The following is a 57,671-nucleotide window of genomic DNA, read 5'->3' on the forward strand; positions in this document are numbered from 1 at the left end:
GAGAGGACAGATGCGTCCGAACGGAAAGCATTATCTGAGTTGGGTCCGTGGTCGGATTTTTGTTCCAGTGACTGTTGTCCGAATCCGCGAATGGTCCTGCCCGTAATCGCAGAGATTCAGGTTTAGTTTGCCGAAAGACTTCGCATGAGAAGAAAAGTTTCCTCACAACCAGGCACTCTTCGCATTCTCTCTTCGTTAGGCCTGGGGATGTTTCTTGCCGCCCTTGATCAAACAGTGATGTCCACGGCGGCGCTGACAATCTCAAGAGATTATGGCCATATTTCTTGGCAGGGGTGGCTCCTGACCTCATACCTTTTGGCTGCATTGATAACGACTCCGATCTACGGGCGACTTTCAGATCGATGGGGCAGGCGGCCTCTCTTTCTCATGGCACTCCTTCTCTTCGGTCTGGGATCGCTTTTGGCGGCGTGCGCTCCGGCGTTTTCGATTCTGGTGATTGGTCGCTCGATTCAAGGGTTAGGCGCAGGGGGCCTTTATTCATTGGCATTTGCGGTTATAGCTGACCTTCTGCCTCCGCGCGAGCGTGGTCGTTACATTCTGTTATTTGTTGCCATTTTCGGATCATCCAGCATCCTAGGTCCGCTTATCGGCGGAGTAATTGCAGCGCAGCAGACAATTTTGGGAATCTCTGGCTGGCGATGGATTTTTATCATAAACATCCCATTAGTCCTCATTGCACTGGTCAGAGCATTCTTAGATTTACACGTCAAACAGGAGTTGGCAGACCACCGTTTCGATTATTTGGGAGTAACGCTCCTGGGCACTTCCATTTTGACTCTACTTTTGGAAGTGCAAGCCGCAACGATTCATATTCTTGGTCTTGAACAGGTAGGACTTTTAGTTATTTTTGTAGTTACGACCGTTGCATTTGGAATTGTGGAACGAAGGCGGAAGGACGATGCGCTAATCCCCGTGCATTTCTTTGAGAATCACCTCTTCCGGGTGACGGTCATATCAAGCGCCGTATCTGGGGCGGCCATGCTTGTCGCTATCGCATTAGTTCCACTTGCAATCCAAATTGTTCATTTTAAAAGTGCAGCGATAGCAGGAGTAATTCTACTGGCTTCAGGATTTGGCAATCTTTTTGGTTCAAGTCTTGGGAGTCGCTCCCTGTCGAAATCAAGTGAGTATCGCTGGATGTTGACCGGTGGTTTGGGATTTATGTCGGCGGGATTTATTGGTCTGGCGCTTAGGGAGCAACTCATTAATTCAGCAGTCGCTCTAGTTCTGATAGGCGTTGGTTCTGGCTTAGTAACGCAATTTACTTCAGTGGTGGCTCCATCGGCTCTCGGAAATAAGTACCGTGGCGCTGGCTCATCTTTAAACACATTTTTTCGCCAGTTGGGAGGCCTACTCGGGGTAGGCCTAGCCATGACGATGATCTTCCACTTATGGAAAGTTCCCGAAAATATTCTCTCTGCTGACACGGTAAGCCAACTGTCAGCGATTGGTAAGTTGACGGAATATGAACGAGCGAGTTTTGCAAGTTCATTGAGACCTATTTACTTGGTAATGAGCCTTATTTTGTTGATGATGGTCTTTGTATCATTCTCACTTCCAAAGAGTGCGGTAGAGCATTCCTAGAGACAGTTCTTTCTACATCTACGAACTATTTCAACTGTCCAGTTGTGCATGAAAGTGAATGGACTAGCAAGATTCTTGGGGAGTTAATTACGCGACGACCCAGGTATCGCCGCTGGTGAGCAGTTTGTTGAGATCTCCTGCTCCTTGATCGGCGATAATTTCTGAAATCTGATTGTTGACCAGAGATGAATATCCAGGGCGAGCGACATCGCGGAAAACTCCCACAGGAACGTGGTTGTGGTCCATTGTTGTCAGGCGCGAGAGTGCGAAAGCATAGGCAGGATCGGGATTATGAGCGTCATGTACTACTAGATCGCTCTCCGAGACCGCGCCAAGTTCGACCACTTCCAGGGATGAGCCCTTGCGAATGACGCCATGAGTAGATGACTTTATTGGCTGACCATGAACCATTTGCAAGAGCGCCGCTTCCTTTGTCTCGTTGTCTTTCACGAGATCAAAGGCACCGTCGTTGAAGATAGGGCAATTTTGGTAGATCTCAATCAGAGCCGAACCTTTGTGGGCGGTCGCTGCTCGCAATGTTTCGGTCAGGTGCTTGCGGTCGCTGTCTACCGTGCGAGCTACGAATGACGCTTCCGCACCTAGAGCAAGTGAGATCGGATTAAACGGAGTATCCAGTGAGCCCAACGGAGTGGATTTAGTGATCTTTCCCTGTTCGCTCGTTGGGGAGTACTGCCCCTTTGTTAATCCGTAGATCTGGTTATTGAATAGCAAAATCTTGAGTTCTACGTTTCTACGGAGTGTGTGAATAAGGTGGTTGCCGCCGATAGAAAGCGAATCTCCATCACCTGTGATCACGAAGACTGTGAGGTCTGGACGTGAAATCGCGAGTCCTGACGCAATTGCGGGAGCGCGACCGTGAATTGAGTGCATGCCGAAGGTGTTTAGGTAATAAGGAAAACGAGAGGAGCAGCCAATACCTGAGATGAAAACTACATTTTCACGAGGGATTCCCAACTCAGGTAGGTAAGACTGCACGGTGGAGAGAATCGAGTAATCTCCACAACCTGGGCACCAGCGCACCTCTTGGTCAGAAGTGAAATCCTTCTTAGTCAATGCCACATCAGTCATGGAGCACCTCCATTGCAGCTTCGACGATCTCCATGGTTGTAAACGGAAGACCTCTCACCATGTTGTATCCAATGACGTCCTTGAGATATTGGGACCGGAGCAACATGGCTAACTGGCCCAGATTCATCTCAGGAACGATTACCTTTGAATACTTTTCAAGAATACTTCCCAGATTCTTGGGGAAGGGATTGATATAACGGATATGCGCTTGCGCAATCTTCTCTCCATTGTTTCGGAGCGTTTCGACGGCCGCAGATATTGGGCCAAAGGTCGATCCCCAGCCAAGCAGAAGCACTTCGGCATTACCTGTCGGATCATCAACGATGATGTCTGGAACAGTAATCCCCGCAACCTTTGCGGCGCGCGTGCGGACCATGAAATCGTGATTAGCGGGGTCGTAGGAGATCGCTCCTGTGACGTCAGCCTTCTCTACACCGCCGATGCGGTGCTCAATGCCTTTTGTGCCGGGAATTGCCCAGGGGCGCGCAAGAGTTTTTGGATCGCGTGAATACGGCTTGAAATCTTCTTCTGTGTGCGCGAATTCAACGTGCAAATCTGGAAGATTGGTGACTTCGGGGATCTTCCATGGCTCAGAGCCATTAGCAATGTACCCATCAGACATCAGGAAGACAGGGACTCGGTACGTTGTTGCGATTCGGACTGCTTCCATGGCCATGTCAAAACAATCACTCGGAGTGGCAGCTGCAATAACAGCAACTGGAGATTCACCGTTGCGACCGAACATTGCTTGAAGAAGATCGGCTTGCTCGGTCTTTGTCGGAAGTCCGGTTGACGGTCCGCCACGTTGAACATCGATGATGATAAGAGGAAGTTCGAGCATCACGCCCAGGCCAATCATTTCGCCTTTGAGCGCAACGCCAGGTCCAGATGTGGATGTAACTCCCAGGGCGCCCCCATATGAAGCACCCAGGGCGGATCCGATGGCAGCAATCTCATCTTCTGCTTGGAAGGTGATCACTCCAAATTTCTTCTGCTTGGAAAGTTCGTGCAAAATATCAGAAGCAGGCGTAATTGGGTAGGACCCCAAGAAGAGTTTGAGATCGCTCTGTTGAGAAGCGGCGACCAATCCATAGGCAAGTGCGACGTTTCCGCTGATATTTCTGTATTTGCCGGGAGGCATTTTTGCCGGAGCAATTTCGTACGAAACTGCAAAGTCCTCAGTTGTTTCGCCGTAATTCCACCCAGTCTTGTAGGCGACCAAATTTGCTTCGAGAATATCTGGCTTTTTTGCAAATTTTGCTTTTAAGAAATTCTCAGTTGCCTCAACGGGGCGATGGTACATCCATGCAAGAAGTCCAAGGGCGAACATGTTCTTGGAACGCTCGGCCTCTTTACGCGAAAGTGAAAGGTGGGAGAGCGCTGCGACGGTAAGAGAAGTCAGTGCTACTGCATGGACTTTGTAGCTTGCAAGTGAGTCATCCTCAAGCGGATTTGTCTGGTATCCAACTTTTGAGAGATTGCGAGTCGTGAATTCATCACTATCTACAATGATTGTTGCGCCCCTTTGCAAATCACGAATATTTGCCTTGAGTGCCGCAGGGTTCATCGCTACCAAAATATCTGGAGCATCTCCTGGTGTCTGTATAAGGTGGTCTGCAAAGTGAAGTTGGAATGACGAGACCCCAAGTAATGTGCCTTGAGGGGCACGAATCTCAGCTGGGTAATTTGGAAGCGTGGAGAGGTCATTTCCTAGGCTTGCAGTATCCATAGTGAATCGGTCACCGGTGAGTTGCATGCCATCGCCACTGTCTCCAGCGAAACGAATAACTACTTGGTCAAGGGAGACAATCGGTTTCGCCACGCGTCTATCTTGCCACTTTGCTTAGTAATTGCCAGTGGAAAGCGGAAAGTTTTAAGCGATCTTGGTCTCACTCCCAGGTAACCTGGATCACGGTTAGCGAGTCGAGACTGGAATTCCCCCGGGAGCCAGGCGAGTTTCAATAACTTTTCCATCAACTTTCTCGATGAGATAGGCCGCTGACACCACCAAGTATCGATCCATTTTCGTACGCCTCACGAAGTGCTATATCAACTTCATGTAATTTCCAAAGTGCAAGCAGATTGGAGAGATACCCACTGTTGTCGCCCGAGGCGGTGAGAATGAAACAGACTCGTGGCCTCTCCTTGCCAGTGAGAGTGCGCTCGATCAACGAATTCGCCAAGAAGTACTGGAGGCATTAGATGTCTCGGAAATTCACTTCATTTCCGAGGTAATGGTGGTACTTTGAGGGTAACTCGTTGGGAGAGATAGATGCACTATTGGGTCTGGCTCGCAGTGGCAGGTGGGTTTCTGGTCATCGAAATCCTGACTATGAGCCTTATTTTCCTCTCTTTTTCTTTAGCGGCCCTTATAGGTGCGATAGCGGCTGCGGTATGGAGCGATTCGCCCCTGCAGTGGGTTGGCTTCGCGATTGCCGCAGTGCTCTCTCTAGCAGTACTTCGCCCGTTTGTACGCAAGTATCTATTTAGGAAATCAAGCGGCAGCAAAACTGGGATGGATGTGCTCATCCACGCTGAAGCAAAGACCATTTCGTCCGTAACTCCAGAAGGTGGATCGATCCGCCTCCGTAACGAAACCTGGACGGCGCGTTCTTCGGCTGGGTCAATTCCAGCAGATTCACCTGTCACCGTAATCCGAATCGACGGAGCCGTAGCGGTCGTAACTCCAAAACTTTCTAGCCATAACGCTTAGGAGAGATGAAATGACGTTAAATCTTGCGCTTGTCGTACTACTTGCCATTGCAGTAGTCATCGTAATAAGTGCGATAAAGATTATTCCGCAGGCGAGTGCAGGAATTATTGAAAGGCTTGGAAAATACCATCGAACTCTAGAACCAGGACTTAATTTGATTTTTCCAGGAATTGATCGCCTTCGCCCGCTTGTTGATTTACGTGAAAAGGTCGTCTCTTTCCCGCCTCAACCGGTGATTACCGAAGATAACTTGGTTGTAAGCATTGACACCGTAATATATTTTCAAGTTACAAATGCAAAGTCCGCAATGTATGAGATAGAAAACTACATTCAGGGTATTGAGCAGTTGGTAGTTACGACTCTCCGTAACTCAGTTGGAAGCCTTGACTTGGAAGAGGCGCTTACTTCTCGAGATCACATCAACGCGATTCTGCGTGGAGTCCTCGATGAAGCAACGAGCAAATGGGGAGTAAGAGTCAATCGGGTTGAAATCAAGGCGATTGAGCCGCCCCCAAGTGTTCAAGAATCTATGGAAAAGCAGATGCGCGCAGATCGGGATAAGCGCGCGGCCATTCTCACTGCAGAAGGCGAGAAGCAGAGCCAGATTTTGAGTGCAGAGGGCGCAAGACAGGCCGATATTTTACGCGCAGAGGGTGAAGCACAGGCGACTGTCATCCGTGCAGAGGGTGAAGCCACTGCAATTGCAAAAGTATTTAAGGCTATCCATGACGGAGATGCTGACGAAAAGGTACTTGCGTATAAGTATCTTGAGCAGTTATCAGTCATTGCAAATGGGACAGCCAGCAAAGTGTGGGTGATCCCGGCAGAACTTTCCGCCACGGCAAGCACTATTGCTCAAGCCTTCAAGCCCTGATTCGTTTTAATCAGAAGAGCCCTATTTCGTCTTTCTCTTAAGAGTCAACGAACCTGCCGTGAGCAGTGCAATGAGAAAGAGGGCAATGTAGAGCAGATCAGGGCCAATGGAACCCGTTCCGCTTATGACGATTTTCGTCGCATTCACCGCGTAGGTGAGGGGCAATACGTCGGAGATCCACTGGAAGAGTACGGGCATACTTTCGCGTGGAGCGAGAAGCCCACTGAGAAGAAGTTGAGGGAACAAGACCGCCGGAAGGAATTGAACTGCTTGGAACTCTGTTTTTGCGAAGGAACTGACAAAGAGGCCGATTGCCATGCCGAGTAGGGCATCAAGAATTGCAACTACAATAAGCATTCCTTGCGAGCCGGCGATCTTAAGACCCAGTGGTCCGAGTGCAACTGTCGAAACCACAACTGCCTGAACTAACGCCGCGATTCCGAAAGCCTTTGCGTATCCCAGAATGAATTCAAGACGAGAGATTGGCAGAATAAGAAGTCTCTCGAGAGTTCCGGAAGTACGTTCGCGTAGCGTTGCGACACTTGTAATGAGGAACATAACCAGCATTGGAAAGATACCGAGGAGCGAACCGGCCACCCGTTGAAATACTTCTGGTTGATCTTGGTAGACGTATTTCAAAATAGTCATCAGTAGGCAGGGAGCCAGAATCATAAGTGCAATGGTGCGTGGGTCGTGACTCAGTTGTGAAAGGATTCGTCGGGCGGTAGCCCAAGTCCGCTTGATGCTCATATTTTCTCCACCAAGGAGATAAAGACATCTTCCATTTCATCCTTGCCCGTCTCTTCTTTCAATCCTTGCGGTGTACCCGATGCGAGCACCTCCCCATCGCGCAAGAGAAAGAGGAGGTCGCAACGATCGGCTTCATCCATCACGTGACTGCTGATCAATAGAGTTTTTCCTTGGTCAGCTAATCGATGAAATAGGTCCCACAGATCCCTCCTTAGAACTGGATCCAATCCCACAGTTGGCTCATCAAGAATTAGTAATTCAGGTTTCCCAAGTAGTGCAGTGGCAAGAGCAAGGCGTGCTCGCTCGCCTCCAGAGAGGGATGAAGCGATTTGTTTACGATTCATTCGCAGATCTACAAGATTGATGATCTCCTCGACGGAGATCTCAGAGTCACCTAATAGGCGCGCGAAGTAGTGAAGATTCTCAAGACAGGTGAGATCTGAATAGATGCTGGCACTCTGTGTGAAATATCCAATTCGAGTGCGTAAGTCTTTTGCACCAGCGGGTTGACCAAGCACAGTTATCGTCCCAGCTTGAGTGTGTTGGACTCCTACAATGCTGCGAAAGATCGTGGTTTTCCCGCTACCGCTTGGACCGAGGATGCCGGCAATGATCCCCCGTCCGACGCTCATGCTGAGATTGGGGATGATCATCTTGTTGTCACGCACGACTTTAAGGTTAGAAATGCTCACGCTTGCGGACACCCGTTTAGGTTACTCCCGTATTGATCACCAAGACGGGGCGAACCTCCGACCGTTGGGTCGAGGCATTCACGATGAAAGAAAGAGGATTCAACGGTAAAATTTGGAAGCGCGCCGATATTGATCGGGCCAACCCACATGGACTCCTAATTGTTCAGCAGCATTGAGCGGCCACCTAGGGTTACGGAGCATCTCCCGCGCCAACATCACCGCATCGGCTTTTCCAGAGTCAATGATCTCCTGGGCCTGTTCGGCTTCGGTTATCAATCCAACCGCCGAGGTGAGAATTTCGGCTTTTTCCTTGATTGCCGCAGCAAATGGAACTTGATAGTTGGGCCCGAACGGAATTTTTGCATCGTGGACTAAGCCTCCGGATGAAACATCAATGAGATCCACGCCCAATTTCCTTAATTCTTTAGAAAGTGAAATCGACTGTTCAATATCCCACCCACCTTCTACCCAATCAGATGCGGATATCCGCACAAAGAGGGGAACGCCTGTGGGGATGGATGCTCGTACCTTCTCTGTCACTTCTCGGAGGAAACGCGTTCTGTCGTCAAAATCTCCGCCATACTCATCGACTCTCAGATTGGTGAGAGGAGAGAGGAATTGGTGAAAAAGGTAACCATGAGCGGCGTGCAATTCAATAACATCGAACCCAACTTCAATTGCTCGTTTTGCTCCTTGCACGAATGCATCCGTTAGTTCAGAAATCTCATACGAGGAGAGTTCGCGCGGAGCAGACATCCCATGGAATGCGAGCGGACTTGCAGAGACAGTTTGCCAACCGCCTTCACTTTTATCAGCGATGAGATGATCGTCCCAGGGACGCATCGTCGATCCTTTTCGACCGGCATGCGCCAATTGGATTCCAATTGTGCGATTCATTGAATGGGCGAATTCGACAGCAGGTCTAAAGGCCTCCGCATGTTTGTCCGACCAGATTCCGGGGCACCCGATAGAAATTCTTCCCTCAGGAACTACACCTGTCGCTTCAACAAAGATTAGCCCGGCACCTCCAGTTGCCAATGCGCCTAAATGAATCTCGTGCCATTGCCCCACGATTCCGTTTGTCGCGGAGTACTGACACATTGGACTGACCCACACCCTGTTTTCGATTGTAAGGTCTCTGATCTTTATTTTCTGGAAAAGTGAGGAAGGCATTGAGATTGGCTCCTAATAAAAGTGGACTCAGAACAATTAGGAGTTTACAGGTCCGATTCATCGATGGAGCATGTGGCAGAACTCATGCCAAGGTAGGCGGATGGGAATCCCTGCTGAAGCGTCGGTAAGAGAGTAACTTTTGGTCATGATTCGAAGTCGAAATGCGTTATTGGTGATCCTTATTTTCTGGATTGGCTTCCCGCTGCCCTCCGCCTTTGCACATGCGGGACTTGTCTCTTCCACTCCCAGCAACGGCGCCCACCTCACCGCACTGCCCTCTCATGTGAAACTTGAATTTGGAGAAAATCTTTTAACACTAGGTGATGCGCAGACCAATGTTCTAGTGGTCAAAGATCCTGATGGAGTTCAGGTTGATAAGTCGGATTCTTCAATCTCTGGGCGGTTTTTATCTGTGAGCCTTAATCCAAGTAGCAAGGACGGAACCTTTAGCGCAGACTGGCGAATTGTTTCTGAGGATGGCCATCCGGTGGAAGGCTCGTTTCAATTTTCAGTGACATCTTCGCCAACCGCGGCACCCGTGGTTAGCCCGACTCCTTCGCTATCTGCGACACCAGCCACAGCACCAGTAGTGACTTACGAGAAAGCTGGTTTTTGGAAGCAGTACCAACCACGAATTCTTCTTGGAACGCTCTTCATAATTGCGGTCATTATTTGGGTGAGATTCAAAATGAGGGGGAAAGCAGGACAGTCCGACGGATTGTGAGAATGGAGTTCGACTAAGAATTGACGTAATCGCGTAAAGCTTTGCGCTCTGTATCCAATTCGGAGATATGCGCTTTAACAACGTCGCCGATCGAAATGATTGAAATAATATTGTCGTCTTCATCGACAACTGGGATATGTCGGATGCGCCTCTCGGTCATGATTTTCATCAAATCTGCGACAGCTGCATCGCTTTTGCACGTGACGACTTCTACGGTCATCAAATCACGCACGTGCATTCCGATAAGTTGATCGAGCTTCCCAGGCATTGCGCGCACCACATCGCGTTCGGAGACTATTCCCTCAATCTTTCGGCCATCTGGCGAGACCACCAAAGCACCCACGTGGTGGATATTTAGGGCGCTCACCAAATCATGTACAGATGCACTGGGAGAAATTGTCTCCACTCGTTTGCCAGCAATTAATGCACTGATCTTCATCGCGCCTCCCAAGTGAGCCTGTAGGCATACTGCCCTTTTAAGCGCCCGCTTTCAAGAGGTAATCGACTGCCTGGGCGGCGTTCCATCCACCGGGGAACGCCTGTAAGAGTTCGTGAGCCCCAGTTAGATCCGATCCCATCGTGATAAGGGGGGGTTCGACGTATCCATCTGCCCGAGTCTGGCCCAGACCGATATTGGCCATGAGCGCATTGCAGAGGCATTTTCGATCAACCAGGTCTTTGGGCTCTCCACCTTTGCGAATGAAGACATGCTCTGGCTCTGAAGCACAGCGATATCCAACTACCCCAGGGGATCTTTCGTATGGAACGCGGAGATATCCAAGATCGCAGAGCCGAGGACGAGATTCGTATACTTCGCGGTCGGAAAGAGTCTCGGGAAGGGTTGCGACCTTGAACGGGAACCCGGTTGGTGATCCAAGCGGATCCGTTCGAACTTTGAGATCGTTAGCTGCAAGACTTTCCAAAAGTTCAGTGCGGAGTTCACTTTGGAGTCCAGATTCTTCTGCTAGAGAGAAAATAGTTCCAACTTGAACCCCCGCAGCACCTGCTTCGAGTGCGGCCCTTACCTGTTCTGGTGTTGAGTGACCTCCTGCCAGCCAATAAGGAAGTCCGACTTTTGCGACCTTAGAAATATCAGCCTCATCGCGGGGGCCGAAAACTGGTTGGCCATCATCATCTAGAACCATTGCTCCCCGCGGTGGCGCATTATGGCCTCCTGCGGTAAATCCTTCGATCACAAAACCATCAGGTGTGGTTACCTCGTCCTTGGCCAAATAAGTTGCTAGAACGTGAGCCGAGATGATGGCCAGAAATTTTGGTCTATGAAGTGGCGGAAGTTTTACATCAGTAAATTTTCTGGGTTCAAAAGTTTCTTTATATGTGGTTGTTGCTCCATCCACGTGGACATTTATCGCACCGATGTTGTGATCGGCAAGTTGATTGAGCAGATGTGGTATTTCGGAAGGAATCCCTGCGCCCATGAGTACGTAATCGACTCCCGCCAGCATGGCGCCGTAGGCAGCACTCGGCGTCGCCATCTGAATTTTCTCAAGATAGTTAATTCCGACTAGACCGTCATGACCCTCTTTCGCGAGCCACACTTCCACAAAGTTTGAGACAACCCAGAGTTCTAATGCATCAGAGGAGGGACGAAGGCTTAATTTTGGAACAGGGATGAAGGGCGCATCGCCTCTGCCTTCGGGACGAAAATATTTGTCGTGCACGCGCTTGGAAATTTCGAGTACTGGAAAAGCTGCGAGGGCACGGCTTATGTGACCACCTGGATCCCCTTCTTGCAGACGACGAGCGACGACGGCATCAATGGCGGTTCCTGAAACCACACCCAATTGGCCCCGCTGCGAGACGGCGCGCGCTAACTGCCATGAAGAGACGGCGATGCCCATGCCGCCCTGGATGATGACGGGTAGGGTACGGGGCACTTTATTCACTCGGTCAGCGTATAGGACGGATTGGGCGTGCTCTTCGACTTATGGTGTGAGAGAAGTAATGAACTGGCACTTTAGGCGCGAAAAGACGCGAGAGCCACACCAATTGGTCGTGGCTCTCGCGCTTGGATCTGGTGGCCGTGAATGCTCTGTTCCTTCGGAGAGTAAGTAACTAGGAGCGACCACCCCACCACCTGGGTGGGTTACTAATCATTCTTCTCGTAGGGGCGCCCTGCTAGATCTGTAGGGAGTGATAACACTTAATTGTGATGAAATTTGCTGATTAGATTCGTCATACCCCTGTGGGTATCATCTCCAACACGCGAAAAGGAAGGGAGAGAGGATGGTCAAGAAATCAGAGGAGGTTCTTTCCCGCACCCTCGAAAGTGAGGAGCAGTTAGCCGCCATCGCCAAGCGCTTGAAGCGAGCATACGGTCAAATGGGTGCGATTATTCGGATGCTCGAAGAAGGCCGCAGTTGTGAAGATGTTGTGACGCAAATGTCAGCTGTAGGCAAGGCGATTAACACTGCTGCCATCACGCTCATTTCAGCAAGTTTGAAGGAATGTATTGAAAGTGAAGAAGCAGACACTGAGGTGATCATTGCAAGACTGCAGAAACTCTTTTTAAGTTTTGCCTAGTCATGAGTGGAACTGCTTAGTCGAACTTTTTGGGAACGGTCTTTATTGACAGATACCCCTGGGGGTATGTTACGGTTCAGCCATGAAGACGGTGAATCAGCAGAGAACGGCCGATGAGGTCCTTTCTGCACTCGTTCTCGATCCAGAACAGATTGCAGCAATCAGTAAACGTTTAAAGCGGGCCCACGGCCAACTCGGAGCGGTTGTTCGGATGCTCGATGAGGGTCGGACTTGCGAGGAGATCGTCACTCAAATGGCGGCGGTGGGCAAGGCGATCAACACGGCGGCATTTACTCTCATCTCCGCAAACCTCACGGGGTGCTTGGTAGGCGAGAAGCCTAATTCTGCGGAGGTAACCGAAAAACTCCAAAAACTCTTCTTGAGTCTGGCCTAAAACAAGGGAATGAACATGAGACAAGGAAACGAAATGAAATTGAGACTGGGAATGAGAAAAAAGACACTTCGAAGCATCGCGGGATTGGCAACCGGTGTTTTAGTGTTGTCAGGATGCTCTTCAAGTTCAGGCAGTGTCACTTCCATGGATGTACAGAATTTCTCAAAGAAGACCCAAGAGACTGGAGTTATCACTTTGGACGTCCGTACTCGCGGTGAATTCAATCAAGGACACATTGCTGGTGCAATCAATATTGACGTTGAGTCGGACACTTTCCAAAATGAAGTGTCAAAGTTGGACAAGACAAAGACTTATGCGGTTTATTGCCAGAGCGGTCGTCGATCTGGAATCGCGACCGATGAAATGAAGAAGCTCGGCTTTGCACATCTTTTCAATTTATCAAACGGTATGAATGACTGGATGTCACAAGGTATGCAACTGATGGTTTCTTAATGAAAATTGTCATTGTCGGGGGAGTCGCTGGCGGAATGTCTGCCGCGACGCGTTTGCGGCGTCTGGATGTAGACGCAGAAATAATCGTGCTCGAAAAGAGTGGACACGTTTCGTACGCAAATTGCGGTCTGCCATATTTTGTAGGCGGCGTGATTGAGGACGAATCCGCATTGTTCTTGCAGACTCCAGCATCCCTCCACGCACGTTTTAGATTGGATGTTCGCGTTCTCTCAGAAGCAATAAGCATTGATGCAGCCAGTAAAGCGGTTGAAGTGAGGGATCTCGTAACAAACGAGAAGTACTCACTTTCATATGACAAGTTGATTTTGAGTCCCGGAGCAACTCCGTTTGTTCCCAACATTCCTGGCGCCGAACTTGCCTACACATTGCGAACGGTCGAAGATGTTGAGCGAATCGTCGCTCTAGTAGCGAAACGCCCACGTCATGCGGTCATTATCGGCGGCGGATTCATCGGAATCGAAGTTGCTGAAAACTTAATCCACCAAGGAATTTCGACATCTGTCGTGGAGGCCATGCCCCAGGTTTTGGCTCCGCTTGACCCAGAAATGGCTACTTTCGTGGCTGATGAATTGATCCGGCACGGCGCGCAACTCTTTCTCGGCGACGGGGTCGCGGCCATCACCCCGGAATCGGTCACGCTTTCTAGTGGCGAGATATTGCCGAGCGATCTGACGATCATGGCGATCGGAGTTCGCCCCGATACAGCCCTTGCCAAGAGTGCTGGTCTAAAAATCGGCACTCGTGGCGGAGTAGATGTAAATGATTTTAATCAGACAAGTAATGAAGATATATATGCAGTCGGCGATGCCGCAGAGAAGAAGGATTCTCTTGATGGCAGCTCGACGTTGGTTCCACTTGCCAATATTGCCAATCGTCACGGACGCGTAGTGGCCGACCACATCAATGGTCGCGATGTGCGAATGGTGCCAACCATCGGAACTGCGATTGTTAAAGTCTTTGACTTGATGATTGCGACGACTGGTTGGAACGAGAAGAGGCTGATTGCACAGAAGCGTGCATACCAGGCGATTCATACGCACCCTGCCTCGCATGCAGGTTATTACCCAGGTGCAAAACCTATGTCTCTCAAATTGCTGCTTGACCCAAAGACGGGGGAGATACTTGGTGCGCAGGGAGTTGGAACCGAGGGCGTTGACAAGCGAATCGACATTATTGCCACCGCCATACGTGGTGGCCTAACAGGACCACAATTGGCAGATCTTGAATTGGCATACGCTCCTCCATTTGGTTCGGCCAAGGACCCCGTGAATATGTTGGGATATGTCGCCGAAAATCTTCTCTCGGGTCTTGCGAAGAATGTTCAGTGGCACGAGGTGGAGAGTTACACCGAACGTGGATACGTATTGCTTGATGTGCGAACTCCTTCAGAGTTCAATCGAGGCACGATTGCCGGAGCCATCAATATTCCGGTGGATTCAATCCGCGAACGCTTGGGCGAGATCTCCCATAAGGATCTTGTCGTCCTTTGTCAGGTCGGCGTACGTGGTCATACAGCCTCGCTACTTCTCAACGAGTTGGGATTCAACGCGGTCAATCTTGACGGGGGATACCAAACTTGGAGCCATTCTCCGGCGATGTACGCCGGCGAGTTAGTTAGGTAAAGTAATTGCCTCCTCAGGAGCGGGACCTCGAGAAGCGTTCAGAGCAAGAGAAGTGGGCGCAAGCGCTATCAGCGTGGGCAATTCCTCAAGAGATTATCGAGACTGCCAGCGAGAACCCTTGGATTCACCCACCTGCTCTCTTTCAGGTACCTGAGCGAATTGAAACTACCTTTTCACATGCATGTGCAGCAGAGGCGTTGCCTATTGGCGGTTCAGTTTTGGATGTTGGGTGTGGCGGAGGTATAGCCGCATTTGCGCTGTCCCCGGCCCATGTCATTGGCGTCGATCATCAGGGCGAAATGTTGGAGATGTTTGCTTCCAACGCGGCTTCCCGAGGAATCTCATCGGAAGTATTTGCAGGGTTCTGGCCCGCGATTGCGCAGCAGGTGCCGAAGGCCGATGTCGTAGTTTCACATCACGTGGCATACAACGTGCCAGATATTGCTCCTTTCTTGCAGGAATTGAATAACCACGCGAAAAACAGGGTGGTTATTGAAATTCCGACTCATCACCCACTTACCAATATGTCTGCAGCATGGAAATACTTCTGGAATCTCGATCGGCCTAGTAGCCCGTCAGCGATGGACCTGGTCAATGTCCTCGCGGAGATCGGCATTAGAGCGCACGGGCAAATCTGGTCTGGACCGATGCGCGAGCCTGCTGACGTTGATCAGGAGAGTGAATTCCTAAGGATCCGACTCTGTTTGCCGCCAGAGCGCATAGAAGAAGTGAAGGACTTTCTTCGCGAGTATCCACTGCCGCGCCAACGCGAGTTAGCGACTATTTGGTGGGATGTGGCCGACGAGATTTGAAGTAGTTGATCCAGCCATAAGTCGCTGAGATAAGTAGATACGGCGCCACGCTCGCGAGTGCGGCGATAAAATCGACTCCAATGCGAGACGGATGAGGGCCGTCTTGCACAATAATGGTCGCCATCGCCACAAAAGCAAAGGCAAGTGGTGCGGTTGCAGCCGCAACGTAAGCAGTCCCTTTGCGAGCAAATCTAATCGTGGCAAATACCGCAACGCATATTGCAATCCCGGTGAAAACTCCCACTCCATGGCGAAGAATTAATTCGAGCACGGTGAGTAACCCAATAAAAAAACTCTGGATTACAACCACCCCTGGCTTTGTAAGACCCTGATGTGAAATTGGGACGGGTGGTCGCTTCTCGGTTGGGGAAGCCATTAGTTCTCCTCTTCTATCTCTTCGCTATCAATAAAGTCATCTGGAGCATCTAGGGCCAAGTTGCTCTTCAATGTCCGAACATTATCTGAGACTTCAGGGAATGCCTTGAGTTTACTTGTGTCAGCCGAAACTCCAAGACTCACAATCTTCTTGGCAGGACTGAGCACGGTACTTTCCGCAGTCGGAATCATGTCGTTGTAAGCCTTGATGGTGCTCTTTAATCTCTCACCGACCGTGATGATTTTGGCGTGCAGGGATGCAACGTTTTTAAGGAAAGTCCCCGCCAATTCTTGGATCTCTGTCGCACTTTGAGCCAATCGGTTGCGACTAAAGATGTATCCGACAGTGCGTAAAAGAGCCATCATCGTCGTTGGTGTAGCGATCGTGACACCTTTTGCGAAGGCTTTCTCCAGGAGGCGACTGTCCACTCGCAATGCTTCAGTGAGGATGGATTCAAATGGCGCAAAGAGAACAACGAAATTGGGTGAGGAGTCTTTTTCTGCATATCCACGTTTAGCTAATGCATCCACGTGTTTCAGCAAATCCTTAGCATGCGCCACGATGAGTTCTTCACGTAGCACTTCGTCATCGGTATCGAAGGCCTCGAGAATTCTTTCAAATGGAAACTTGGAGTCGATAAAGAGGAGACTCGAGCCTGGTAAAGCGATCGTGACATCCGGAATCCCAATCTTCTCTGAATCAGTGCCCGTTGATTTCTGACGGGTGAAGTGCTCGTTCTCAATGAGTCCTGCGTTTTCGAGAAGTTGTTCGAGTTGAGCTTCACCGAATTTTCCACGTGTCTGTGAACTCGAAAGCGCTCCGGCAATTTTTGTTGTTTCATCAAGGAGAGATTTGTTGGTACTCGCCATGTTTGTCAGGTCTTTGCGAATATCTTGCTCGGCGGCGATCCGACTTCTATCGGCTTCGCGTGCCTGGGCCGAGAGGGTCTCAACAGATTTCTTCATCGCCTCGAGTTCGGTAGCCAGACGGGTGGTCTCAGTCTGGGCTCCTTGCATTGTTGCGATCTGTCTCTCGAGTACCAGGATTGATCCTTTGGCGGCCACGAGTTCGGCCTGGGCACCCGCGCTGCGGGTCTTTGCCAGTAGAAATCCAATGCCCAGCCCGAGAAGCAGGCCCAGAATGCCCAAGGTCACGCCTAAAGAAATGCTCATGGGCCTATCGTGGCAGGAACCACTGACGAAGCCCCGTAGGCTCTACTCCTTGTGAGCCTCTCTATCGGAATTGTCGGAATGCCCAACGTGGGCAAGTCCACCCTTTTTAATGCCCTGACCAAGAACAATGTCCTGGCGGCGAACTACCCATTTGCCACGATCGAGCCCAACGTGGGGGTCGTAGGCGTCCCAGATCCTCGTTTGGCGAAGTTGGCCGCGATCTTCGGCTCCCAGAAACTCCTGCCTGCCGTGGTCTCTTTCGTGGATATCGCGGGGATCGTCAAGGGTGCCTCCGAAGGCGCCGGTCTTGGAAATCAATTCCTGGCAAATATCCGCGAGACCGATGCCATCTGCCAGGTCATCCGCGTTTTTGATGATGGCGATGTCATCCACGTCGAAGGTCGGGTCGATCCGGCCAGCGACATGGAGATCATCAATACAGAATTAGCGCTCGCCGATCTTCAAACCATCGAAAAGGCCCTTCCGCGTATCGAGAAGGAAGCGCGCACAAATAAGGAACGCCAGTCTGTAGTCGATGCAGTCAAGGAAGCCGAGAAAGTTCTCAACTCTGGCAAGCCACTTTCCAGTAGTGGCGTGGATCTTGAGGCGCTCGCCGAACTGCACTTGATGACTGCCAAACCATTTCTTTATGTTTTCAATGTTGATGCAGCGGAGTTGGCAGATCCCGCACTTCGCGAGAAGTTGGCAGCACTGGTTGCTCCAGCCGAAGCGATCTTCTTAGATGCAAAGACTGAAGCAGAACTCGCCGAACTCAGTGATGAGGACGCACTCGAACTTCTCAATTCAATTGGGTTGAGTGAGCCAGGACTTGCAACTCTGGCACACGTTGGATTTCGAACACTTGGGCTACAGACCTACTTAACTGCCGGTCCAAAAGAAGCACGCGCATGGACGATCCACGTGGGAGATACTGCACCGGTTGCTGCCGGAGTCATTCATACTGATTTCCAAAAGGGGTTTATTAAAGCCGAGGTTGTTTCCTTCGATGATCTTGTTGCGGCCGGTTCTATGACAGAAGCGAAAGCGCGCGGAAAAGTGCGCATGGAAGGCAAGGAATACGTCATGCACGATGGCGACGTCGTGGAGTTTAGATTCAACGTTTAATACATTTTCGACAAACCAGCGGAAGTTGGAATAAGAAGAGCCTTGGGATTTCTCCCAAGGCTCTTCCCTGTCGCGACCCCAAGGCAGAGCGCTTGTTTAAGGAGTTACGCCTTTCTCCGCGCTTCACCGTTTCCTTGTAAACATCAAGGCGAGGGAACTATGGCATAAATACGCGTTACTCGGAGTAACAATTGATTGAACCCGAGCAGGCGCAGTCATGGTCGCATTGTGGAGGGGCTCACATAAGCCGCCTTGCCGAAGGCTTTCTGCGCACAGAATAAAGGACCCCGAGGGGCACCTCGAGGTCCTTGCTCAACTTCCCTAACTTCTAGATCGATACCAATAGATCAGTCTTGAGAATTTGAGGCTGCGGAGTTGCCGACGGGAATCGAACCCGCCCCGGCAACTTGGTGAAAGTTGCAATGCGATCACTACACCACGGCAACACCGCGCGCTAAGAATCGAGCAAATTGTCAGCGCGGCCGTAAGACATGACCACTCCTGTGCGTGCATCGTTAGTGTGTAGAAAGACGAAAGACCTCGATAATCTCGAGGCCTTTCGTTTCGGCAACTCCAAGGCTGAAAGCGTTTTAAGTGGAGTAACCAACTCCGGCACTCAACCATTTCCTCGACAAAATCGAGGCGGGGAAACTATGGCATATATTCACGCTACTCGGAGTAACAATTTTCCGAACGGTTAGATAGGTGCATTTACGACTAGCGGGATTCCCTAGCCATTGCCATAGGCAACGCTTTCGATCAAGCCAAACGCTGAAGAAAGATGTGAAAGTGTGACCTTACTTGATTATCTTCTTCAAAATATGCGGGAGTTCAGACATGTGGTCAATAACATGCATGCCAGCGAACTCAAGTTGCTCTCGTGGAGTAACTCCGCCCGCATAGGCAATTACTTTCATGTTTGCAGCAAGCGCTGCTTGAACACCAGCCACACTATCCTCAACAACAACACATTCAGACGGCTCATACCCCAGAGTCGACGCTGCGTGGATGAATAGATTTGGTGCAGGTTTCCCAAGTGCAACCTCTGAGGCGCTAAATATGCGACCTTCAAATCGTGTCAAGAGTCCAGTTAGTCCTAGCGTAAAGCGCATCTTCTCGTGACTCCCATTGGAAGCCACACATGAGGGAATCTTGATCAAGTCGAGGGCATCAACAATTCCAGCAACAGGACGAAGATCTCGAAGCATCGCCTCCCGATAAAGGTGTTGGTACGAATCTTCCCAATCGTCGGGCAATTTATAGCCGATATGTTTCTCGACAACAGTAAGAAAGTGACCGTGAGAACGACCAACGAATCTCTCGATAATCTCGTCTTGTTCGATCTGCCACCCTAGATCGGCCAGAACAATCTCATCGACTGCTATTGAGATTACCTCGCTATCAACAAGTACGCCATCGCAATCGAAAATGACAAGGCCTGGCATACCTGCGGGGAACTTCGAAGGATCGCGATCTTGGGTCACGAGGTGAATCTACTGCACGAGATAAGAGATTGATTCGAACGAACTCCTGCTACTCCCACCAGAGGACTTCGCCTAGCAGTAGGAAGAGAAGCATGGTGGGAAATGCTAGTAGTGGAAGCCAGAGCCATGCTGACTGCTCGCGCTTGATCTTTGCGGTGATCGCGAGCACGAATGCCGCGAACGAAGCAATCAAGCCGCCGATCAATGCAATCGCGCCGAGGAGTCCGATCCAGTTGTCGGAGATTGCGTCGGATCCTCCGCTGGAAAATGCCACAATAAATATGGCGCCAGTCACCGCAAGCACCACTGCGACTACTGTCGTAACGCCAACTGCACACCGACTTAGGCGACTAGTTGTATTCGTGCCGCTCGCCGAATTTCGGGAACGAATCGAAACGGGATCACCTGTCATTGAACTCACCTCTTTCGCGAACCCTCCGCGAGGCGCTGACGGCCTCTGTGAGAGCCTGTTTTCAGTCTCCTCTCGAACATAAGAGAACGCAATGGTTGGGCCGATGGAAATAGAGCCAGACCCTGCGCGTTTACCGTATTCCCGTGTCGCAATTAATGACAACGCTCTGTGTCTTATTTGTCGTTACTACTATCTTCAAATCAGTGCAGTAGGGAAAGGGGGTAGTGCTCTTGGCTCGCAGCACGTATTTTCCTGGATCGATTGAAAAAGTTATTTTTCCGGATGAATCTGTCTCATAATTTTTGTAAGGACTATTTGTTTGCGCATCCAAGATCGTAATCTTGGTTTCATATGGCTTGGGAGCACAGGCAGGATCAGGCGGATTTCGCTCAACCGGACAAGTTGGCGAGAGAAGTACTTGGACATGAACAATCCCCATCTCGACCTTGGACCTTGAATCTTGAGGTTCGTAAAAGAGAATGGCAGATATAACCGACGTGAGAACAATTACCGCTACCAATATGAATCTTCTTCTCACTCAATGATTATCCATCTTGCTAGCCCACGCAGCCAATGTTGCCGCCTCTTTATCCGCACTAATTCCTGGTGCTGTCATTCGTTCGTTCAACTCCGGTGCACTTCCTTCTTGCATTGCCCCCCACGTATCAGCAACAGTCTCAATTAGCGGTCGACAAGCATCCAGTAAATCCGACATCGTCGCGTGGTTAACCCTGCTCTGGCTAATAACGAAGCGTCAGATCCGAAGGCTTCGAGAATAGCCAACTCTGCGCCACGTTCGATCTTCTCCCAGTCGAGGGACGAATCAAGACTGATTGAAACTCTTAGTGCTTAAGAGTTACTCGATCTGCTGGATTCTCTGGTCCTTGAAAGAAACCGAGGCTGCCAGTGAAGAGGCAAGGATTTGTGGTTCGATATTGAGCAGACCAGATGGAGTTCTCAGGAGTCAGTCCCACATTTACAAAAATACTAGCAACCGTGGGCGATAAGTAATTCATCATAGAAAGGCGTCTAGTGGCCTTGGCGAGCATTGCTGCCATATCAAATTTACTCATTGCAATATCGTAAGAAGAGCGCCCTGCGTTTACACCTTGAATCTCATGGTAGGCAATCTTCTGCCCTGAAGTCACAGCATCTCCTGCTTTCACTGAAAGTCCGTAAACGTGAAAGTAAGTAAAGGAGATTGCTGGATTGGCATAGGAAATCAATTGAATTTGACTACCCGGATTGGCGTAAGTTTTGCCGGTTGTTTGTCCCGCCGACTCGTCGGCCACTCTCGACACAAATCCATCAAAGGGCGCAAAAGCGTCGGTTCTATCGTTAGCGTTCTGCTTTAGAGGAGTGATGTAATGCTTCATTGAGGAAAATTTTTCATATTGCGGATCTTTTGAGGTCACTTGACCGTCGCCAGACCCTTCCGCAAAATCATGTCCTGCACATGATCGGAACTTAGTAATTGATCCAATATCGACTGGGTTGAATGGTGATGAAGTAATGACTTCTGTCACGCCCGTATCTTTCATGCAGGTATTCAATTTATCCATCTCAGATGCCACGTTGACAGTCGAATCTTGTGAGCCGAGAGATGCTCCAAACTTGAGAATCAGAGCCACGCAGTCGGCGCTTATCAAACCGGCAACCTTAATCGCAGTGGCTGTTGGCGTAGGAGTTGGAGATGGGCTTTCGGTAGCCGTTGCGCTTGGAGTTGCGCTTGGAGTTACTTTCGGTGGCGAAGGCAGTTTGGCTTTTACTGGTGCAACTTTCCAAAGTAACTTTTTACCGTACTTGACGCAGACAAGTTTTTGGCCTGTCTTGGTTACACCGGTTCGACCAACTTTGCTACATATTTGACTAGCCTTGGCAATTGTCGCAGCAGAGGTGGTTGTCATCTGAACAGCAAGGACGGTACCGATAAGGGCGACTGTAAATATTTGGATTCGTGGTCCACGGTTCATGAACTCTCCAATGTTCTGTTTTATACCATTCTCCACTGGATTCGAATCTACCATGCCTGTTGCAAAAAGCGTGGGTTTCAAGATTATGAATTGCCTCCGTTGTATGTAGATAGCGATAAATTTTTCGGATGAAATCGCTCTTTCGTTAGTCGAATTGCTTGCCGACGTGATACTCGATGGTGGGTCAATAGGTTCTCTCGCCAATGCGACAGATATTGAGTTAATCGATTTCGATATAAGAGAGCGGTGCCCCGTCCCAGAACACGCCAAGTTTTGAACCTGTGGCGATTGCTTTTGCAACCTGCTGCCTGCCTGACTCTCCCCACTTGAGGAGGCCATCCAAATTGAAAATGAATCCGTACACCTGTCGAACTTCTAGATCACTTGGCACATCGGATTCGATCCACTCATGTGTAGTCACATCCGATCATCCTTCCAAGTTGATGAACCAAAGGAGGACATCAGACATTTATTCAATCCCCAAGTCGATTGGAGCCTCGGGCAATCCGTTGAGAATCAAATCTCCATATAACGATGCAAGTTGGCGGGGCGTCATAATTTCTGACGTGGTATCCAGCGCGCGCTGTGTGACGGACTTGAGGTTCGATGTTCACTTTTCGTATTGTGCCGTCATGGTGCGCCTGTGGCAATAAACGTCATTTTGACCAAATAGTTAGGGACTCGACTTAGGCACGCTAGGGTGGCCGGAGAACGTTGGGCAGATCACTTTAGAAATCTAGACGCTCCACTGCCTGCTTGGTGATGTTGCTTATCAACTCAAAATCCTTATCAACATGCAGAACTATGAGTTCACATTTTTCTGCTGTTGCGGCAACTAAGAGGTCTGGAATTGAGGGAGCTCTATGTTGTCCAAGGTCCGCTAATTGTTGGAGAACATCCCAGGCTCTCTCCTCAATAGTTGGCGAAAGTTTTTCAATCCGCATTTTTGAAAGTGGAAGGCTTGCAAAAGATGTGAGAAGTTCATTTGCCGATCTTGCTGAATAACCAATTTCGAGGCGGGTAATTGAAGAGAGATGGACTTGGCCAGCATCAATTCGCGATGCCCAGAGTTGGGCATCGGGCGTAGTTGCCAGACGAACGAGGGCTGATTTATCTATCAACCAACCGGTTATCGCCACGCATTCTCCATCACCTGTTCATTCGAAAGGTCTGGGAGCAACACAAGAAGAGAGGCTAGATGCTTCTCCGTAACTGACTCCGTGCCCATACGAACTTCCTGCGTCAGTGTGCGACGTACGTATTCAACGCGCGAAAGACCAAGTAATGCGGCCTTATTTTCTAATGCTGCCATTACCTCTGGAGTTAAATCTCTAATAAGTAAATCTGCCATTTCAACCTCCTGATATCAGATGATATCATAGGCACGTACAACCAGCGAGGGTCATGGCAGGGCAAGAACTCCAGGGTGTGTACTAACTACCGTGTGCGCCCGAAGGGAAGATACTGGGCGCCGAGAATCCACCTTCTCGTTGATCGGATAGCGGAGCATGAGTTCTCGAAAGATCTTACGTCTGACATAGGAATCAGTGGTCGCTAGGAATCCTTGAGTAAATAATCAAGTCAATCCGGCCATGGTTCGTAAATCCAGCGTTTCTCGCGATACCTTCACGGACGAAGCCTGCTTTTTCAGCAACTTTTTGAGAGGCAAGATTCCCTGGTGCAACTCTCACTTCAAGTCGTTGGAATCCCATTTCTTGAATGATCCAGTGCGAAAGTATAACTAAAGCACTAGTTGACACACCTTTGCTTCGAGCCCAAGGAGAAGTCCAGTAGCTAATCTCGCATGACCGACCGCGCCACTCAGCCCTTTTAATATCAATAACACCCGCAAATTTTCCGTCGAGGTCAATGGCGCTTACAAGTCCGGTGCCACCATGTTGCCTTTCGGGAGCAAAATCTGAAATGAACCATTTAGCGTTTTCAGTTGTATATGGAAAAGGAAGGGGAAACCATTTTTGCATTTGATCGTCGTTGCCTGCTGTGACGATGGCTTCTTGATCAGACGAAGCCAATTGTCTTATAACAATTGAATCCGAGACCAAAGTGCAGACGTCAAATGTTTGTTTCGTCTTCATGCAACGCAATATTACGCAATATCATCGGTCAAAGTGTGCGCCTGAAGGGATGAAACTGGGCACTGGGAATCGGTCATTTCGATTATTTAAACCGCCACGCCTGCAAAAGTTTTTCGCTCTCCCCGCCCAACCATGCATCATCCAGATCTAATCTACGAATGCCTCCTTTGGCCACCCATTCTTCATATACCTCAGCACCTTGAGCCTTGATTCTGCCAATTACATACTCGGCTTGAACTTTTTGATTAAGGGGGAGAAGTCTCACCGTCTCCAAACGGAGATTATCCGATGCGGAATAGCCATCCAGAATCCACTCAGCGCGTTGCCACGGATCATGCAAATCTCTAAGAAGTGCTCCGACACTAAGGAACCTGGTTTTACTCTTTTCCGCATCTTCATTAACGAACTCACCGGCCTCTCCTTCGATTCACTCTAGTTTGAGGCGACCATTGAAGTCAGGACCGAAAGTCTTAGGTACTCCACGGAAGACTTTCCCAACTTCGATGATTACTTGCTCTACATCGGCATCTTCGTCCGCTGGTCGAAGCACAAAATCGCCAACGCGAACCAGTTTTCCTCGGTTAAGTCGACCGCCAGAAATTGGGATTTCATTGTCCATAATGTTGTTGAGGATAGTGGAAGACAAACGTATCAAGGGAGAGGTGACTAGTTTCATCTCTCTGGTTCCCGCGTGGTGCGCCCGACGGGATGAAACTGGGCATCGGGAATCTCAACTGTTGCTTTCCCAACGGAAGGATTCCAAAGAAGGAATTACCAATAAATCGGTACAGAAACACTAAAACCTCGAGATGTTCTCTCGAGGTTTTAGGTAGTAACTCAACAAACAGAGATTGTTGCGCCTCCAACTAAGTTTTAGAACTGTAGCACATATCAGAATTTGCTGGCCGCCTTTTACAAAACTCCGTTAATTACTTTCCGTGACTTTACTTTTCACATCACGAGAAGTTCTGCACATGCTCCTGCAAAACATTAAATCAACTGATCCGTATCTTCTAACTTACGCGAGGTGCCTCTGTAGCTCAACGGATAGAGCACGCCTCCAACTAAGGCGGGGATACGGGTTCGAATCCCGTCAGGGGCACATCACCAGAAAGGCTCTACTCAGTTCACATTGGGTGGGGCCTTTCTTAATGCCTACGCCACTGGGAATCAGTCGTTAATCTTGGGTAGAAGACATACGCTTTCATCCATGTTCCACCCAAGCGAGCCATCTCAGCCATGTCCCTGATCATTGTTAACGGACTTCCTGGTTCAGGAAAAACAACGCTTGCCACTCAACTAGCAGCCGAACTCTCGCTCAGGAACTTCATGAATTGGGCATTCTCACTCATGATGAAATTTGGTGCGATGTTCCCTTGTCTCTAGCTCGCGAAAGGTTTGAGAGTCGAGCGTTAGAACGTCACTGGATTCACTCTGAAAGTTCTGGCTCGACGGATTCAGATTGGGAAATGTGGGGAAGGATGGCGGATCCACTCGGACTAGGAACCGTCCATCGAGTGGATACGACTCAATTTGTAGATATCCAACGCTTGATTCATGACCTCGGAAGATGATCTCAGGTCAATGATTTGAGAAATTAGAAAGGCGCGCTCGAAGGGATGAAACTGGACATTGGGAATCAATCATTTCTCTCAAATAACCGCTCCTTACAAATATTCATATGCGACTATTCATCCATGAAATCTAACAAAGTTGCTGACTATTCCCTGGATGGCCACATTACGTGAGCAACACCGGAATTCGAACGGCAGAGGATTTCGACCTGGAGGAAATCCTGAATTTAGCAAGTGCCAAACGGCTTGAATATGAAACCTACCAACCTGTCTTTTGGCGAGTAGCACCAGACGCGATCGCTCAACAGCGAGACTACTTTGCCAGTCAAATAGCAGATGAAAAGGTAATTACCCTAGTCGCAACTTCAGAAACTGAATTGGTTGGTTTTGTCATTGGTCGCTTAGTTCCAGCACCTCCTGTTTACAACCCAGGCGGTTTGACTTGTTCGATAGACGACTTCGTCGTGATTGAAAGTGATTTGTGGGAAACCGTCGGTGCAGATCTTCTCGATCAAGTTAGAAAAGCGGCTCTCGCAAGAGGTGCTGCTCAAGTGGTGGTGGTTTGCGGTCATCTTGACGAGCCGAAGAGAAAAGCACTTGAAAAATCTTCTTTAACTGTCGCTTCAGAATGGTGGATTGCCCCACTAAATATCCAATCACCCTAACCTTCCAATCTGTGACTAGGCCTCAGAGTCCAGGTCTGGAAACTTTGCACGAATTGTTTGAGCTAAATCGGGAACCGATGTCGTTGCAATTGTCCAAATGAAATCGATGTCCACTCGGTGATAGGCATGGGCAATAAGTACTCTCATCCCGGCAATCTTCTTCCATTCAATTCCTGGAAGACGATAATCTCCGAACGGGTCACAAAGCCAGGGCTTCTTCGCGAATATCGAAATCTCTAGGTTTTAATGCGTGAAGTGAAATAACGTCCACGGGTGCCTTGAGGAATTCCGAAAGCTCTTGCTGCATTTGGAACTGGTCGAAAAATGATGCTCCTTTGGCAAAATCAACAAGGAAGTCAAAGTCACTGGTATCGGTGTCTTCACCGCGAGCAACGCTCCCGAAGACGGAAATCGACAGACCTTTGTTCCGCTTGGCAATTTCGAGAATCGCCTCGCGGTTCGCTTTCAATAGATCCAGCTTCGTACCCATGATGGGAGAATACCCCAAAGCATTTAGTCCTGATTGGTTCAACCGGTATCCATAAGAAGGGGAGTAGTCGTTCAAGGAGGGTGATTAGTTAGATCTGACCGGGTGTCCGTTTTCAAGTTCTATGACCGTGTCAGTGGCCAACGCATGAAGTGCTGCGTCCAGTCTTCGCGCCATGAAGTCTAAAGCCCGCTCGGCAATCTCATCGTGATCGCACCACTTCCATGAGATGAGTTCGTTCGGAGGAAGCACGATTTTCGAGGTGTCGATTGGATCGCTTGCGTAGAGAAGCATGACGCCGTCATCAGGCAATCGCCGAGGAGGAACCCAGTCAAAAACGAGTAGCCGGCCCACAATTACTTCGATGCCAAGTTCTTCCAGCGCTTCTCTTCGTGCCGCATCGCGTGGTGTCTCTCCGAGCTCGACCATGCCACCCGGGACTTCCCAGTTCTTTTTATACGTTGGCTCCACAAGGAGGATACGTTCTTGTTCGTCTACGAAGATCAGCCCTGCACCAATCCGCTTTCGCGGGAGATTAAGGAAATATTCTGACTGTGCGATCTCTTCGTGAGACTCGCTCATGCGCCGGAGTAGTGCTTTCCAATTTCAGAAAGGGCTTTGTCAAAGAGTTCAAGTCCCAATTTGGCATCGGCTTCAGAGATATTGATCGGTGGCGTTAGGTGAAGTCGATTGAAATTGGGGAATGGCATCAGACCATTCTTTCTACACGCAGCAATCAACTCGTTCATCTCTGGGCTTGAACTTCCATACGGAGCCATTGGCTCGCGGGTTGCGCGGTTTTTCACGATATCCATGCCCCAGAAAGCACCAACTCCACGGACATCGCCAATGACCTTATGCTTCTTCGCTAATTCGCGAAGTCCAGGACCCATGATTTTTTCGCCCAGATTCGCAGCGCTCTCAACCATCTTCTCTTCTTTCATCGCATCAATGGTCGCGACGGCTGTTGCACAAGCAAGCGGATGGCCAGAGTAGGTGAGTCCGCCAGGAAATACTCGATCGTCGAATGTCTTTGCGATATTTTCCGGAATGATGACTCCGCCAAGGGCTACGTAGCCCGAGGTCACCCCCTTTGCGAAGAGAATGAGGTCCGGGAGAGCATTTGAGTGCTGGAAGGCAAACCATTTACCAGTTCTTCCGAATCCGGCCATAACCTCATCGGCAATCCACAAAATCTCGTACTTGTCGCAGAGTGCTCGGACACCTTCCAAGTAGCCAGCGGGTGGAACAAGGATTCCTGCAGTTCCGGGGACCGTCTCCAAAAGAATTGCCGCGATGGTTTTTGGTCCTTCAAAGATGATGGTCTGTTCAAGATGCTCGAGTGCGCGTTGGCACTCTTCGGCTTCATCGGTGGCCCAGAAAGAAGAGCGATAGAGATATGGACCCCAGAAATGAACGTGTCCATAAGCGTATTCATTGGGGAACCTGCGCGGATCTCCGGTCGCATTAATCGCTGCACCAGTGTTGCCATGGTACGAACGGTAGGTGGAGAGAATTTTATCCTTGCCTGTGTGCAGTCGCGCCAAACGAATTCCATTTTCAACTGCGTCGGCTCCAGCATTTGTGAAGAAGACTTTTTGGAATTTTGGCCCGGCCAAATCAACAATCCGCTTCGCTGCTTCGTTGCGGGCAACGTTGGCATGTTGCGGTGCGATGGTGGCCAAAATCGCGGCCTGTTCTTGGATTGCTTTCACAACTTTGGGATGTTGATGACCAATGTTGGTGAAGACGAGCTGACATGAAAAATCCAAGTACTTATTTCCATCGTAATCCCAGAAATAAGATCCTTGCGCACCTGCGACAGGGATGGGGGAAATTTGTGCTTGGGCAGACCATGAGTGAAAAACATGGGCGCGGTCGGCTGCAAAAACCTCAGCACCTTTTTTGGGATCAATAGTTGGCGAGTTCATTATCATTCCTATTCTTTTCGCACTAGCGCCACTATATCTGTCTCAAGTAACCTTCGTACATGACTCATGTATCGCATTGGATTAATGGCGAAATTGCAGATGAAAAATCCGGACGGCACGGGGAGATCTTCAACCCGGCAACGGGCTTAGTAACCGGGACGGTCGCTTTTGCGGACGCTTCGACTATTGATCACGCGGTCGAAATATCCAAAAAAGCATTCGACTTATGGCGACATTCTTCATTAACCAAGCGCGTTCAGGTCCTATTTGCTTTCCGCGAATTGGTAAATACCCATAAAGAAGAAATCGCTGCGCTCATCACGGCCCAACATGGAAAAGTATTAAGTGACGCTTTAGGCGAGGTAACCCGTGGGTTGGAAGTCGTTGAATTCGCCTGCGGCATACCGCACTTGCTCAAGGGTGGTTTCTCCGAGGAGGTATCTACGGGCGTTGATGTGTATTCGATCCGCCAGCCTCTCGGGCCGGTTGCGATCATCTCTCCATTCAACTTTCCGGCAATGGTTCCGATGTGGTTTTTCCCAATTGCAATTGCCTGTGGCAATAGCGTGATCGTCAAGCCATCTGAGAAAGACCCCAGCGCGCTCATGTATATGGCAAACCTCTGGAAGGAAGCCGGACTCCCCGATGGCGTGTTCAATGTCGTGCACGGAGACAAGGTTGTGGTTGATGCACTGCTTACACATCCAGGGATCAAATCAATTTCCTTCGTTGGCTCGACTCCGATTGCTAGATATGTATATGAGACCGGAACAAAAGCCGGTAAGAGAGTCCAAGCACTTGGTGGTGCAAAGAACCACATGGTCGTCCTACCCGATGCCGATTTGAATCTGGCAGCCGATGCCGCAATCAACGCTGGTTTTGGTTCGGCGGGTGAGCGTTGCATGGCGATCTCAGTCCTTGTAGCAGTGGAACCGATTGCGGATGAATTGGTTGCGAAGATCAAAGAGCGCATGGCGAAAATCAAGACCGGCAACGGCGCGATGGGCGCCGACATGGGTCCACTCGTGACTCTTGTACACCGGGACAAAGTTGCATCCTATGTTGAAGCTGGCAAGAAAGAAGGCGCGACACTTGTAGTCGACGGACGGGATATAAATATTGAGGGCGGCGGATTCTGGCTTGGCCCGACGCTTTTCGACAACGTTACTTCCAATATGAGTATCTATAAAGAAGAAATCTTCGGACCGGTACTTAGCGTGATCCGAGTGAAAACATACGACGAAGCACTCGCACTAGTAAATGATCATCCATACGGAAACGGAACAGCGATCTTTACAAATGATGGCGGTGCAGCTCGTCGCTATCAGAATGAAGTAGAGGTTGGCATGGTTGGAATCAACGTTCCGATCCCAGTGCCAATGTCCTACTACTCATTTGGTGGATGGAAGAACTCACTTTTTGGCGATTCGCATGCACATGGTGGCGAAGGTGTTCAGTTCTTCACTCGTGGAAAAGTTGTTACCAGCCGTTGGTTGGATCCAAGCCATGGTGGAATTAATTTAGGGTTTCCTCAAAACTCTTGATTTTTCTCGCTTAATTAAGACCCGATTTAAGGGTTATATGTGCTAGATGCTATTCTTTGCACCGCTCTATTGATGTTCATTAAGGGCATAAATCGAGTGGAGTTGAGGGTCAATGGCTAACGCATCTACCGCGCATTTGGCAGGTTTGCCAGTAAAGAAGCGCGAAAATCTTCGAAACGTCGCAATTATTGCCCACGTTGACCATGGCAAGACCACTCTGGTCGATGCCATGCTCTGGCAGTCTGGTGCATTCGCGGCTTATAAGGAGCAATCCGAAGGCCAGGATCGCATGATGGATTCGATGGATCTGGAGCGCGAAAAGGGCATCACGATTCTTGCGAAAAACACCGCTGTTCACCGCGGAGCCAATATCGTCAACATTATTGATACCCCGGGTCACGCGGACTTCGGCGGCGAGGTTGAACGTGGCCTTGAAATGGTCGATGGTGTTCTTCTTCTCGTAGACGCTTCTGAAGGCCCTTTGCCTCAGACACGGTTCGTGCTCCGTAAGGCACTTGAAAAGAATTTGCCCGTCATCCTTGTGATCAACAAAGTTGACCGTCCAGACTCTCGCATCGCCGAAGTAGTCGATGAGACGTATGAACTGTTCTTGGATCTTGATGCCAATGAGAAGCAGATTGAATTCCCGATTGTTTATGCATCTGCCAAGGCTGGCCGCGCGTCATTGACCCGCACGGCAGACGGCGGAATGCCAGAGGAAACAAACCTCGACGTTCTCTTTGACACTATCTTCTCCGCAATTCCTGCTCCTGAGTATCACGAAGGTGCACCTTTACAGGCACACGTTACAAACCTCGACTCATCTCCGTACCTTGGTCGTCTCGCTCTCTGTCGCATTCGCGAAGGTGTCATAAAAAAGGGTCAGATGGTCACTTGGATCAAAACCGACGGCAGCATGACAAAAGTTAAAGTTGCCGAACTACTTCTTACCGAGGCACTTGAGCGAGTTCCGGCATTAGAGGCTGGCCCGGGCGACATCATCGCGGTCGCGGGGTTTGAGACCATCACTTTGGGCGAGACTCTGGCAGACCCAGATAATCCCATTGCGCTTCCGTTGATCACGGTTGATGAGCCAAGTATTTCTATGACGATCGGTATCAACACTTCGCCGCTGGCAGGTCAGAGCGGAACGAAGTTGACTGCGCGACTTGTGAAGAGCCGTCTGGATGCAGAGCTCATTGGAAATGTTTCGCTCCGAGTTCTCACCACGGAGCGTCCAGATACCTGGGAAGTGCAAGGTCGTGGCGAACTCCAACTTGCCGTGCTCGTTGAAATCATGAAACGGGAAGGTTTCGAACTCACCGTTGGAAAACCGCAGGTTGTCACAAAGATGGTTGATGGAAAGATGCACGAGCCGATGGAGCACCTCACCATTGATGCACCTGAGGATTACCTCGGCGTCATCACGCAGTTGATGGCACTTCGCAAGGCGCGCATGGAGCAGATGGTGAACCACGGCACTGGTTGGATCCGCCTTGATTACCGCGTTCCATCCCGTGGATTGATCGGATTCCGCACAGAGTTCCTCACCGAGACTCGCGGAACCGGCCTGCTTCACCACGTTTTCGACGGATATGAGGCTTGGCACGGCGAACTTCGCACCCGCCCAACCGGCTCACTTGTTTCGGACCGCCGCGGATTCGTGACCAGTTACGCGATGTATGCGATCCAAGATCGTGGCAGCATCTTCGTCGAACCCGGCGCTGAAGTTTATGAGGGCATGGTTATTGGCGAGAATTCGCGATCCGAGGACATGGACGTCAATGCGGTGCGTGAGAAGAAGCTCACCAATATGCGTTCATCCGGTACCGATGAGGCCGAGCGTCTTATTCCACCAAAGCGACTCAATATGGAGGGCGCTCTCGAATTCTGTCGTGAAGACGAGTGCGTTGAAGTCACTCCGGCAATGGTCCGTATCCGGAAGGTGATCCTCAATGCCGATGAACGCGCCCGCCTTACCGCACGCGCCAAGCGAGCCAACCAGGAGTAATTGCTCTCCTTTAGACTGTACCCATGTCTAAGGTCCTTGGAGCATTGCCCGTTGGAGAACGAGTCGGTATCGCATTTTCAGGCGGTCTTGATACCTCAGTAGCGGTTGCGTGGATGCGCGCCAAAGGTGCAATCCCTTGCACTTATACGGCAGACCTTGGCCAATACGATGAACCAGATATCGATTCTGTTCCAGGCCGAGCAAAAGATTATGGTGCCGAGATTTCACGTCTTGTTGATTGCAAGGAGGTCCTTGTCGAAGAGGGTCTGGCCGCAATTGCGTGCGGTGCTTTTCACATTCGCTCCGGTGGTAAGCAATATTTCAACACCACGCCCCTTGGCCGGGCGGTAACCGGCACTCTTCTTGTTCGTGCAATGTTGCAAGATGGTGTTGAGATCTGGGGTGATGGTTCGACGTACAAAGGAAACGACATCGAACGTTTTTATCGCTATGGATTATTGGCAAACCCAAACCTTCAGATTTACAAGCCATGGTTGGATGCTGATTTCGTCCGCGAACTTGGTGGCCGTAAGGAAATGTCTGAATGGCTAAGCGCAAACAATCTGCCATATCGAGACAGCGTCGAAAAGGCTTACTCCACAGATGCAAATATTCTTGGTGCAACCCATGAGGCAAAAACTCTTGAGCACCTAGATACGTCACTTGAAATCGTCGAACCCATAATGGGCGTTCGTTTCTGGGATGAGTCAGTGGCAATTGCGACGGAAGATGTAAAGATTCAATTTATCCAAGGTCGGCCTGTGGCGATTAACGGAAAAGAATTCCCCAACGTCGTTGACTTAATGCGCGAAGTAAATGATATTGGCGGTCGCCATGGATTAGGCATGGCCGATCAGATAGAGAATCGCATTATTGAAGCAAAAAGTCGCGGTATTTACGAAGCTCCGGGTATGGCGCTTCTCTTTATTGCATACGAGCGTCTGATCAGTGCAATTCACAATGAAGACACCATCGCTAACTACCACGCTGAAGGTCGCCGCCTTGGACGCCTTCTCTATGAAGGCCGTTGGCTAGATCCCCAAGCGCTGATGCTTCGCGAATCTTTACAGCGATGGGTTGCTTCAGCCGTCACTGGCGAAGTCACACTTCGTTTGCGCCGCGGTGATGATTATTCAATCATCAATACCTCAGGCCCTGCATTTAGTTATCACCCAGACAAACTTTCAATGGAGCGTACTGAAAACGCAGCATTTGGACCTGTCGATCGCATTGGCCAGTTAACTATGCGAAATCTCGATATTGCCGATACTCGTGCCAAACTCGAGCTCTACCGCGCACAGGGCCAACTCGGTGAGGGATACTTTCAGTTGGTTGGCCAACTCGAAACCGGTGGGGCTGAAGCAATCGCATCCTCTAGTAGTAAGAAGAGTCCTGATGCCAACGAATCTCTTGATCGCGCCGCTATGGAAACAGGTTCAGATTAATCAAGGGTGATTCGGCTTCGCGCTTTTCCTTGCAATTACCCCACAATGTCACCCATGTCGGGTTGAATGGGGGCATGGCGAAACACCAATTTGAGCTAGTCGGAGCACTTGTCCGGCGCCCGTTGGTGAAAAAGGCGATTACATTCTCTGATGATCAATTACGCGTGATCGGCCATCGAGACTCGCCCCTTGTCGTCCTGGGTGGTCCTGCAACCGGGAAAACCACCCTTCTCATTGAAGCTGCTCTCTCACGTATCAGCGAAGGACAAGATCCCAATTCACTATTGATGTTGACCTACGATCGCGAGCGCGCTTCCGAACTTCGCGATGCCGTGGCACTGCGTACGACTACGATCATGCACGAACCCATTGCTAGGACTTTTCACTCTCTCGCCTTTTCAATTCTTAAAATGAAAGCCCATCCTGATGCACCAGATCCAATCCTTATGTCGGGTGCCGAGCAGGAATATTTCATTCGCGAACTCATCGCTGGAGATGTCGACCTTGGTAAGAATTACTGGCCACTCGATTTGGAGAAGGCGCTTACGACAAATGGCTTTGCACGAGAACTGCGCGATCTCATACTGCGCGCTTCTGAAAGAAATCTCTCTCCTGATCAACTTGTACGGCTCGGCAAGGAGAGTGGTGAGAAATATTGGGAAGCGGCAGCCATTTTCTGGAAGCAGTACCTGGATATTTTGGATCTACAAACAGATTCAGCTGGCGACGCTAAGCGACGCATCGACCCGAGCCAGATAGTCGTGGAGGCTTTCCGCCATCTCAGAGCGAATCCGATCCTTGCGACCGATCTTCGCGCGCGCTTCTCCACCATCCTGGTCGATGAATTTCAAGAGAGCGATCCCGCGCAACGCGCCCTTCTGCGCGAACTCGTCAATCAGGATGTCGTCATCTGTGCGGACGCGGACAGCGCTGTGGGGCGATTTAGAGGTGCAGATCCAGATCAATTGGGCGCCGAATTGGATTTCTACCAATCTGGTAAGGGGCCAATTGGAGAGAAGATTGTGTTGCATGATGAATTCCGGAGCAGTCCTGATGTTTTTGAAGTAGGCGCTCATATTGCAGCTGGATTCTCAAGAGCCGCTCCGCAGCGAAAGCGCATCTGCGTCCGTGCGACTCAAGGCGACGAATACGCGCCGGTTCTTGTCGGACGTTTTCGCTCACAGAGCGAGGAGGCGCAGTTTATTGCCTATCAATTTCGCCATGCCCACCTGATTGAGAAGAAGCCGTGGAGCGAGATGGCAGTGCTTCTGCGTGCTCCCGGGATGCAGGCTTCGGCCCTGCGCCGCGCCTTCTCCCAATCAGGAATCCCAGTGGCCTCAGAAGTTGAGGCGCTGGCAAACAATCCTGCCATCGCACCATTCTTATTGATTGCGCAGATCGCACTTGGGGAGGTACCTCTTAATCTGGAGAACTGCGAGCGACTTTTACTCTCCGAATTTGGCGGTGCCGACTCGGTTTCTTTACGGAGAATTCGCAGAGCACTTCTGGCATCGCGAGCCGAGGAGGATCAGCGCACTGGCACTCAATTGTTGATAGATGCGGTTGAGCATGGCGATATTTCAATTGAAGGGGCTCAATCCCTGCAAAGGATCCATGATCTCTTAGCGCGCGCCCGGAAAGTCCTGCGCAAGTCCACTGCGCAAGGTGAAGATCTCCTCTGGGAAATTTGGAGCAATGCGATAACAAGTGATGGATCTAAATTGAGCGAGAGTTGGCGTCGACAAGCGCTTCGAGGTGGATCGCGCGGAGCTGCGGCAGATCGCGACCTGGATGCGATGATGCAACTCTTTGAATCCGCCCGCCGGTTTGCGGAGCGATTTCCACATTCCAAGGCGGATAGTTTCATCCGCCAAATTAGTCAGGAAAGTATTTTGGGAGATGTCATAACCGCCCAAGGGCAACGTCCTGATGTCGTAGAGATACTTACAGTTCATGCCGCCAAGGGTCGCGAATGGGAAGTGGTGGCAATCGCAGGTTTGCAGGAAGGTACCTGGCCCAACCTGCGTCAGCGTGGATCACTTCTGGGAAGTGAACGGTTGGTGGAGATCATGCGCCACGGAGTACTAGCCCGCAAAGAGTTGGATGCACTGGCGGCCAGTGGGCTTGCCGAAGATGAGCGAAGGCTCTTCTACGTCGCGACGACTAGGGCTAAATCCGCACTCATCATCACCGCGGTTGCCAAAGAGGATGACGAGCCATCTATCTTCTTTGAAGAGGTTTCACTGTTGGTAAATGGTGAGGATGGTGAAAGAGAAATTACTCAAGTTCCGCGTCCCATCACACCGGCCGCCTTAGTTGCGACACTACGCCGCGAACTTCTGATTAAGAATGCGACGGCAGCCTCTCTGCTCAAGCGCCTTGCTGAAGAAGGGTTGCCCGCGGCCGATATCAGCACTTGGGCAGGGGTTCTTCCGATTAGCAGCGAAGACCCGATTGTTCCGCCGGGTGAGCTTGTTTCAGTCTCACCCAGCAGCGCTGAGGGCTTTATTGATTGCGGCTTAAAGTGGTTTCTTGAGCGCAACGGCGGCACTAATGGGGATAGCACCGCGCAGGTTCTTGGTTCGGCCATCCATGCCTACGCCGCTTTGATGGGAGAGGATCCGTCACTGACGGAAGAAGAACTCACTAGAAAACTTCGCGATGCGTGGAAATTGATTGATCCCACCATCGGATGGGTCAGCACTACGCGGTTAAATCGTGCACTCATGATGATTGAGAAATTTGTCCGCTATCACAATGAGTCACTCCAAACGCGCCAGATCATCGGAGTCGAAGTCGAATTCAATGTCATCGTGGGTCGCGCGCAGATACGCGGAAATGTAGATCGCCTCGAAGTAACGGAGTCGGGGGAGATTTACGTTGTCGATTTCAAAACGGGCGCTTCTCCGGTGAGCCAAGCAGATGCACTTACCAATATGCAGATGCAGGCGTACCAACTTGCCGTTGTTGAAGGTGGTTTCGACGAGAGGCATCTAGGTCGCACCACCGCTGGTGCCGAACTGGTTTATCTTGGCTCGAAGAATAAAGAGGCGCCAGTCCGTCGACAACCACGGGTCGATGCAACTGAAATGCGCAATGAAATCCAAATCATTGCCGAAGGCATGAGTGGCAGTGCATTTACGGCAAGCATTAACGATCGGTGTAACAACTGTCAGGTGCGAACCGCATGTCCAATCCAGAGCGATGGACGGACGGTGATGGAATGAGCAGAGACATTCTTTATTCTCCGGAAATTATTGCTAACAAACTCAGAATTGTTGATCCAAAAGTTCGTATTCCTTCTCATGAACAATCTGCCATCATTGCAGCGGCACTCGAACCTGCAGTCGTGATTGCTGGTGCCGGATCGGGCAAGACGGAGACGATGAGCGCGCGCGTTCTCTACCTGATCGCCAATGGCCTGGCTAAACCTGAGGAGATTCTGGGTCTGACCTTTACGCGCAAAGCCGCGGGTGAATTGGGAGTGCGGATTCGCAGCAAGTTGCGGCAATTGCGCGACCCGCGAGTTGGTCTGGAGATTGCCCGTGGCGAACCCGTGATCATGACCTATCACTCCTATGCAGGACGGCTTCTCAACGAGCATGCCATTCGATATGGAATTGACGCCAGTTCTGATCCCATGGGGGAGGCGGCCACCTGGCAGATGGCGGCAAAAATCGTGAGCAATTGGCCAGATGACGAGTTCACGTCAGAGAGTGCTTTAAGCACGGTTATATATGACGTTATTGGCCTTTCTAGGATGGTTCTAGAACATATGACTTCCTCGGACGAAATCAGGAAAATATCTGAGAATCTCTTGGCGCAGTTGGAAACCCTTGGTACGAAATCGAATGAGACCGTGCGCGGGGTTCAGAAAGTTCTACAGCAACGCATGTCGATTCTTCCGATGGTTGAAGAACTTATCTCGACTCGCCAGAAGAATGGCGAACTCTCCTTCGACGATCAGATGTCACTGGCGGCTCGCATCGCCATGGAAATCCCCGAAGTTGTAGAGATTGAACGCGCGAAATACAAAGTGGTCTTGTTGGATGAATACCAAGACACTTCTCAGTCGCAGGTGCGGATGCTTTCCGCGCTCTTTGGAGATGGCCATGCAGTGATGGCAGTGGGCGACCCGTGCCAAGCGATCTACACCTGGCGGGGTGCGTCGGCCGGGACTATCGGGGCTTTCGCAAAGAATTTTCCTGGCAAGGGTGATGCGAATGGAAGTGCCAAACATTTCTCCCTTCCCGTCACGTATAGAAATGACAAAATCATTCTCGAGCTCGCCAATACTGTGTCAGAGCAGATCCGCGAAAATAGTCCGGTGGAGGTGCTCCCGCTAGTTGCACGAGATGGTGCCGGAGCAGGCGAGTTGGCTTATGGAATTTTTGAAACTTTAGAGAGCGAAGCAAAAGGAATATCTGAATATTTTTCAAACCTCTGGTTTGATCCCGAGCGAATGGCCAAGGACGAGAAGGATCGAACCTCATTTGCCGTTCTCGTCCGTAAGCGTTCGCAGATCGCAGAAATCGAACTAGCTCTTCGCGGTGAAAATATTCCCGTCGAAGTTCTAGGTGTTGGGGGACTGATTCACGTCGCGGAGGTTGCCGATGTAATTTCGCTCTTGCGTGTCATAACCGATCCAGAAGCTGGCGCAGCACTGATGCGTCATCTCACTGGACCACGCCTTAATTTAGGCGCATCCGACATTGCCGCCCTGGGTCGTTTCTCTCGTTCGCGCGCGCAGGCGCAGCAGACCACTTCCCGGGGCTTGGTTGCGAAAATTGTGCAGGGAAATCCGCTGCGCGAGGAAGCCGATGACCAGTTCTTTGCAAGCCTTATTGATGCAGTAGATGAAATAACCAGTGCCAATGCTGCACATTTCACCCAAGCGGGGTTTTCTCGGCTGACTCATTTTGCCGCCGACCTGCGCCGCATCCGCTCCCGAGCTGGAGGTCCACTCACAGATCTCGTCTCCGAGATAGAGAGTTATCTCAATCTAGATGTAGAAGTACAGCTCCGCGACGGCACGGAGAATGGCCGACGTCACCTGGATCGCTTTATGGATGAGGTTGCGAAATTCTCACGCAGCGGAGGAACAATTGCCGACTTCCTTGAATGGCTCGATGTGGCCTCTTCGGAAGAAGCCGGGTTGAAATCTGGCGCCCCCGAGGTGCGCCGCGATGTTGTCCAGATTCTGACAATTCACACTGCCAAGGGCGCGGAGTGGGATGTTGTCGCAGTGCCGGGGCTGGCTAAAGGTAATTTCCCCGGAAATGGCTTGAAGCGAGATAACTGGCTGACTAATGAAGAGCACATCCCATTCCCACTGCGTGGTGATAGTCATGAGTTACCGACCTTTGATATCTCTGCGTGCAGTACAAATACGGAGGCAAAGAAAGTCTTTGATGTCTTTGCCCTGGAGTGCAACAAACTCAGACACGATGAGGAGATTCGCCTGGGGTATGTCGCAATTACCAGAGCGCGGACTCATCTAATCTGTACGACTTCGAGATGGCGCGACGGAATCAATCCCGTGGAGCCCAGTGAAATTTATGAACTCGTGGCGCAAACAGCATTAGTTCACGGCGGAGTAATTCTGTCTGATGCACCCGTCCCGCAAGATGAGGATGAGAAACCCGAATCATCCAATCCACTCTCCGCCATCTGGCCCCGCGATCCACTCGGTGATCGCCGTGCCTCCTTTGATGCGGCAATTGACTTGGTTCGCAATAGTGCGGCGCACTCGCTGAAGCCCGAAGTCATGAATGCGGATACAGATATTGAGAGCATTCAGTCATGGATTCGCGATTCGCAAGCTCTGATCAATGAGCTTCATCGAAGTAAGGATCGGGCCGATGTGCTCCTGCCTCCTCGACTCTCGGTTTCCACGCTCGTTGCCCTTCGTGACAATCCAGAAGAATTGGCGTTGGTGATCAGAAGACCAATGCCGCGGCCACAGGATGAATACTCAAGGCGGGGCACTGTTTTTCACCTCTGGGTGGAGAAGCATTTTGGCCAAGCTACTCTCTTTGACGACGAAGATCTCGACCCCATTGATCCTCTCGAATCAGATCAAACGCTGGAAGAGCTTAAGACCAGATGGCTTGCCAGTGAATGGGGAGATCGTCAGCCCTATGCCGTTGAAGTGCCCTTTGAGAGTGTTCTGGCTGGCGTACTTCTGCGCGGTCGAATCGACGCCGTGTACAAAATTGGAGATCGTTTCGAGGTTGTCGATTGGAAGACTGGATCTAAGAGACTTGGCGAATCTGCAGCCATCCAACTGGCGATGTACCGATTGGCCTGGGCGAAGTTGCAGAAAATTGATCCAGCCCTTGTAAGTGCGGCATTCCATTATGTTCCTACCGGTGTCACGGATCGGCGCGCAGATTTACTCGATGAATCAGAGCTGATCGCTCTTTTAGAGAAGCATTAATCCAATTCTACCGTCAGCGGTAAGTGGTCGCTCACTCCCGTGAGCATTGAAGGAACATGGACCACATCCTCGGGTGAAATTTTCTGCGAAAGAAAGTAATCGACCTGAACTCTCGGCTTCCAGGTGGGAAATGTTCGCTCTGTAACGAGGGAGTTCCAATGCAGTCCACGAACGAGTATTGAGAGTGGCAAGTTGAGATCACCCATAATAATAATTTTTGATTTATCTGTGGCAGGCAGCCTCTTTACCCAGCGCTTTATTTTAAGAAGTTGCAGATAATTAAAGACGGGTACGAAAGTGAGGTGAGTGTTGATGATGAGCCAGCCATTTTCAAGTTCGGCAGCGAGTGCGGATCGTGGATGATCGCGAACATAAATCTTCTTGAGTTTTCCCTCGCGGGGAAGTGTCATCAATACTCCGATGGGAGCTGCAGGTAGTTCTAATCGATGCCACGAACGAATAGGGACTTTTGAAACCAGTCCGATTCCGTAGCCCGATAAGCCGATGGGGTTTTTGTTGGTGACGACTCGTACATCTGCTTGCGTTGTACCGCGCCAATTCTCATCCGGCGAGCCAATGACCGAGGGAGTGAAAGCCCAATGCTGCGCACCCATCATGGAGGCAATTGCCGCCACTTGGTTGGAGTCGGCCGATCGAGCCAAGTGGAAATCCACCTCCTGCAGGCCTAGGACATCGGGGTTGAGAGTGCGCAGCGCGTTGGCTAGCAGCGTGTTTGGCTCAGCAGGGCTCCCAGATCGGGCATTTTCGCTCGCTGAAGTGAGCGGTGTTGCCCGGCCATGAAGGAGATTCCACGAGGTGAGGCGCATGGGTTCATGCTAGTAGTGTCGCCCATCATGAGTGCTACGCAGGAAAGCAGACCAGAGCGGTTCCAAGCCCTGGTGCTTGCCCGAAGCTCTATAGATCGCGCCGGGGATCTTCGGACAGATTCGTCCAAACTCGATTTCTTGTGGCGAAGCGGCAAAATCCTGGTTCTGGTCAAAGACCGCTTTCATTCCTCAGATACTGCCCTGGTTTTTCATGACTCCCTTTCCATCCATGGGGTGGGAGAGCGGTATTTTCTGGGAATCGATAGAGAGACAGGAGTGAGTTATTTTGTCTGGCATACCGATGAAGCGGTGATCGAGGAAGAGGATCTTCGGACACTTCGGCAAATTGGTGCCAGGCTTTCGGATATAGAGGCCGGACTAGCGGTACATGCACTGGGATTAGCGAACTGGCACCACACCCACCCGTGCTGTTCTCGATGTGGTGCCAAGACAAGAATCGGTTTAGGTGGAGCGGTTCGAATATGTGACGTGGATGGAAGCGAACATCATCCGCGGACTGATCCAGCAGTTATCGTTTTAGTCAAAGATAAAGCTGATCGCCTACTTCTTGGACGACAACGCCTCTGGGTGGAGAAATTATTCTCCAATTTTGCCGGCTTTGTTGAACCAGGTGAATCTTTTGAGCAGAGCGTTGTCAGAGAAGTATCAGAGGAATCTGGTGTACTTGTTCATTCGGTGCATTACCTGGGGTCACAGCCGTGGCCATTTCCCGCTTCGATCATGATCGCTTTCGAAGCGATCACTTCAGAACCAGATATTGCTCGTCCCGACGGTGAAGAGATTGTGGAACTGCGTTGGTATTCGCGAGAAGAGATGCGAGAGGCAGTGAGGAGTGGTGAACTCATACTCCCATCGCAAATAAGTGTTTCGCGGAGGATGATTGAGCACTGGTATGGCGCTGGAGCAGCGGATGATCTGTCGGTTCCACATGGGTCGCCACATGGATGAGGCGCGCGGCTCCAACGAAATCCGTGCCGAAGAAATTTTGGAAGCCCTTGATGACGAGCAGCGAGAAGTAGCGCTCGCATCGCGCGGCCCCGTCTGCGTAATCGCTGGAGCGGGAACCGGTAAAACACGGGCAATTACCCACCGGATCGCCTATGCCTCGGCAATCGGTGTGATGAATCCATCGAAGGTGCTGGCACTTACTTTCACTGCTCGCGCAGCTGGAGAAATGAGAGCGCGGCTCCGCTCCCTCGGTGTTCCGAGTGTCGCCGCCAGGACTATTCACTCCGCAGCGCTCAAACAACTTATCTATTTCTGGCCGGGAGTATTTGGGGGTAGAGCACCTGATCTTCTCACGACTAAGTCCAGTTTTGTGAAAGAGGCGATTTCTCATGCCGGGCTGGCCGGGAAAGTCTCTGCACATTCGCGCGAATTAATTCGTGATATTTCTACGGAGATTGAGTGGGCGAAAGTTTCCCAGATTGCACCAGAGGATTACATCGAAGAATCTAAAACTCGTGCCGATCGAAACAGAATAACCTCCGGGCAAGTGGCTCAGGTTTATGCAGCGTACGAGAGTCTTAAACGACAAGAGCGGACTATCGATTTTGAAGATGTGTTATTGCTGACGACCGCAATGCTTGAGGAGGAGCGCGAGATTCGCGAGCGAGTCCACGATCAGTATCGTTACTTCACCATTGATGAGTATCAGGATGTTTCGCCACTTCAACAGCGACTTATCAATGCCTGGCTCGGAAGCCGCGAGGAGATTTGCGTAGTGGGAGACCCCGCGCAAACTATCTATTCTTTCGCTGGAGCAACTCCAGTTTTCCTCAATAATTTCACTCGTAGATTTCCGCAGGCAGAGGTCATCCGTCTCATATCTGGCTATCGATCCACCCCCGAAATCATTTTCATGGCTAACAGCGTGCTGCGAAGTGGATTGATGGGACAAGAATTGGTCTCGCTCAACCCACACGGAGCGCATCCAGAAGTTCGCGAGTACAAAGATGAATCTAGTGAAGTAGCCGGAGTCGTCGCGGAAATTGTGAAGCTTACGTCCGAAGGAATCGCGGCCCAAGACATTGCCGTGTTGGCCCGCACAAATTCGCAACTCAAGGCACTTGAGCGGGGATGCTTGGCTGCTCGCATTCCCTATCAAGTCCGGAATAATGAGAGGTTCTTCGATCGCACCGACGTAAAGGATTTTCTCAGAGCCGTTCGCCAAGCTTCCGTTATCCCTGCTCCTGGGACCGAGTGGATTGACGAACTACGTACGATCGCTGCGCCATTTATTACTGGAGCCAGCACCGACGGGATTACTGCGCTACTCCATCTAGCCCGAGAAGTTGATGATGATCCGGCGTTCGCCCCCAAGTCACTTCGCACGTATCTTCGCGAAGTAGAAGAGAGAGCCGAGCAGAATAATCCGCCGGTCATGCCAGTGACGACCTTGGCAACCTTGCACGCAGCCAAAGGATTGGAGTGGGAGCACGTATTTCTCGTGGGCTTAAACGAGGGGATACTTCCGACACATGAGAATGTCGTTGCGGAAGAAAGGCGCCTTTTTTACGTGGGAATCACCCGCGCGAAAAGGCATCTCAATTTAAGTTATCGATCTAGTGCCACCAACAGCAGTCGCCCCAGCCGATTTCTACGCGAAGCAGGCTTGATCGATTAATGGACCAGCCAGTAATACCCAATAGGAGAACCGCGTCCCACTCGATATTTAATTAACTTGCCTCAGTCACGGTCAGTGCCTTACTCTGTAGCACTGCTTGATCGAGTGATCAAGGAATTTAGTCGGCGAAGAAATTCTTCGATTGATTGATAGTACAAGCGAAGGGAAGCGCAAAATGCAGTTGTTTTCAACACATTTCACGGTAGCGCTTTCGGCTACAGGAAATCATGCCGCCTCCGCTACCGCCAATCGTGCGTCAAAGCGCACCACTTGGTATCTCGCATTTGGCGAAAAGGCCGCTTGGAGTTTGATCGGATAAACCGAACCAGACCCCAAGGGCCACGAATCCACAAGGATTCGGGCCCTTTTTCTTTTCCCCAAGAAATGTAAAAACAGAAAAGACGAGTAGGACACGAGAAAGAAGACAACTGGGAGTCCAGTAGAGATGAGGTGAGGAGAATGGCCGTTCTCTTTAGTGAATTATTAGTGCCAGGGTGGGCTAACAACGGCGAGAAGATTGGCCTGGATGATGTCACAGGTGCGTATGGCTCAGAGATCGCCTTCGCCTTGCCGTGTCACACCTCGGACCCCGAACTTTTCTTCGCAGAACAGAGTGAGGAAATTGAATTGGCCAAGTCTCTCTGTGGCGGATGCCCCGTTCGTGCTCAATGTCTGCAGGCTGCACTTTCACGAGAAGAGCCATGCGGAATCTGGGGCGGAGAGCTATTTGAAAATGGCCGAGTGATCGCTCGCAAACGAACAGTAGGTCGTCCGCGACTTGTCCCCGCTGCCGCAATTGAAGAGGTGGAAGAGTCCGACGCTGCTTGATTTATTAGGCCGTTCTACCAGGTACATCCGCATGCAGGGTGGCGGGCGTATAGCCGTTCTTGTATCACGGTTGGGGAGTGAAAATTAATGCGAGCTGATCTCCCGATCAGTTTCGATCTCCCTTCATCCAAGAAGGCAAGTAGTTCTAAAGCGAGAAATCCCGCGACATGGTGGGCCACCGCAACCGGAACCTCGGATGCTGGAGAGTTATGCTTCCTCCAAGAGATATCTCGCCAGAGTTCGTTGAGATCTTCATTGGCAATCGAGACGCATCTGGTGCAAGGCGTCTTTCCGGGGATGACAAGGGGCCCGATCGTGACTGCGGCGCCATCGGGGTTATCAACCAATAGATGCGCAACGCCTTCGCTCATCCAGGTTTGGAGCTCATCTGATGGGGGAGTTCCGACAACTATTGAAATCACTTTCCTTGCGGCTTCGCCTTTTTCGGCGACGCCCCCATTCCCCTTCTTCTCTGATTTCGACGGCGGAGTAGTCGGGAATAGGGAGAGTTCTCGTGCCAACTCATCGAGTCGAACTCTGTAGGAAAGCCCGATATCGCTCGCTCTAATAAAACCAGCGCAGAGGTCGGATTCGGAGATTGTCCGATTCTCCTGCAGGACGTGCAGACGGGTGTGGGTTATGCCACTGGAGAGGAGGATTCCGTAGAGCAAGGTGGCGATTCGTGAGTCGCCATAGATATTGATCTGCCATCCGCGCCGAGAATTTACGATGGAAACTCCCCCATCTTTGGAGTTGGAGTGCCAGGTTGCAGAACTGAGTTCTGGTACGAGTCTGGCTTTCAACTGCTGGAACGCACCATCACTACTGTCATCTCCCGCATGTGAAGCTCGATTGGCATTGGGAGAATGGAAACGGGTGTGAACTGCGATCTTTGTGGCTTGGGTATCGAGCAACTCCGCGGCATCGAGTTCGGCGATGAGTTCCTTGATTTCCTCGATAGGGATATCCAGCATTTGGCTTAACTCCTCACCCGAACTCTTCCCGCTCAAGAAATTGATGGCGTTGCGTGCCGGTGATGAGAGGGCGATGCCCGCATCCATCCGTCCGACGTATGTGAAATCTTCATGAGTCACGACGAGCACGCCGGCCTTCAGTCGCGGATGGGCATTTTTGAGACCTATCTCACTATCGCTCGTTTTTATATCAACCTGGTTCATCTCGCCTCTTCTCTCATCACGTATGCAGAACGCTCGCGCAGAAAGAAGAGATGCACGGTTATGAGCAGGTAGAAGTGTTGACGAACCGGCGAAATATGAGCGCGAAGTGAGATTGTGGCTACGTCCTGATTACTTGGGGCCAGTTGCGACCTGAGCCTGGCTCACGCCGGGAGATAAAAAAACTGGCGCTCTGTATCAGAGCGCCAGTCTCTCAACTTCTACGTGACCGCATGTTGCGGTTCTTTAACGCAGTCGAGAAAAAAGGTTGGCCTTACTGTGCCTTGCCAAGAATGCGGTTGAGCTTGGTGCCACAGACCGAGCAGATGCCCTGAGCCATGCGACGACCAGAGTCTGAGACTTTTACGGTTCCCGTAAAGTCGCGCTTCTCCTTGCACTTAACGCAGTAAGCGTCACCTGTGTATGTCTCTGGTTCTGTCATGTCCTCCTCCAATCGACGCAAGCGGTTTGTGGGAGAGCTTCCCGACTCATAAGCGAGCGTGCAACGGTCACGATACCCCTGCCTGAGCGTGAAGGGGTGGATTCTGAGCGCGAATCGGGATATTTTTGAGCCTTCCTAGCTCACCATTTCCCCCTGACAAGCCCTTAATGCCCTCTCCCGGGCTACAGGGACAGGGAGGCTGGGGTCAGGGCGTTCTCGGCGGCCTCGTAGCCGTCCAGATAGGCCTGGGCTAGGTCGGCTTGTGGAAATCGAGCGAGGATTTCCTGGAATTGAGCCCCGTGGTCCCCGTATCGAAGGTGGATACCTTCGTGGAAGAGGACAAAATCCAGGACGTACTCGGGAAAGCGCGCCAGCCGGGAAGAAATCCGGATTGTGCCATCCACATTGGTGCAGGAGCCCCAGCGCCCGTTCATATTCTCCCGCCAGGTAACCGAGAAAGGTCGCTCGTTCATCTCGGGAGCCCACCGCGCAAGGAGATCGACAACTCGGCCAGAGAGTGCCGAATCGGTGATCACCCGGGTTGCCTCTTGGGCGCGGACCTTTGCCACCATTTCTGGAACAACCATCCGCTCATCGGCTTTGCTCAGTCGGGCTGGGATGGAGACAACAATTTGGCCACCCTGGCGATAGGCCGCGATATTTCGCTTCCTCCGCGTGGATCGGATGACGATGATTTCGCCTTCAGAAATTCCAGGCAGGACTTGGGAGAGGGGTTGTTCAAGAAACTCACTCTCGATTCGACGCATAGCGAGAAGGTATCGGATGACCAGCCGATTTCCCCAGAATTTGCGGGTATGGCTCGCCTCGGAAATTGTCGGATTACCCGATAACCGAATTACAGGGGGCATTTCAGGATGAGATTTTGGATGGGCTTGTCAATACATTTGTCAATACATTTAGGAACAAAATAGGAGAGAAATTCTTTGCAAACCCAGTGCCGCGCACTCTTCATTAACTTTCTGGCAGTTTTTTCGCCTTCTCAGTTGATTCTCTGGGAAATGTCACGTACGTTGCGCATAACGAAGTCCTCGGATAACCGTTCTCTATCTGCAAGGGGAAGGCAGATATGGAATCGAGCGCCCGAGGACTTCGCCTTTTTATTCGACCCCTCATTCGGCCTCTCAGTCGGCCAAGCTGGATAGATCGTCGGGCACTTCGATACTTCGCAAGTAACCTTCTGCATCGGTGAGTTCTTCGTGAGTTGGAAGAATTCCACTCCAGATTTGATCACGGGCGCTTACATCCCGCAGAGCACGGATCTGTGACCAGAACGCACTGGCTTCACGTGACATGCGAGGTGAGACTTCAAGTCCGAACAGAGATGCGAAGAGTTGTTGTGCAGGCGATGAAGTCGCCCGACGGCGACGAAGAGTTTCACGAAGCGCATTGAGCGATGGAAGCCGATCGCCGGCTGCAAGAGTTGTGACATCGTCAGCCCAACCATCAATGAGTGCGAGTGCAGTTTCCAACTTTGTGAGAGCTTCAACTTGTGCTGGACTTTCTTCCGGCGTAAACAATCCCTCATTGAGTGCAACCTTGAATGTTTCAGGATTGTTTGGATCAATGGCGCCAGAGTCAATTGCTTCTTCTGCTTGTCGCTGCATTGCTTCCACGTCGATGCGAATTCCCTTGCCATATTCTGCAATCGCGTTTCGCATGTACTCAATGAGCCAAGGATTATTGTCGAATAATCGGGCAATCGCACCCTCACGAAGGGCATGAAAAATTCTCACTTCAGATGGCTCTATACCGATATCTGCGCTCCAGAGTGCAATGTTCTCCGGTATGAGGGCTGGTCGGGCAGGTTCCAGAAGTGGTAGTCCGACGTCATGTGCACCGGTGACACTCGCTGCTAGACCACCAATTGATTGACCCAGTTGAGTTGCAATCATTGTTCCAATGAACGAACGTAAGAGTCCCGCTACTTGCGCAAGCGGCAATGAATTCTCGGGTAACCCTTGTTCTTCAACAATTGAAGTCATTGCTTTCGCAAGTCCATTGGCAAGCGGCTCTACGGTTTTCTGCCAACCTTTCATAGTCGCATCCACCCAATCGGCGCGACTGTAAATATTTTTAACATTTGAATTTGCCGGGAAAACCGTTGCATCGTTAAGCCAAAGATCCGCTATTCCCATTGCTTCCTGATAGACCGCGACATCGTTTGTTCCGATCATCGCAGAACCGTGTGCGGCAACATATTGCTTGGCAATGTCGCGACTAATGTTGAGTGGAAGTGCGCTGTCAGATTTTCCAAGCGCATCAAGAAATCCAATGGGGTTGATTCCTAATTTCGCAAACTGCTCTTGAATTTCCTTTGCCATATCTGCGGGCATCTTTTCGCCAAATTGTGATTGCATCTGTTCTTGCAGCATGGCAAAAAGCGCAGCGAGATCTTGATTTTCGCCATTCTCAGTATTATCTCCAGTAGCCCCATTTGGTTGAGGATTCGCTGGGTTGTTCTCCTCGGGCGCATCATCGCTATTTGAGGGTGTGAAACCAAATGGCGCCATGTGAACTCCTTACCAAAGTAGAACTCTACGCTCACGCTGTATAACAATCTCATGCATCGCTTTGTTCCCTGGCGCGGTAGGCTAAGAGGATGTCCCCCGCGTTTTCGGCTCTCATTTGGTGGTTAGTGCCTTTAGCTGCCGTCATAGGAGCATTGGCCTATGTTCTATGGGTTACCAAGTTCCAAGAGCGGTTCCAGAACGAGACCACCCGATCTGTCTCTCAATTCCAGCGTTTTCAGAGTTCTTTCCGTAGCGACTCTCAGGGCAACGATTCTTCTGATGGTGATTCACAAGGGAATGTTGCGCCAGAGAAAGAACCTTCTAAGCCAAACGAGTAGTCGGTCTTTCGCGGTATGCGCATTTCTCAACTTCCACGTTTGGCACTCTATTTTGTAGCAATCTTTCTTCTGGCGAGTTTGCTTGTTCCTCTTCCTTACGCAGTTCTGCAACCTGGTGCGGGGCAAGATGTGCTTGGTTCAGTCATTAAAATCTCCGCGGCGAAGACTTATAAGAGTTCTGGAAAGCTTCTACTTACGACGATTTATGTAACCAGCCCGTCCTCTCCGATCTTCGGCGCGGATGTCCTTCTCTCCTGGTTCAAAGGTGAAGCGATAGTTATGCCGCGGGAGGTTCTCTACCCTCCCCATAAGAGTTCCCAAGAAATAAATGCCGCAAATACGAAAGACATGGTCAATTCTCAGGAATCAGCCACCGTCGCTGCTCTTACTTATTTGGGGTACGACGTGCCTCGCCAGACAAAACTGGATAAAGATGGAAAAAAAGTCACGGTTTACGATTTTCCTATCAAAGTCTCGATTTCGCTTAAAGACACCGGCGGACCGAGCGGAGGGCTCGTCTTTGGGATAGGGATCGTTGAGAAGCTCACCCCTGACGATCTTGTTGCCGGCAGAACGATTGCTGGGACCGGAACAATCGATAGTGCTGGAAATATCGGAGCCATCGGTGGAATCGACGAAAAGATAATCGCCGCGAAGAGGGCAGGCGCGTCAGTGTTTCTTGCTCCTAGCGAGAATTGCGATGATGTGACAAACGTCCCTGAAGGCATCAGGGTTTATTCGGTTGCCACACTCAAGGAGGCGATTTTGGTGCTTAAGGATGCTCGTAATGCCATCCCACATTGCACTTGGCAACGAAATCGGTAGCGTTGGCGCATGAGTTCAATGAATCGACCCATCCGTCCCAACCTTCCCAACCCGCGCCGACCTTTAGTGATCACCGTGGCAATAGTCGCCGCGATCTTACTTGCCCTGGTTTCCATGAGCGGCTTTTACGCAGATTGGCTCTGGTATCGCTCGGTCAACTTCACCAGTGTTTGGAGAGTCACTCTCACCACAAAGGCCGCGCTCTTTGTTGCCTTTGGCGCGGCTACTTCACTCATTATCGTCACAAATATTTTTATAGCGTATCGCCGCCGGCCGCTCTACGTGCCATTGACTATTGAGGCCGACAACCTTGAGCGATACCGCGGTCAGATTGAACCAATTCGCAGATTAGTCATCGGTGGTCTCGCCCTCGTGCTCTTCTACTTCGCGGGAACTGCCGGAACCACACTCTGGACTCCATGGATGCTTTTCCAAAACTCCACTCCCTTCGGTGTGAAGGATCCGCAGTTCGGACTAGATGTTTCCTTCTTCGCCTTCCGCCTTCCTTTCTGGCAGGCGCTGCTTGAGTGGGGAATATCAACGATCATCATTTCAATCATGGCGGCAAGTGTGGTTCATTATTTGTACGGCGGAATTCGTCTTCAAGTTCGAGAAGACCGGACCACGGTTACGGCACGAGTCCAACTTTCAATTCTTTTAGGAATCGTCGTACTTCTCAAAGGTATGGCCTACTGGCTTGATCGCTACCACCTTGCGCTTAAAGAGGGCAAGCTCATCACTGGTTTGACCTACACAGATGTCAACGCGGTTCTACCTGCAAAAGCAATTCTCGCTGGAATAGCAGTCGTGTGCTCTCTTCTTTTCTTCGCCAACATTATTCGCCGCTCCTGGGTCTTGCCGGCAGCTGGCGTCTCACTTCTCGTGGTTTCATCTCTACTTATCTCTACCGTTTATCCAGGCATCATTCAGCAATTCCAAGTCAAACCAAGTGAGTCGACAAAGGAAGCGCCTTATATTCAGAAGAACATTGATGCAACCCGAACTGCTTATGGACTTTCCGATGTGACAGTGAAGGATTATCGAGCGACAATTGAGACATCGGCAGGTCAGTTGTCGAAGGACGCTGCGACAATTTCCAATATCCGCTTGATGGATCCAAACGTTCTCTCTGCGACTTTCCGCCAACTTCAACAAATTAAGCCTTATTACACCTTTGCCGATTCACTCGATATAGATCGCTATACGGTGAACGGCGTTCAAAGGGACGCTATCGTGGCAGTTCGAGAACTCAATGTCGCAGGCAACCCAAGCCGTAACTGGATCAACGATCATTTGGTTTACACCCACGGGTTCGGATTTGTTGCCGCCTATGGCAACGTCCGTGATGCCGACGGGAAACCATCCTTCATCGTGGGAGACCTCCCACCAACAAAGGGTCTGGGTGCCTTCGAACCCCGCATTTACTTCGGCGAGAATGTTCCTGACTACTCAATAATTGGTGGAGCAAAAACTTCGACTCCGGTTGAGTTGGATTATCCAGATGATTCATCGGCCAATGGGCAGAAGAACGTGACCTATACCGGTAAGGGTGGCGTTCCTATGGGATCTCTCATCAACCGCCTCGTTTTTGCCCTGAAGTATCAGGAACAACGGATCGTCCTGTCGAATTTGGTCAACGCCGATTCAAAGATTCTTTTTGAGCGCAATCCGCGCGATCGTGTCGCAAAAGTTGCGCCGTGGCTCACCCTTGATGGCGACCCGTATCCAGCCGTTGTTAACGGTCGAATTCTCTGGATTATTGATGGATATACAACGAGTGCAGGTTATCCATACTCAAAGAAGACAATGCTTTCTAGTGCAACTACCGATGCGCTGACTATGAACTCCGCTTCGATTACCGCTCAATCCAACGCTTCGGTTAACTACATCCGGAATTCTGTCAAGGCAACAGTGGATGCATATGACGGCACTGTCACGCTGTATCAGTGGGATACAGAGGATCCTGTTCTTAAGACCTGGAGCAAAGTATTCCCAAATACGGTCAAACCAAAGAGTGCAATTTCTAAAGACCTCCTTGCGCATGTGCGCTATCCAGAGGACCTCTTCCGGGTGCAACGCGATATTTTGAGTTTGTACCATGTTAGAACTGCTAGTGCTTTTTATGGTGGGCAGGACTTCTGGCGGGTGCCGCGTGATCCTTCTACATTCGGAGGGAATGCGAGTGCGCAGCCTCCGTATTACTTAACCTTGCAGATGCCTGGTGCCACACAATCACATTTCGCCTTGACGACTCCGTTCGTCCCAGTGGGAGGTCGTGAGAACTTATCTGCGTTTGCATCAGTGAATTCTGATCCGGGTCCCGATTATGGAAAAATTAGCGTGCTTCAATTACCGCGAAGTACAAACATTGCTGGTCCATCGCAGGTCGCATCGAACTTTGAGGCAAAACCTACGGTGGCAAATTCTTTATCACTACTTCGACAGGGTGGATCTGATGTTGTTCTCGGGAGCTTGTTGACTCTTCCTGTAGGTGGTGGCTTGCTTTACGTGCAGCCCGTCTATGTACAGGCGACATCAAACGCCGCTTCTTATCCATTACTTCAGAAAGTTCTCGTCTCCTTTGGTGATCAAATTGGATTTGATGACACATTGAAAGGCGCGCTTGATCAGGTATTTGGTGGCAACTCTGGAACTACGGGAAGTACTCCATCTCCATCAACTGGCGGATCACAGTCCAATGCACTTGCCAACGCACTCCAAAGTGCAAGTCAGGCACTTGCTGATGGACAGGCCGCACTCGCTAAGGGTGACTTTGCTGCTTACGGTCTTGCACAAGACAGATTGAAATCAGCGATTGCTGCAGCGATTGCTGCGCAGACCAGAAAATAATTTCCCTAAAAAGAGATCTTTTCAGGAGGATTTGGCGCTCATGGTGCCTGCCCTCTACGATAGGCCTACCGACGCGGGGTGGAGCAGCTCGGTAGCTCGCTGGGCTCATAACCCAGAGGTCGTAGGTTCAAATCCTGCCCCCGCTACTAGTACGAAAATCAAGGCTTTGGCTCTTCGCTTACGCGGGGGGTCATTGCTTTGTGGGATCCCATAATGAGCACTTGTCGCAGTTATTCCTGAAGCAGCGTAAGACACGATTCCGCAGGACTGATCTTGGGACTTAATCTAATATGTCAGCCCGTGCGACAACACTTAACTCGCTGGATACGTCCTAGGCTGGCATTCAATTGGCAATGTTACGATGAGAAGCGTGAGGGCAACATTATGACTAGACCTCGAATTCCCAATTACCATCGCCAACGTTTCCTCCTGGTTCTGCTGGCACAGGCCGGTGGGTACCTTTCCAAAATAGATTTTCAGAAGCTCCTATTCCTGTCGCAAGAAGAAACTGAGAAGCCACACTACGATTTTGTTCCTTACCACTATGGATGTTATTCCTTTCAAGCGCAATCTGACATCGATTTATTGGAATCTCGCGGTTGGCTTAGAACCGACAATCGCGATATTCGACTATTGGAAGAATCGAATACGTGTATGCCAAGTGTAGATCGTGCCAAGGTTGCGGATTTTGCCAAGCGTTTCCACGCTTATAGAGGCAAGAAACTCATCAGGTATGTATATGAAAAGTACCCATACTATGCAATAAATAGCAGGATTGCTGAAGAAATCTTGGATGGAAAAGCCTTTGATCGCGTGGGGGAGGCGAAAAGGGGGCTTGAATTTGAATCAAGTGAGCTTTTCACAATTGGATACGAGGGAATCACTTTTGAGAAGTACGTTAATCGTCTAATAAGCAATGATGTGCGCCTCTTATGCGACGTTAGGATAAATCCTCTTAGCCGCAAGTTCGGATTTTCAAAGGGGACTCTCAGCGCGGTTCTTCCAAAATTGGGCATTGAGTATGTGCATATTCCGGAATTGGGGATTAGCTCGCAACGTCGAAATGGATTGGAAACCAAGGCAGACTACGCCCGACTGTTTAGGGGGTATAAACGCTCATTGCCGCTCAAGAGGGATAGCTTGAAGGGACTTAATGAACTGTTTGATAGAAGCGGTCGACTTGCTTTGACCTGCTTTGAGAAGGAGCACGAGGATTGTCACCGACACTGTATTAGCGAATATTTGGAGGATACAAGGGGCATCGAGGCTCATCATTTATGAGCCTCCTGCGGAGAGTGTTTATAACGGTTAAAACGTATCCCACGCTATCCAAGAAATATGATGAATTAGTTTGCACTGCCGGAATTCTGGATGACGGAAACTGGGTTCGAATTTACCCTCTCCCATTTAGAAAACTGGAAAATGACAATCGGTATAAGAAATATCAATGGATGGAATTACTCCTAGAGAAGAACTCTGGAGATCCAAGACCTGAGAGTTATCGGCCTGTGGATCCATCTAAAATTAGATTGATTGGCAGTCCAGTCGGGACCGAGGATGGATGGGCGAAACGAAAGCAGATCATTTTTGATAAGAACCCAATTTATACAGATTTAGCGAAGACAATTTCCAAGGCCCAGCGGGACGAGTTATCAATTGCCATTTTCAAACCTACAGAAATTCTGGAATTTCTTGTACAGGATACAGATCGCGAATGTAAGAAGGATCGGCTCGAACTTCTCGAAGCGAAGGCAAGTCAGTTGCAGATTTTTCAGACGGAAGAAGAAGTTCGACGGGAGTTTTCAATAGTTCGGAAATTGCCATATAAGTTCTCGTATCGCTTCAGGGATGCCGCCGGGAAAGTTAGCACCTTGATGATCGAAGATTGGGAAATTGGTGCGCTGTACTGGAATTGTCTTGACCGATCTGGGGGAGATGAAAGCAAGGCCCTAGAACTAGTTCGTCAGAAGTATCTCAATGAGTTTGTGACTAAGGACTTATTCTTGTTCCTAGGTACCACCCGACAATACCATTCTTGGGCCAAGAATCCGTTTATTATTATTGGAGTATTTTATCCACCCATCTCATTACAAGATTCTTTATTTTAGATCTGTTTTCTCCTTCTAAATTGTTCGATTAACCATAATGCCGCAAATCCACCGACCAATCGCCCTCGGTGCCATGAAGTGATTTCGACGGGTTTAAATGCTTTAAAGACATCCATCGGAGTGAAGTACCTGGTTGCCCCAGGGAGGAGGTAGGTGCGTGCTACGTCCGCTGTAGCTCCTAATGCCTCCTGCCTTCTCAATTGGAGTTCGTAATCTAAGCGGTTAGGCGCGGGACGTTCCTTCGTGGGCTTGGTTGCTCGAAGTCTTAGGAGCGCGTGCTCGAAATTGAGCCAGGCGTGCAGTGCCTCCGATTCTGTAAAACTATCAATGTGTTTTTGCAGATTTGCATCTTCCTCCCCTTTCAAAGCGCTAATAACATTCAATAATTTGGCTTTGAGGACAATGCCTTCGTGCCCTTTAGCCGTGTTCGCCAACATGATGAGGCGATGTTCCACTTCCTCCACCTTCCGCGAATTGACGAACCATTTAACATCGGGAAGTCGCTGCATATGCTGAATGATTCTTCCGTAAGTCTCTAACGTTGCAATCGAGGCTGATGAGCCTGCAGGCGAATCTAGTTCGCCCCATTTGTTAACTTGTTGCCACATATGACGCTCTGCGGCAAGGAGTTGCCCTCGGATCCAAAGTGTCGCACCACGTCGTTCACCAATTCGTGCCTTACTTGCATCATCATCCCCGAGGTATACCTGTTCCCAAGCGCCAAGGGCTTTAAGGTAATTTCCAGCCCCCCAATGTGCATCTGCCAGACCTTCCCAACCTTGGGCATCTTTCGGATCCTCAATTGAAAAAGCTCGTATTACACCTCTTCGGAAGCCCATCCGTATGTATAGAGCCGATGTGGCTTGCTTGCGCAAGGTATCAGTATTCCCTATTGAGGGATTCCAATTTGATTTGTCGGACTTTTTCGTTGCGGGGATATAAGGGATGGACCACGCGACAGACAGTCGAGAGAGAAAATCCCAAAGTGTTCCGCTTATAACTTCAACTCGAACGCCGTTGCGCAGTAATTCACCGAGTAAGGTTCCCGGTGCCTGCTCTTGCTTTGGACTTGAAGAAGAAGTGTCTTCCTGGTAATCGTGCCATACGATTTTTTTGCCTTCTAGTAAATCTAAGTGGCTGAGTAGATAGGGTGTTGCGTCGAAGAAATCAGAACCACTATAGCCAAGGAACACTATGGTGGAGATTCCATCTGAGCCCAACACCGAATCAAGTGTCTGGACGAGCGTTTCAGGAAAACCATTTTCAATGATGTGCAATCGAGCGCCCAGCGAGGAAAGGTCGCGGTTGCCTCCAACACTCTCGTGAATATGAACCACTCGGTTCAACTCATCATTTTCTTGTTCTAAGCCAGCGCGTTCAATACAACTATCAAAGTTTGCGGTTATATGTTGACCGCCTACCCTTAAGTGCTGGGCAAAGAAAGCGTGATTTGTGTTTGGCTTTGCGTCGACGAGGTCGCTCAGGACATTCTCAAGCCCAGCCAGACCATATACATCGGTCAACGCATCGAGAACGGTTTCCAATCTCGGCCTAAAGTTCGCGTTCCTAACACCAAGTTCCGTATACAATTTCGCGATTTCTTGGCCTGTGTCATCTGTCATGAAATGCTTCATCGCGCGCTCAGTGAGATCTCTTCCAAGAGGTCCGTTAGTAGGGGTGTCATGCGAGATTCCTGCCCCGGACCAGAAGAGGACATTGCGGGGGGAAACGGCTGTCCAGGTCATGAGGTTGATCCTAGTTATCACACCAAGACAAACCACTCGACTCAAGTTGGCTGAAAGACTATTTGTACCCTTGATGAGGTGGGCTATGGTGTAACGAATGACGATAAGCGATACCCCTCGATGTGCCCTTCGCACGGCTCCTAATGAGAGTGCGAGCCTGAGGTCATCCTGCCCCCGCTACTAGCAAGTGTTTTAAGGCTTTGGCTCTTTGCTTATGCGCGGGGCCATTGTTTTTTTATGGAACGATCCGCGGTCCGAGAAGTGGGTCGATATGACGGGTTGGAACCAAACGACAATCCGTCTTGATTATCCTTAGTACGGCACGGTTATAACAAATGGAGTATCAAGGTACTCGTTCCATCCCGTGGTCGGTTGCAGGCGATATCTGTAGGTGTGAACCCCGATAGATATTGGCATGAGTTTGACGTCATATGTATATGGATAAATCCCTGGAGGGTTTGGATCTCTATACGAGGTAAACGAGGCCAGCGTGGCCCAATTACCAGCGATGCTTTCTTGTAAATCAAGCAGTTGTGCATTGTCCGACCAATGATTCGTTGGAAGGAGACAGAGTTCGCCCATGTAGCACACATCGCGTAGCGGTATATGTTTTACGCCCGATCCGTCACTCCACACTTTTAGAGAGAGAATATTAGCCCCTGATAGCGATCCGCCAAGATAGCGGGTATGGGTCGCATCAATAGTGATTGCGCCCTTACGAATTAAGCCCTCAGGACAAGTATTCCCAATCATGATGTCTGTTTGATCAATACAGACATGGTCTACGCCAAAATTATGAATCAATTCGTGAATGATGGTATTCGACATTGGATTTATTTTGCGCTCTACTCCAAGGTATGAAGAAATGCCTTGCCAGCATCCATCTTCTCCCAGATATGCGAGGGCAAGCGAACCAGGCATCTGACCCCATCCGCAATACTTAGGGCCCAAATGGGCGTCTACGATAAAGAGAAGGTTCTTGCCAACTTTGCTTCCGCCGTTTGCTTGGTTGAATTCATTTGCAAGTTTCGGCAGCGGAGATACGACAGTGTTTCCATCAATGATCTCCTTCACATTACCGTCATTGGCTAGGTCACTCGTCAAGTAGTGACTCCTCAAGGTGCTGACATCGAGTGAGTTTTGGTATGTATCAAA

58 protein-coding genes and 2 tRNA genes (2 of these 60 running past the window's edge) are annotated in these 57,671 nt (G+C 50.3%); 29 read left to right on the top strand and 31 right to left on the bottom strand.

Translation table 11 applies throughout. The features are described from left to right. A protein-coding gene (locus VMW30_09905) for a ferrochelatase (protein HUW88666.1) crosses the window boundary here: on the top strand, nt 1-126 show its 3' portion. Its footprint begins 969 nt before the window's first position; 126 of the gene's 1,095 nt are visible here — the last part of the coding sequence; its start codon lies beyond the left edge, outside the window; its stop codon occupies nt 124-126. Nucleotides 127-144: 18 nt separating this feature from the next. Next, complete coding sequence (locus VMW30_09910; protein HUW88667.1) at nt 145-1,605, top strand: MFS transporter; 1,461 nt, start codon at nt 145-147, stop codon at nt 1,603-1,605. 87 nt (nt 1,606-1,692) lie between these two features. Here VMW30_09910 and VMW30_09915 read toward each other — a convergent pair whose 3' ends face one another. Together VMW30_09915 and VMW30_09920 are read right to left on the bottom strand one after the other, a co-directional pair. Then, nucleotides 1,693-2,694 (bottom strand): 2-oxoacid:ferredoxin oxidoreductase subunit beta, encoded by a 1,002-nt coding sequence (locus VMW30_09915; protein HUW88668.1) that lies wholly within the window; start codon nt 2,692-2,694, stop codon nt 1,693-1,695. Then, entirely contained in the window at nt 2,687-4,516 is a 1,830-nt protein-coding gene (locus VMW30_09920; protein ID HUW88669.1) for a 2-oxoacid:acceptor oxidoreductase subunit alpha, read from the bottom strand. Before VMW30_09920 ends, VMW30_09915 begins: the two co-directional genes overlap by 8 nt. A gap of 450 nt (nt 4,517-4,966) precedes the next feature. Here VMW30_09920 and VMW30_09925 point away from each other — a divergent pair, with 450 nt between their 5' ends. Together VMW30_09925 and VMW30_09930 are read left to right on the top strand one after the other, a co-directional pair. Further along, complete coding sequence (locus tag VMW30_09925) at nt 4,967-5,407, top strand: NfeD family protein (protein HUW88670.1); 441 nt, start codon at nt 4,967-4,969, stop codon at nt 5,405-5,407. A 10-nt stretch (nt 5,408-5,417) separates the two neighbouring features. Next, nucleotides 5,418-6,281 (top strand): SPFH domain-containing protein, encoded by an 864-nt coding sequence (locus VMW30_09930; protein ID HUW88671.1) that lies wholly within the window; start codon nt 5,418-5,420, stop codon nt 6,279-6,281. A 21-nt stretch (nt 6,282-6,302) separates the two neighbouring features. Here the strand turns inward: VMW30_09930 and VMW30_09935 are convergent, their stop codons facing one another. The 3 genes from VMW30_09935 to VMW30_09945 all read right to left on the bottom strand — a co-directional run bounded on the left by VMW30_09935 (nt 6,303) and on the right by VMW30_09945 (nt 8,896). Beyond that, nucleotides 6,303-7,031 carry an ABC transporter permease gene (locus tag VMW30_09935; GenBank protein ID HUW88672.1) on the bottom strand — a complete coding sequence of 243 codons (729 nt, stop codon included), beginning with the start codon at nt 7,029-7,031 and terminating at the stop codon, nt 6,303-6,305. Continuing rightward, nucleotides 7,028-7,699, bottom strand: coding sequence for an ABC transporter ATP-binding protein (locus VMW30_09940; GenBank protein HUW88673.1), 672 nt, complete (start codon nt 7,697-7,699; stop codon nt 7,028-7,030). The genes VMW30_09935 and VMW30_09940 overlap by 4 nt, the downstream gene beginning before the upstream one ends. Before the next feature lie 123 nt (nt 7,700-7,822). After that, a complete protein-coding gene (locus tag VMW30_09945) occupies nt 7,823-8,896 on the bottom strand; it encodes an NADH:flavin oxidoreductase/NADH oxidase (protein HUW88674.1) in 1,074 nt (357 codons plus the stop codon). Between the two features lie 145 nt (nt 8,897-9,041). On the opposite strand from VMW30_09945, the gene VMW30_09950 reads away from it, so the two are divergent. Further along, on the top strand, nt 9,042-9,620 hold the full coding sequence (locus tag VMW30_09950) for a copper resistance protein CopC (GenBank protein HUW88675.1): 579 nt from the start codon (nt 9,042-9,044) through the stop codon (nt 9,618-9,620). A 13-nt stretch (nt 9,621-9,633) separates the two neighbouring features. Here VMW30_09950 and VMW30_09955 read toward each other — a convergent pair whose 3' ends face one another. Then, nucleotides 9,634-10,059 (bottom strand): CBS domain-containing protein, encoded by a 426-nt coding sequence (locus tag VMW30_09955; protein HUW88676.1) that lies wholly within the window; start codon nt 10,057-10,059, stop codon nt 9,634-9,636. Between the two features lie 37 nt (nt 10,060-10,096). Then, on the bottom strand, nt 10,097-11,527 hold the full coding sequence (locus VMW30_09960) for a nitronate monooxygenase (protein HUW88677.1): 1,431 nt from the start codon (nt 11,525-11,527) through the stop codon (nt 10,097-10,099). Nucleotides 11,528-11,867: 340 nt separating this feature from the next. On the opposite strand from VMW30_09960, the gene VMW30_09965 reads away from it, so the two are divergent. From VMW30_09965 to VMW30_09985, 5 genes are all read left to right on the top strand, one after another. Next, complete coding sequence (locus tag VMW30_09965) at nt 11,868-12,164, top strand: metal-sensitive transcriptional regulator (GenBank protein ID HUW88678.1); 297 nt, start codon at nt 11,868-11,870, stop codon at nt 12,162-12,164. Between the two features lie 82 nt (nt 12,165-12,246). Then, on the top strand, nt 12,247-12,558 hold the full coding sequence (locus VMW30_09970) for a metal-sensitive transcriptional regulator (protein HUW88679.1): 312 nt from the start codon (nt 12,247-12,249) through the stop codon (nt 12,556-12,558). Nucleotides 12,559-12,591: 33 nt separating this feature from the next. Then, a complete protein-coding gene (locus tag VMW30_09975) occupies nt 12,592-13,011 on the top strand; it encodes a rhodanese-like domain-containing protein (protein HUW88680.1) in 420 nt (139 codons plus the stop codon). After that, nucleotides 13,011-14,654 (top strand): FAD-dependent oxidoreductase, encoded by a 1,644-nt coding sequence (locus VMW30_09980; protein ID HUW88681.1) that lies wholly within the window; start codon nt 13,011-13,013, stop codon nt 14,652-14,654. The genes VMW30_09975 and VMW30_09980 overlap by 1 nt, the downstream gene beginning before the upstream one ends. A 5-nt stretch (nt 14,655-14,659) precedes the next feature. Further along, on the top strand, nt 14,660-15,466 hold the full coding sequence (locus tag VMW30_09985; GenBank protein HUW88682.1) for a class I SAM-dependent methyltransferase: 807 nt from the start codon (nt 14,660-14,662) through the stop codon (nt 15,464-15,466). Here the strand turns inward: VMW30_09985 and VMW30_09990 are convergent. Both VMW30_09990 and VMW30_09995 read right to left on the bottom strand, forming a co-directional pair. Next, entirely contained in the window at nt 15,435-15,842 is a 408-nt protein-coding gene (locus tag VMW30_09990; protein HUW88683.1) for a hypothetical protein, read from the bottom strand. The genes VMW30_09985 and VMW30_09990 overlap by 32 nt on opposite strands. Next, nucleotides 15,842-17,014: a DNA recombination protein RmuC gene (locus VMW30_09995; GenBank protein HUW88684.1), complete on the bottom strand. Its 1,173-nt coding sequence runs from the start codon at nt 17,012-17,014 to the stop codon at nt 15,842-15,844. The genes VMW30_09990 and VMW30_09995 overlap by 1 nt, the downstream gene beginning before the upstream one ends. Nucleotides 17,015-17,065: 51 nt before the next feature. Here VMW30_09995 and ychF point away from each other — a divergent pair, with 51 nt between their 5' ends. Beyond that, entirely contained in the window at nt 17,066-18,139 is a 1,074-nt protein-coding gene (gene ychF, locus VMW30_10000; GenBank protein HUW88685.1) for a redox-regulated ATPase YchF, read from the top strand. 797 nt (nt 18,140-18,936) lie between these two features. Here ychF and VMW30_10005 read toward each other — a convergent pair. From VMW30_10005 to VMW30_10055, 11 genes are all read right to left on the bottom strand, one after another. Then, nucleotides 18,937-19,623 (bottom strand): HAD family hydrolase, encoded by a 687-nt coding sequence (locus tag VMW30_10005; protein ID HUW88686.1) that lies wholly within the window; start codon nt 19,621-19,623, stop codon nt 18,937-18,939. A 49-nt stretch (nt 19,624-19,672) separates the two neighbouring features. Further along, nucleotides 19,673-20,035: a hypothetical protein gene (locus VMW30_10010; protein ID HUW88687.1), complete on the bottom strand. Its 363-nt coding sequence runs from the start codon at nt 20,033-20,035 to the stop codon at nt 19,673-19,675. Nucleotides 20,036-20,165: 130 nt separating this feature from the next. Then, the gene (locus VMW30_10015; protein HUW88688.1) at nt 20,166-20,573 is read right to left on the bottom strand and encodes a hypothetical protein; all 408 of its coding nucleotides are present in this window, start codon (nt 20,571-20,573) and stop codon (nt 20,166-20,168) included. Next, nucleotides 20,574-20,750 (bottom strand): hypothetical protein, encoded by a 177-nt coding sequence (locus tag VMW30_10020; GenBank protein HUW88689.1) that lies wholly within the window; start codon nt 20,748-20,750, stop codon nt 20,574-20,576. Between the two features lie 127 nt (nt 20,751-20,877). Then, a complete protein-coding gene (locus VMW30_10025) occupies nt 20,878-22,008 on the bottom strand; it encodes a hypothetical protein (protein HUW88690.1) in 1,131 nt (376 codons plus the stop codon). A gap of 220 nt (nt 22,009-22,228) precedes the next feature. Next, entirely contained in the window at nt 22,229-22,429 is a 201-nt protein-coding gene (locus VMW30_10030) for a hypothetical protein (protein ID HUW88691.1), read from the bottom strand. A gap of 307 nt (nt 22,430-22,736) precedes the next feature. Next, nucleotides 22,737-23,147 (bottom strand): PIN domain nuclease, encoded by a 411-nt coding sequence (locus tag VMW30_10035; protein ID HUW88692.1) that lies wholly within the window; start codon nt 23,145-23,147, stop codon nt 22,737-22,739. Further along, the gene (locus tag VMW30_10040; GenBank protein ID HUW88693.1) at nt 23,138-23,359 is read right to left on the bottom strand and encodes an antitoxin; all 222 of its coding nucleotides are present in this window, start codon (nt 23,357-23,359) and stop codon (nt 23,138-23,140) included. The genes VMW30_10035 and VMW30_10040 overlap by 10 nt, the downstream gene beginning before the upstream one ends. 193 nt (nt 23,360-23,552) lie before the next feature. Continuing rightward, nucleotides 23,553-24,104, bottom strand: coding sequence for a GNAT family protein (locus tag VMW30_10045; protein ID HUW88694.1), 552 nt, complete (start codon nt 24,102-24,104; stop codon nt 23,553-23,555). Between the two features lie 82 nt (nt 24,105-24,186). Then, a complete protein-coding gene (locus VMW30_10050; protein HUW88695.1) occupies nt 24,187-24,444 on the bottom strand; it encodes a hypothetical protein in 258 nt (85 codons plus the stop codon). Nucleotides 24,445-24,531: 87 nt separating this feature from the next. Next, the gene (locus VMW30_10055) at nt 24,532-24,723 is read right to left on the bottom strand and encodes a hypothetical protein (protein HUW88696.1); all 192 of its coding nucleotides are present in this window, start codon (nt 24,721-24,723) and stop codon (nt 24,532-24,534) included. 410 nt (nt 24,724-25,133) lie between these two features. Here VMW30_10055 and VMW30_10060 point away from each other — a divergent pair. From VMW30_10060 to VMW30_10070, 3 genes are all read left to right on the top strand, one after another. Then, nucleotides 25,134-25,206 (top strand) — tRNA-Val (locus VMW30_10060). A 137-nt stretch (nt 25,207-25,343) separates the two neighbouring features. Next, nucleotides 25,344-25,490, top strand: a complete 147-nt coding sequence (locus tag VMW30_10065) for an AAA family ATPase (protein ID HUW88697.1) — start codon at nt 25,344-25,346, stop codon at nt 25,488-25,490. A gap of 358 nt (nt 25,491-25,848) precedes the next feature. Then, nucleotides 25,849-26,343 carry an N-acetyltransferase gene (locus VMW30_10070; protein ID HUW88698.1) on the top strand — a complete coding sequence of 165 codons (495 nt, stop codon included), beginning with the start codon at nt 25,849-25,851 and terminating at the stop codon, nt 26,341-26,343. 15 nt (nt 26,344-26,358) lie between these two features. On the opposite strand, the gene VMW30_10075 is transcribed toward VMW30_10070, so the two are convergent. The 4 genes from VMW30_10075 to VMW30_10090 all read right to left on the bottom strand — a co-directional run bounded on the left by VMW30_10075 (nt 26,359) and on the right by VMW30_10090 (nt 28,761). Beyond that, nucleotides 26,359-26,577 (bottom strand): HepT-like ribonuclease domain-containing protein, encoded by a 219-nt coding sequence (locus VMW30_10075; GenBank protein HUW88699.1) that lies wholly within the window; start codon nt 26,575-26,577, stop codon nt 26,359-26,361. Beyond that, the gene (locus VMW30_10080) at nt 26,543-26,833 is read right to left on the bottom strand and encodes a nucleotidyltransferase family protein (protein ID HUW88700.1); all 291 of its coding nucleotides are present in this window, start codon (nt 26,831-26,833) and stop codon (nt 26,543-26,545) included. Before VMW30_10080 ends, VMW30_10075 begins: the two co-directional genes overlap by 35 nt. 84 nt (nt 26,834-26,917) lie before the next feature. Further along, entirely contained in the window at nt 26,918-27,412 is a 495-nt protein-coding gene (locus tag VMW30_10085) for an NUDIX hydrolase (protein HUW88701.1), read from the bottom strand. Further along, nucleotides 27,409-28,761 (bottom strand): aspartate aminotransferase family protein, encoded by a 1,353-nt coding sequence (locus tag VMW30_10090; protein ID HUW88702.1) that lies wholly within the window; start codon nt 28,759-28,761, stop codon nt 27,409-27,411. The genes VMW30_10085 and VMW30_10090 overlap by 4 nt, the downstream gene beginning before the upstream one ends. A 59-nt stretch (nt 28,762-28,820) precedes the next feature. On the opposite strand from VMW30_10090, the gene VMW30_10095 reads away from it, so the two are divergent. The 5 genes from VMW30_10095 (at nt 28,821) to VMW30_10115 (ending at nt 40,200) form a co-directional block, all read left to right on the top strand. Then, a complete protein-coding gene (locus tag VMW30_10095; protein ID HUW88703.1) occupies nt 28,821-30,305 on the top strand; it encodes a CoA-acylating methylmalonate-semialdehyde dehydrogenase in 1,485 nt (494 codons plus the stop codon). 112 nt (nt 30,306-30,417) lie between these two features. Beyond that, nucleotides 30,418-32,316 (top strand): translational GTPase TypA, encoded by a 1,899-nt coding sequence (gene typA / locus VMW30_10100; protein HUW88704.1) that lies wholly within the window; start codon nt 30,418-30,420, stop codon nt 32,314-32,316. Nucleotides 32,317-32,339: 23 nt separating this feature from the next. Beyond that, the gene (gene argG, locus VMW30_10105; GenBank protein HUW88705.1) at nt 32,340-33,761 is read left to right on the top strand and encodes an argininosuccinate synthase; all 1,422 of its coding nucleotides are present in this window, start codon (nt 32,340-32,342) and stop codon (nt 33,759-33,761) included. A 74-nt stretch (nt 33,762-33,835) separates the two neighbouring features. Next, a complete protein-coding gene (locus VMW30_10110) occupies nt 33,836-36,988 on the top strand; it encodes an ATP-dependent DNA helicase (GenBank protein ID HUW88706.1) in 3,153 nt (1,050 codons plus the stop codon). Beyond that, nucleotides 36,949-40,200 carry an ATP-dependent DNA helicase gene (locus VMW30_10115; GenBank protein ID HUW88707.1) on the top strand — a complete coding sequence of 1,084 codons (3,252 nt, stop codon included), beginning with the start codon at nt 36,949-36,951 and terminating at the stop codon, nt 40,198-40,200. Before VMW30_10110 ends, VMW30_10115 begins: the two co-directional genes overlap by 40 nt. On the opposite strand, the gene VMW30_10120 is transcribed toward VMW30_10115, so the two are convergent. Then, entirely contained in the window at nt 40,197-41,027 is an 831-nt protein-coding gene (locus tag VMW30_10120) for an endonuclease/exonuclease/phosphatase family protein (GenBank protein ID HUW88708.1), read from the bottom strand. The genes VMW30_10115 and VMW30_10120 overlap by 4 nt on opposite strands. Before the next feature lie 6 nt (nt 41,028-41,033). Between VMW30_10120 and nudC the strand changes: the two genes are divergently transcribed. The 4 genes from nudC (at nt 41,034) to VMW30_10140 (ending at nt 44,502) form a co-directional block, all read left to right on the top strand. Then, nucleotides 41,034-41,996 (top strand): NAD(+) diphosphatase, encoded by a 963-nt coding sequence (gene nudC / locus VMW30_10125; protein ID HUW88709.1) that lies wholly within the window; start codon nt 41,034-41,036, stop codon nt 41,994-41,996. Continuing rightward, nucleotides 41,929-43,674 (top strand): ATP-dependent helicase, encoded by a 1,746-nt coding sequence (locus VMW30_10130; protein ID HUW88710.1) that lies wholly within the window; start codon nt 41,929-41,931, stop codon nt 43,672-43,674. The genes nudC and VMW30_10130 overlap by 68 nt, the downstream gene beginning before the upstream one ends. Nucleotides 43,675-43,849: 175 nt before the next feature. Beyond that, nucleotides 43,850-43,993 (top strand): hypothetical protein, encoded by a 144-nt coding sequence (locus VMW30_10135; protein HUW88711.1) that lies wholly within the window; start codon nt 43,850-43,852, stop codon nt 43,991-43,993. Between the two features lie 140 nt (nt 43,994-44,133). Further along, complete coding sequence (locus VMW30_10140; protein HUW88712.1) at nt 44,134-44,502, top strand: WhiB family transcriptional regulator; 369 nt, start codon at nt 44,134-44,136, stop codon at nt 44,500-44,502. 14 nt (nt 44,503-44,516) lie between these two features. Here the strand turns inward: VMW30_10140 and VMW30_10145 are convergent, their stop codons facing one another. The 4 genes from VMW30_10145 to VMW30_10160 all read right to left on the bottom strand — a co-directional run bounded on the left by VMW30_10145 (nt 44,517) and on the right by VMW30_10160 (nt 48,650). Next, nucleotides 44,517-45,680, bottom strand: coding sequence for a hypothetical protein (locus tag VMW30_10145; protein HUW88713.1), 1,164 nt, complete (start codon nt 45,678-45,680; stop codon nt 44,517-44,519). 271 nt (nt 45,681-45,951) lie between these two features. After that, nucleotides 45,952-46,119, bottom strand: coding sequence for a DUF5679 domain-containing protein (locus VMW30_10150; GenBank protein ID HUW88714.1), 168 nt, complete (start codon nt 46,117-46,119; stop codon nt 45,952-45,954). Nucleotides 46,120-46,301: 182 nt separating this feature from the next. Further along, entirely contained in the window at nt 46,302-46,988 is a 687-nt protein-coding gene (locus tag VMW30_10155) for a M48 family metallopeptidase (protein ID HUW88715.1), read from the bottom strand. Nucleotides 46,989-47,261: 273 nt separating this feature from the next. Continuing rightward, on the bottom strand, nt 47,262-48,650 hold the full coding sequence (locus VMW30_10160; protein ID HUW88716.1) for a zinc-dependent metalloprotease: 1,389 nt from the start codon (nt 48,648-48,650) through the stop codon (nt 47,262-47,264). 89 nt (nt 48,651-48,739) lie between these two features. On the opposite strand from VMW30_10160, the gene VMW30_10165 reads away from it, so the two are divergent. From VMW30_10165 to VMW30_10190, 6 genes are all read left to right on the top strand, one after another. After that, nucleotides 48,740-48,988: a hypothetical protein gene (locus VMW30_10165; GenBank protein ID HUW88717.1), complete on the top strand. Its 249-nt coding sequence runs from the start codon at nt 48,740-48,742 to the stop codon at nt 48,986-48,988. Nucleotides 48,989-49,003: 15 nt separating this feature from the next. Beyond that, nucleotides 49,004-49,813, top strand: a complete 810-nt coding sequence (locus tag VMW30_10170; GenBank protein HUW88718.1) for a S16 family serine protease — start codon at nt 49,004-49,006, stop codon at nt 49,811-49,813. Nucleotides 49,814-49,822: 9 nt separating this feature from the next. Continuing rightward, the gene (locus VMW30_10175) at nt 49,823-52,663 is read left to right on the top strand and encodes a UPF0182 family protein (protein HUW88719.1); all 2,841 of its coding nucleotides are present in this window, start codon (nt 49,823-49,825) and stop codon (nt 52,661-52,663) included. Nucleotides 52,664-52,735: 72 nt separating this feature from the next. Next, nucleotides 52,736-52,809 (top strand) — tRNA-Met (locus VMW30_10180). Nucleotides 52,810-53,047: 238 nt separating this feature from the next. Next, nucleotides 53,048-53,944 carry a DUF488 family protein gene (locus VMW30_10185; GenBank protein HUW88720.1) on the top strand — a complete coding sequence of 299 codons (897 nt, stop codon included), beginning with the start codon at nt 53,048-53,050 and terminating at the stop codon, nt 53,942-53,944. Next, a complete protein-coding gene (locus VMW30_10190; protein ID HUW88721.1) occupies nt 53,941-54,771 on the top strand; it encodes a hypothetical protein in 831 nt (276 codons plus the stop codon). Before VMW30_10185 ends, VMW30_10190 begins: the two co-directional genes overlap by 4 nt. Here VMW30_10190 and VMW30_10195 read toward each other — a convergent pair. After that, nucleotides 54,768-56,516, bottom strand: coding sequence for a hypothetical protein (locus VMW30_10195; GenBank protein ID HUW88722.1), 1,749 nt, complete (start codon nt 56,514-56,516; stop codon nt 54,768-54,770). The two genes, VMW30_10190 and VMW30_10195, sit on opposite strands and share 4 nt — an antisense overlap. 312 nt (nt 56,517-56,828) lie before the next feature. Next, nucleotides 56,829-57,671 carry the final stretch of a hypothetical protein gene (locus VMW30_10200; protein ID HUW88723.1) on the bottom strand. The gene runs 870 nt beyond the window's last position, so only the last 843 of its 1,713 coding nucleotides appear in the window; the start codon falls outside the window, past its right edge — the gene reads right to left on this strand; its stop codon occupies nt 56,829-56,831.

The organism is Candidatus Paceibacterota bacterium (assembly GCA_035530615.1).
In the GTDB taxonomy this organism is placed as follows: Bacteria; Actinomycetota; Actinomycetes; order Nanopelagicales; family Nanopelagicaceae; genus QYPT01.

Excerpts from the sequence above, each read along its gene's own strand:
- VMW30_09910 (HUW88667.1), top strand. The coding sequence starts at position 145 with ATGAGAAGAAAAGTTTCCTCACAACCAGGCACTCTTCGCATTCTCTCT.
- VMW30_09915 (HUW88668.1), bottom strand. The coding sequence starts at position 2,694 with ATGACTGATGTGGCATTGACTAAGAAGGATTTCACTTCTGACCAAGAG.
- VMW30_09925 (HUW88670.1), top strand. The coding sequence starts at position 4,967 with ATGCACTATTGGGTCTGGCTCGCAGTGGCAGGTGGGTTTCTGGTCATC.
- VMW30_09930 (HUW88671.1), top strand. The coding sequence starts at position 5,418 with ATGACGTTAAATCTTGCGCTTGTCGTACTACTTGCCATTGCAGTAGTC.
- VMW30_09935 (HUW88672.1), bottom strand. The coding sequence starts at position 7,031 with ATGAGCATCAAGCGGACTTGGGCTACCGCCCGACGAATCCTTTCACAA.
- VMW30_09945 (HUW88674.1), bottom strand. The coding sequence starts at position 8,896 with ATGCCTTCCTCACTTTTCCAGAAAATAAAGATCAGAGACCTTACAATC.
- VMW30_09950 (HUW88675.1), top strand. The coding sequence starts at position 9,042 with ATGATTCGAAGTCGAAATGCGTTATTGGTGATCCTTATTTTCTGGATT.
- VMW30_09955 (HUW88676.1), bottom strand. The coding sequence starts at position 10,059 with ATGAAGATCAGTGCATTAATTGCTGGCAAACGAGTGGAGACAATTTCT.
- VMW30_09965 (HUW88678.1), top strand. The coding sequence starts at position 11,868 with ATGGTCAAGAAATCAGAGGAGGTTCTTTCCCGCACCCTCGAAAGTGAG.
- VMW30_09970 (HUW88679.1), top strand. The coding sequence starts at position 12,247 with ATGAAGACGGTGAATCAGCAGAGAACGGCCGATGAGGTCCTTTCTGCA.
- VMW30_09975 (HUW88680.1), top strand. The coding sequence starts at position 12,592 with ATGAAATTGAGACTGGGAATGAGAAAAAAGACACTTCGAAGCATCGCG.
- VMW30_09980 (HUW88681.1), top strand. The coding sequence starts at position 13,011 with ATGAAAATTGTCATTGTCGGGGGAGTCGCTGGCGGAATGTCTGCCGCG.
- VMW30_09990 (HUW88683.1), bottom strand. The coding sequence starts at position 15,842 with ATGGCTTCCCCAACCGAGAAGCGACCACCCGTCCCAATTTCACATCAG.
- VMW30_09995 (HUW88684.1), bottom strand. The coding sequence starts at position 17,014 with ATGAGCATTTCTTTAGGCGTGACCTTGGGCATTCTGGGCCTGCTTCTC.
- VMW30_10010 (HUW88687.1), bottom strand. The coding sequence starts at position 20,035 with ATGACAGGTGATCCCGTTTCGATTCGTTCCCGAAATTCGGCGAGCGGC.
- VMW30_10020 (HUW88689.1), bottom strand. The coding sequence starts at position 20,750 with ATGTCGGATTTACTGGATGCTTGTCGACCGCTAATTGAGACTGTTGCT.
- VMW30_10025 (HUW88690.1), bottom strand. The coding sequence starts at position 22,008 with ATGAACCGTGGACCACGAATCCAAATATTTACAGTCGCCCTTATCGGT.
- VMW30_10040 (HUW88693.1), bottom strand. The coding sequence starts at position 23,359 with ATGGCAGATTTACTTATTAGAGATTTAACTCCAGAGGTAATGGCAGCA.
- VMW30_10045 (HUW88694.1), bottom strand. The coding sequence starts at position 24,104 with ATGAAGACGAAACAAACATTTGACGTCTGCACTTTGGTCTCGGATTCA.
- VMW30_10055 (HUW88696.1), bottom strand. The coding sequence starts at position 24,723 with ATGGACAATGAAATCCCAATTTCTGGCGGTCGACTTAACCGAGGAAAA.
- VMW30_10065 (HUW88697.1), top strand. The coding sequence starts at position 25,344 with ATGTCCCTGATCATTGTTAACGGACTTCCTGGTTCAGGAAAAACAACG.
- VMW30_10080 (HUW88700.1), bottom strand. The coding sequence starts at position 26,833 with ATGGGTACGAAGCTGGATCTATTGAAAGCGAACCGCGAGGCGATTCTC.
- VMW30_10085 (HUW88701.1), bottom strand. The coding sequence starts at position 27,412 with ATGAGCGAGTCTCACGAAGAGATCGCACAGTCAGAATATTTCCTTAAT.
- VMW30_10090 (HUW88702.1), bottom strand. The coding sequence starts at position 28,761 with ATGAACTCGCCAACTATTGATCCCAAAAAAGGTGCTGAGGTTTTTGCA.
- VMW30_10095 (HUW88703.1), top strand. The coding sequence starts at position 28,821 with ATGACTCATGTATCGCATTGGATTAATGGCGAAATTGCAGATGAAAAA.
- typA (HUW88704.1), top strand. The coding sequence starts at position 30,418 with ATGGCTAACGCATCTACCGCGCATTTGGCAGGTTTGCCAGTAAAGAAG.
- argG (HUW88705.1), top strand. The coding sequence starts at position 32,340 with ATGTCTAAGGTCCTTGGAGCATTGCCCGTTGGAGAACGAGTCGGTATC.
- VMW30_10110 (HUW88706.1), top strand. The coding sequence starts at position 33,836 with ATGGCGAAACACCAATTTGAGCTAGTCGGAGCACTTGTCCGGCGCCCG.
- VMW30_10115 (HUW88707.1), top strand. The coding sequence starts at position 36,949 with ATGTCCAATCCAGAGCGATGGACGGACGGTGATGGAATGAGCAGAGAC.
- VMW30_10120 (HUW88708.1), bottom strand. The coding sequence starts at position 41,027 with ATGCGCCTCACCTCGTGGAATCTCCTTCATGGCCGGGCAACACCGCTC.
- nudC (HUW88709.1), top strand. The coding sequence starts at position 41,034 with ATGCTAGTAGTGTCGCCCATCATGAGTGCTACGCAGGAAAGCAGACCA.
- VMW30_10135 (HUW88711.1), top strand. The coding sequence starts at position 43,850 with ATGCAGTTGTTTTCAACACATTTCACGGTAGCGCTTTCGGCTACAGGA.
- VMW30_10140 (HUW88712.1), top strand. The coding sequence starts at position 44,134 with ATGGCCGTTCTCTTTAGTGAATTATTAGTGCCAGGGTGGGCTAACAAC.
- VMW30_10145 (HUW88713.1), bottom strand. The coding sequence starts at position 45,680 with ATGAACCAGGTTGATATAAAAACGAGCGATAGTGAGATAGGTCTCAAA.
- VMW30_10150 (HUW88714.1), bottom strand. The coding sequence starts at position 46,119 with ATGACAGAACCAGAGACATACACAGGTGACGCTTACTGCGTTAAGTGC.
- VMW30_10155 (HUW88715.1), bottom strand. The coding sequence starts at position 46,988 with ATGCCCCCTGTAATTCGGTTATCGGGTAATCCGACAATTTCCGAGGCG.
- VMW30_10160 (HUW88716.1), bottom strand. The coding sequence starts at position 48,650 with ATGGCGCCATTTGGTTTCACACCCTCAAATAGCGATGATGCGCCCGAG.
- VMW30_10165 (HUW88717.1), top strand. The coding sequence starts at position 48,740 with ATGTCCCCCGCGTTTTCGGCTCTCATTTGGTGGTTAGTGCCTTTAGCT.
- VMW30_10170 (HUW88718.1), top strand. The coding sequence starts at position 49,004 with ATGCGCATTTCTCAACTTCCACGTTTGGCACTCTATTTTGTAGCAATC.
- VMW30_10175 (HUW88719.1), top strand. The coding sequence starts at position 49,823 with ATGAGTTCAATGAATCGACCCATCCGTCCCAACCTTCCCAACCCGCGC.
- VMW30_10185 (HUW88720.1), top strand. The coding sequence starts at position 53,048 with ATGACTAGACCTCGAATTCCCAATTACCATCGCCAACGTTTCCTCCTG.
- VMW30_10190 (HUW88721.1), top strand. The coding sequence starts at position 53,941 with ATGAGCCTCCTGCGGAGAGTGTTTATAACGGTTAAAACGTATCCCACG.
- VMW30_10195 (HUW88722.1), bottom strand. The coding sequence starts at position 56,516 with ATGACCTGGACAGCCGTTTCCCCCCGCAATGTCCTCTTCTGGTCCGGG.